At 74.2% G+C, this 50,402-nt stretch carries 47 protein-coding genes; 18 read left to right on the top strand and 29 right to left on the bottom strand.

Annotated features, from left to right (window positions below; translation table 11 throughout):
- Positions 1 to 506: 506 nt before the first annotated feature.
- From tyrS to ACWF41_RS20300, 12 genes are all read right to left on the bottom strand, one after another.
- The gene (tyrS, locus tag ACWF41_RS20355; RefSeq protein WP_380326958.1) at positions 507 to 1,766 is read right to left on the bottom strand and encodes a tyrosine--tRNA ligase; all 1,260 of its coding nucleotides are present in this window, start codon (positions 1,764 to 1,766) and stop codon (positions 507 to 509) included.
- Positions 1,767 to 1,829: 63 nt separating this feature from the next.
- Positions 1,830 to 2,471: a DNA-3-methyladenine glycosylase gene (locus tag ACWF41_RS20350; protein ID WP_380326955.1), complete on the bottom strand. Its 642-nt coding sequence runs from the start codon at positions 2,469 to 2,471 to the stop codon at positions 1,830 to 1,832.
- A gap of 41 nt (positions 2,472 to 2,512) precedes the next feature.
- Positions 2,513 to 3,139, bottom strand: coding sequence for a uridine kinase family protein (locus ACWF41_RS20345; RefSeq protein ID WP_380326952.1), 627 nt, complete (start codon positions 3,137 to 3,139; stop codon positions 2,513 to 2,515).
- Positions 3,140 to 3,293: 154 nt separating this feature from the next.
- On the bottom strand, positions 3,294 to 4,739 hold the full coding sequence (gene argH / locus ACWF41_RS20340; protein ID WP_380316516.1) for an argininosuccinate lyase: 1,446 nt from the start codon (positions 4,737 to 4,739) through the stop codon (positions 3,294 to 3,296).
- 28 nt (positions 4,740 to 4,767) lie between these two features.
- Positions 4,768 to 5,997, bottom strand: coding sequence for an argininosuccinate synthase (locus ACWF41_RS20335; protein WP_380316504.1), 1,230 nt, complete (start codon positions 5,995 to 5,997; stop codon positions 4,768 to 4,770).
- Between the two features lie 122 nt (positions 5,998 to 6,119).
- Positions 6,120 to 6,680: an arginine repressor gene (locus ACWF41_RS20330; RefSeq protein WP_380316501.1), complete on the bottom strand. Its 561-nt coding sequence runs from the start codon at positions 6,678 to 6,680 to the stop codon at positions 6,120 to 6,122.
- Complete coding sequence (gene argF / locus ACWF41_RS20325; RefSeq protein ID WP_380316498.1) at positions 6,677 to 7,609, bottom strand: ornithine carbamoyltransferase; 933 nt, start codon at positions 7,607 to 7,609, stop codon at positions 6,677 to 6,679. The genes ACWF41_RS20330 and argF overlap by 4 nt, the downstream gene beginning before the upstream one ends.
- Complete coding sequence (locus ACWF41_RS20320) at positions 7,609 to 8,910, bottom strand: acetylornithine transaminase (RefSeq protein ID WP_380316495.1); 1,302 nt, start codon at positions 8,908 to 8,910, stop codon at positions 7,609 to 7,611. Before ACWF41_RS20320 ends, argF begins: the two co-directional genes overlap by 1 nt.
- The gene (argB, locus tag ACWF41_RS20315) at positions 8,907 to 9,854 is read right to left on the bottom strand and encodes an acetylglutamate kinase (protein WP_380316492.1); all 948 of its coding nucleotides are present in this window, start codon (positions 9,852 to 9,854) and stop codon (positions 8,907 to 8,909) included. The genes ACWF41_RS20320 and argB overlap by 4 nt, the downstream gene beginning before the upstream one ends.
- Positions 9,851 to 11,041, bottom strand: a complete 1,191-nt coding sequence (gene argJ, locus ACWF41_RS20310) for a bifunctional glutamate N-acetyltransferase/amino-acid acetyltransferase ArgJ (protein WP_380316490.1) — start codon at positions 11,039 to 11,041, stop codon at positions 9,851 to 9,853. Before argJ ends, argB begins: the two co-directional genes overlap by 4 nt.
- The gene (gene argC / locus ACWF41_RS20305) at positions 11,038 to 12,138 is read right to left on the bottom strand and encodes an N-acetyl-gamma-glutamyl-phosphate reductase (RefSeq protein WP_380316487.1); all 1,101 of its coding nucleotides are present in this window, start codon (positions 12,136 to 12,138) and stop codon (positions 11,038 to 11,040) included. The genes argJ and argC overlap by 4 nt, the downstream gene beginning before the upstream one ends.
- 63 nt (positions 12,139 to 12,201) lie before the next feature.
- Positions 12,202 to 12,720 carry a GNAT family N-acetyltransferase gene (locus ACWF41_RS20300; RefSeq protein ID WP_380316484.1) on the bottom strand — a complete coding sequence of 173 codons (519 nt, stop codon included), beginning with the start codon at positions 12,718 to 12,720 and terminating at the stop codon, positions 12,202 to 12,204.
- 22 nt (positions 12,721 to 12,742) lie between these two features.
- Between ACWF41_RS20300 and ACWF41_RS20295 the strand changes: the two genes are divergently transcribed.
- The 5 genes from ACWF41_RS20295 to ACWF41_RS20275 are packed head-to-tail and all read left to right on the top strand — an operon-like array spanning position 12,743 to position 16,661.
- The gene (locus ACWF41_RS20295; protein ID WP_380316480.1) at positions 12,743 to 13,387 is read left to right on the top strand and encodes a class I SAM-dependent methyltransferase; all 645 of its coding nucleotides are present in this window, start codon (positions 12,743 to 12,745) and stop codon (positions 13,385 to 13,387) included.
- Positions 13,384 to 13,986, top strand: a complete 603-nt coding sequence (locus tag ACWF41_RS20290; RefSeq protein ID WP_380316477.1) for a DUF1684 domain-containing protein — start codon at positions 13,384 to 13,386, stop codon at positions 13,984 to 13,986. Before ACWF41_RS20295 ends, ACWF41_RS20290 begins: the two co-directional genes overlap by 4 nt.
- Positions 13,987 to 14,013: 27 nt before the next feature.
- Positions 14,014 to 14,997 (top strand): quinone oxidoreductase family protein, encoded by a 984-nt coding sequence (locus tag ACWF41_RS20285; protein WP_380316474.1) that lies wholly within the window; start codon positions 14,014 to 14,016, stop codon positions 14,995 to 14,997.
- A gap of 52 nt (positions 14,998 to 15,049) precedes the next feature.
- A complete protein-coding gene (locus ACWF41_RS20280; RefSeq protein WP_380316471.1) occupies positions 15,050 to 15,841 on the top strand; it encodes a methyltransferase domain-containing protein in 792 nt (263 codons plus the stop codon).
- A 34-nt stretch (positions 15,842 to 15,875) separates the two neighbouring features.
- Positions 15,876 to 16,661, top strand: a complete 786-nt coding sequence (locus tag ACWF41_RS20275; RefSeq protein ID WP_380316468.1) for an LLM class F420-dependent oxidoreductase — start codon at positions 15,876 to 15,878, stop codon at positions 16,659 to 16,661.
- 16 nt (positions 16,662 to 16,677) lie between these two features.
- Here ACWF41_RS20275 and ACWF41_RS20270 read toward each other — a convergent pair whose 3' ends face one another.
- From ACWF41_RS20270 to infC, 8 genes are all read right to left on the bottom strand, one after another.
- Entirely contained in the window at positions 16,678 to 17,565 is an 888-nt protein-coding gene (locus ACWF41_RS20270; protein ID WP_452183148.1) for an SDR family NAD(P)-dependent oxidoreductase, read from the bottom strand.
- Entirely contained in the window at positions 17,558 to 20,170 is a 2,613-nt protein-coding gene (pheT, locus tag ACWF41_RS20265; protein ID WP_380316462.1) for a phenylalanine--tRNA ligase subunit beta, read from the bottom strand. Before pheT ends, ACWF41_RS20270 begins: the two co-directional genes overlap by 8 nt.
- Entirely contained in the window at positions 20,170 to 21,258 is a 1,089-nt protein-coding gene (pheS, locus tag ACWF41_RS20260; protein WP_380316459.1) for a phenylalanine--tRNA ligase subunit alpha, read from the bottom strand. The genes pheT and pheS overlap by 1 nt, the downstream gene beginning before the upstream one ends.
- A gap of 179 nt (positions 21,259 to 21,437) precedes the next feature.
- Positions 21,438 to 22,142, bottom strand: coding sequence for a 2'-5' RNA ligase family protein (locus tag ACWF41_RS20255; protein WP_380316456.1), 705 nt, complete (start codon positions 22,140 to 22,142; stop codon positions 21,438 to 21,440).
- Between the two features lie 41 nt (positions 22,143 to 22,183).
- A complete protein-coding gene (locus ACWF41_RS20250) occupies positions 22,184 to 23,035 on the bottom strand; it encodes a TrmH family RNA methyltransferase (RefSeq protein WP_380316453.1) in 852 nt (283 codons plus the stop codon).
- Positions 23,036 to 23,091: 56 nt separating this feature from the next.
- A complete protein-coding gene (gene rplT / locus ACWF41_RS20245) occupies positions 23,092 to 23,475 on the bottom strand; it encodes a 50S ribosomal protein L20 (RefSeq protein WP_079576292.1) in 384 nt (127 codons plus the stop codon).
- A 64-nt stretch (positions 23,476 to 23,539) separates the two neighbouring features.
- Entirely contained in the window at positions 23,540 to 23,734 is a 195-nt protein-coding gene (gene rpmI, locus ACWF41_RS20240; RefSeq protein WP_380316449.1) for a 50S ribosomal protein L35, read from the bottom strand.
- Positions 23,735 to 23,835: 101 nt separating this feature from the next.
- Complete coding sequence (infC, locus tag ACWF41_RS20235; protein WP_380316513.1) at positions 23,836 to 24,774, bottom strand: translation initiation factor IF-3; 939 nt, start codon at positions 24,772 to 24,774, stop codon at positions 23,836 to 23,838.
- A 463-nt stretch (positions 24,775 to 25,237) separates the two neighbouring features.
- Here infC and ACWF41_RS20230 point away from each other — a divergent pair, with 463 nt between their 5' ends.
- From ACWF41_RS20230 to ACWF41_RS20210, 5 genes are all read left to right on the top strand, one after another.
- Positions 25,238 to 25,708, top strand: a complete 471-nt coding sequence (locus tag ACWF41_RS20230; protein WP_380316447.1) for a Fur family transcriptional regulator — start codon at positions 25,238 to 25,240, stop codon at positions 25,706 to 25,708.
- Positions 25,709 to 25,740: 32 nt separating this feature from the next.
- Positions 25,741 to 27,201 (top strand): catalase, encoded by a 1,461-nt coding sequence (locus ACWF41_RS20225; RefSeq protein ID WP_380316444.1) that lies wholly within the window; start codon positions 25,741 to 25,743, stop codon positions 27,199 to 27,201.
- A gap of 137 nt (positions 27,202 to 27,338) precedes the next feature.
- Complete coding sequence (locus tag ACWF41_RS20220; RefSeq protein ID WP_380316441.1) at positions 27,339 to 27,719, top strand: DUF1844 domain-containing protein; 381 nt, start codon at positions 27,339 to 27,341, stop codon at positions 27,717 to 27,719.
- Position 27,720: 1 nt separating this feature from the next.
- Positions 27,721 to 28,314 carry a hypothetical protein gene (locus ACWF41_RS20215; RefSeq protein WP_380316438.1) on the top strand — a complete coding sequence of 198 codons (594 nt, stop codon included), beginning with the start codon at positions 27,721 to 27,723 and terminating at the stop codon, positions 28,312 to 28,314.
- On the top strand, positions 28,311 to 29,192 hold the full coding sequence (locus ACWF41_RS20210) for a S1C family serine protease (protein ID WP_380316435.1): 882 nt from the start codon (positions 28,311 to 28,313) through the stop codon (positions 29,190 to 29,192). Before ACWF41_RS20215 ends, ACWF41_RS20210 begins: the two co-directional genes overlap by 4 nt.
- 31 nt (positions 29,193 to 29,223) lie before the next feature.
- Here the strand turns inward: ACWF41_RS20210 and ACWF41_RS20205 are convergent, their stop codons facing one another.
- The 6 genes from ACWF41_RS20205 to ACWF41_RS20180 all read right to left on the bottom strand — a co-directional run bounded on the left by ACWF41_RS20205 (position 29,224) and on the right by ACWF41_RS20180 (position 34,031).
- Positions 29,224 to 30,012 carry an SseB family protein gene (locus ACWF41_RS20205; RefSeq protein WP_380316432.1) on the bottom strand — a complete coding sequence of 263 codons (789 nt, stop codon included), beginning with the start codon at positions 30,010 to 30,012 and terminating at the stop codon, positions 29,224 to 29,226.
- On the bottom strand, positions 30,009 to 30,740 hold the full coding sequence (priA, locus tag ACWF41_RS20200; RefSeq protein WP_380316429.1) for a bifunctional 1-(5-phosphoribosyl)-5-((5-phosphoribosylamino)methylideneamino)imidazole-4-carboxamide isomerase/phosphoribosylanthranilate isomerase PriA: 732 nt from the start codon (positions 30,738 to 30,740) through the stop codon (positions 30,009 to 30,011). Before priA ends, ACWF41_RS20205 begins: the two co-directional genes overlap by 4 nt.
- Before the next feature lie 78 nt (positions 30,741 to 30,818).
- Complete coding sequence (hisH, locus tag ACWF41_RS20195; RefSeq protein ID WP_380316510.1) at positions 30,819 to 31,460, bottom strand: imidazole glycerol phosphate synthase subunit HisH; 642 nt, start codon at positions 31,458 to 31,460, stop codon at positions 30,819 to 30,821.
- A gap of 195 nt (positions 31,461 to 31,655) precedes the next feature.
- On the bottom strand, positions 31,656 to 32,201 hold the full coding sequence (locus ACWF41_RS20190) for a hypothetical protein (RefSeq protein WP_380316426.1): 546 nt from the start codon (positions 32,199 to 32,201) through the stop codon (positions 31,656 to 31,658).
- Between the two features lie 4 nt (positions 32,202 to 32,205).
- Positions 32,206 to 32,808 (bottom strand): imidazoleglycerol-phosphate dehydratase HisB, encoded by a 603-nt coding sequence (gene hisB / locus ACWF41_RS20185; RefSeq protein ID WP_380316423.1) that lies wholly within the window; start codon positions 32,806 to 32,808, stop codon positions 32,206 to 32,208.
- Positions 32,808 to 34,031, bottom strand: coding sequence for a histidinol-phosphate transaminase (locus ACWF41_RS20180; protein ID WP_380316420.1), 1,224 nt, complete (start codon positions 34,029 to 34,031; stop codon positions 32,808 to 32,810). The genes hisB and ACWF41_RS20180 overlap by 1 nt, the downstream gene beginning before the upstream one ends.
- A gap of 292 nt (positions 34,032 to 34,323) precedes the next feature.
- On the opposite strand from ACWF41_RS20180, the gene adhP reads away from it, so the two are divergent.
- On the top strand, positions 34,324 to 35,355 hold the full coding sequence (gene adhP, locus ACWF41_RS20175) for an alcohol dehydrogenase AdhP (RefSeq protein ID WP_380316417.1): 1,032 nt from the start codon (positions 34,324 to 34,326) through the stop codon (positions 35,353 to 35,355).
- A gap of 120 nt (positions 35,356 to 35,475) precedes the next feature.
- Here adhP and ACWF41_RS20170 read toward each other — a convergent pair whose 3' ends face one another.
- Entirely contained in the window at positions 35,476 to 36,027 is a 552-nt protein-coding gene (locus ACWF41_RS20170; RefSeq protein ID WP_380316414.1) for a Rieske (2Fe-2S) protein, read from the bottom strand.
- Between the two features lie 87 nt (positions 36,028 to 36,114).
- Between ACWF41_RS20170 and ACWF41_RS20165 the strand changes: the two genes are divergently transcribed.
- From ACWF41_RS20165 to ACWF41_RS20140, 6 genes are all read left to right on the top strand, one after another.
- Positions 36,115 to 36,537, top strand: a complete 423-nt coding sequence (locus ACWF41_RS20165) for a hypothetical protein (protein ID WP_380316411.1) — start codon at positions 36,115 to 36,117, stop codon at positions 36,535 to 36,537.
- A gap of 310 nt (positions 36,538 to 36,847) precedes the next feature.
- Entirely contained in the window at positions 36,848 to 39,124 is a 2,277-nt protein-coding gene (locus tag ACWF41_RS20160) for a RecQ family ATP-dependent DNA helicase (RefSeq protein WP_380316507.1), read from the top strand.
- A gap of 205 nt (positions 39,125 to 39,329) precedes the next feature.
- Positions 39,330 to 40,313, top strand: coding sequence for an ABC transporter permease (locus ACWF41_RS20155; RefSeq protein WP_380316408.1), 984 nt, complete (start codon positions 39,330 to 39,332; stop codon positions 40,311 to 40,313).
- Positions 40,314 to 40,315: 2 nt separating this feature from the next.
- Entirely contained in the window at positions 40,316 to 41,257 is a 942-nt protein-coding gene (locus ACWF41_RS20150) for an ABC transporter permease (RefSeq protein WP_380316405.1), read from the top strand.
- Positions 41,254 to 43,308, top strand: coding sequence for an ABC transporter ATP-binding protein (locus ACWF41_RS20145; protein ID WP_380316402.1), 2,055 nt, complete (start codon positions 41,254 to 41,256; stop codon positions 43,306 to 43,308). The genes ACWF41_RS20150 and ACWF41_RS20145 overlap by 4 nt, the downstream gene beginning before the upstream one ends.
- 70 nt (positions 43,309 to 43,378) lie before the next feature.
- Positions 43,379 to 45,109, top strand: coding sequence for an ABC transporter family substrate-binding protein (locus tag ACWF41_RS20140; protein WP_380316399.1), 1,731 nt, complete (start codon positions 43,379 to 43,381; stop codon positions 45,107 to 45,109).
- Positions 45,110 to 45,226: 117 nt separating this feature from the next.
- Here the strand turns inward: ACWF41_RS20140 and ACWF41_RS20135 are convergent, their stop codons facing one another.
- Complete coding sequence (locus ACWF41_RS20135) at positions 45,227 to 48,556, bottom strand: DEAD/DEAH box helicase (protein ID WP_380316396.1); 3,330 nt, start codon at positions 48,554 to 48,556, stop codon at positions 45,227 to 45,229.
- Positions 48,557 to 48,669: 113 nt separating this feature from the next.
- On the bottom strand, positions 48,670 to 49,995 hold the full coding sequence (gene hisD, locus ACWF41_RS20130; protein WP_380316393.1) for a histidinol dehydrogenase: 1,326 nt from the start codon (positions 49,993 to 49,995) through the stop codon (positions 48,670 to 48,672).
- 58 nt (positions 49,996 to 50,053) lie between these two features.
- On the opposite strand from hisD, the gene ACWF41_RS20125 reads away from it, so the two are divergent.
- The gene (locus tag ACWF41_RS20125; protein WP_380316390.1) at positions 50,054 to 50,281 is read left to right on the top strand and encodes an RNA-binding S4 domain-containing protein; all 228 of its coding nucleotides are present in this window, start codon (positions 50,054 to 50,056) and stop codon (positions 50,279 to 50,281) included.
- The last annotated feature ends 121 nt before the right edge of the window (positions 50,282 to 50,402 follow it).

Below are 50,402 nucleotides of genomic sequence, written 5' to 3'. Positions count from 1 at the left end.
GAAACCAACAAAGGTTCCAAAAATTTGGCATTGACTATCAAACACACTGTTGAGTTCTCAAACAACCGACGCACACCCACAAGACCAGAACCATTCCCGTTCCAGCCCCGCCGGGGCAACCCCTCAACCTTACTCGGTTCGTCCTGCCCCGTCAACTTCCGGCCGAAGCTCTGAAGCGCTGGTTCGAACGACCCGTTCCCGAACGAGGGCGCACGCGGCGTCCTCGTGAAGAAGGATTCGGGTTGTCCGCCCCGGGCCGGCCACCGGTACCCAGCCTCTCGGCTGTCTCCTCGGTGTCCGTTCTCCCTGTCGGGCGAACGACCTGAACATTACACACAGTTCCGCCGGGGTACCAAATCGCCCTCTGACCTGCGCCGATACGCGTCCGACCTGCTCGTGGGCACGGACCGCGGGGCACGCGCTACGACCAGGGGCCCGGGCGAGAGCTCTTCGCTCCCACCCGGGCCCCGGTCACGGCGCTGCGCGCCACGGTCACTCCGCCTCGGTCACTCCGCCACGGCCACCGCAAGGGTCCGCTTGCCGCGGCGCAGCACGGCGTACCGGCCGTGCAGCAGATCCTCCGCCGCGAGCGCGGCGTCCTCGGAGGCGACCTTCGTGTTGTTCACATAGGCGCCGCCCTCGCCGATGGCCCGGCGCGCGGCCGCCTTCGACGCGACGAGGCCCGACCCGACGAGCGCGTCGACCACGAGGTCGCCCGCCTTCGCCGTCGTCCGCGGCAGCTCGGCGACCGCGGCGCCGAGCGTGCCGGCGTCCAGGCCCCGGAGCTCGCCGCGGCCGAAGAGGGCCTGGCTCGCCGCGATCACGGCGTCCGTGGCGCCCTGCCCGTGCACGAGCGTCGTGAGGTCGCCGGCCAGGGTGCGCTGCGCCTCGCGGGCGAAGGGCCGCTCGGCTACCTCCCCCTCGAGGGCCTCGATCTCCTCCCGCGAGCGGTAGGTGAACACCTTGAGGTACTTCACGACGTCCGCGTCCGCGGTGTTGAGCCAGAACTGGTAGAAGGCGTACGGGCTCGTCAGCTCCGGATCGAGCCACACGGCCCCGCCTTCCGACTTGCCCATCTTGGTGCCGTCCGCCTTGGTGATGAGCGGCGAGGTGAGGGCGTGCACCGCAGCTCCGTGCGTCTTGCGGATCAGCTCGACGCCAGACAGCAGGTTGCCCCACTGGTCGTTGCCGCCGAGCTGCATCGTGCAGCCGTGCCGCTCGTACAGCTCCCGGAAGTCCATGCCCTGCAGCACCTGGTAGCTGAACTCGGTGAAGCTGATGCCCTCGTCCGAGCGCAGACGGCGGGCCACGATGTCCTTCGACAGCATGGTGCCCACGCGGAAGTGCTTGCCGACGTCGCGCAGGAAGTCGATCGCCGACATCGAGCCGGTCCAGTCGAGGTTGTTGACCATGCGCGCCGCGGCAGGGCCCTCGAAGTCGAGGAACGGCTCGATCTGCCCGCGGATGCGGTCCACCCATCCGGCCACGACGTCGCGCGACTGCATCGAGCGCTCCGTGGTGGGCCGCGGGTCGCCGATCAGCCCCGTCGCCCCGCCGACCAGCGCGAGCGGCCGATGCCCCGCGAGCTGCAGACGGCGCATGTTCAGCAGCTGGACCATGTGCCCGATGTGCAGGCTCTGCGCCGTCGGGTCGAAGCCCGCGTAATAGGTGACGGGTCCCTCGGCCAGCGCAGAACGCAGCGCGGCCTCGTCGGTGGACTGCGCCACCAGGCCCCGCCAGTGCAGCTCGTCGAGAACGTCGGTCACCGTGTGCTCCTCGGGAAAGGGGGTCGCGACCCGGACGGGTCGCCCTCCTAGTGTGCCCGACCGCTACCGCGACCGGCGCCGCGGTCCCGCGGCGCGGTACGGCGAGACGGTGGGGTCGCCGGCGAGCCAGACCCGCCACGGGAACAGGTCCGCGCGGCCGCCGTCGCCGCTCACGCCCACCCGCGGGCCGGCGACGACCTCCGTTCCGGCGCGGTCGACGGTCGCCGGCACGCGCAGGACGAGCTCTCCCCCGGGGTCGGTGACGTCCCGCCCGTCGTCGTCCCGCGTGACCGCGAGTGCGACCGTGAGGCGCGCCGGGCCGCGCGCCAGGTCAACGTCCGACCGGGTGACGCCCGCGGCGGCGCGCCGCTCGCGCGCCAGGTCGGCGCCCTCGACCACCTCGCCGGCGCGCAGCAGGACCGCCGACGCCTCGCCCGGCGGGCTGCACACGACGTTCATGCAGTGGTGCAGCCCCAGGTGCCGGTACACGTAGACCCGCCCGGCCTCGCCGAACATCGTGCGGTTGCGCGCCGTCTCCCCGCGGAACGCGTGCGAGCCCGGGTCGGCCGGGCCCGCGTAGGCCTCGACCTCGGTGATCCGCACGGTGACGGCGCCGCCGGGGGTGCGGCGGGTCAGGAGCGCACCGAGCAGCTCGCGCGCCACGACGTGCACGTCGCGCTCGAACCAGTCACGGCCAGGGATCATGTCGCGACCCACCGCGCGGTCGCTCCCCGTGCGCGGCCCGCTCATCGCGGCCCGACCGGCGAGGTCGCCGAGGCGGCGACGAGACGACCCACGCCGTCGAGCCGGACGTCCGCCCGCTCCCGCGTCCTCTCGGTGGCGTAATGGGTGCGCTCGTCGGCCATCCATCGCAGCCACTGCGCGTGGGCCTGCTCTCCGTCACGGCGCAACCCTCGCGCGAGCCGCACCCCGTCGTCCGCCTCGACCCACACCCGCACCGCCGCCCACGGGTCGACCTGGCGTGCGGCGGCCCCGCAGCCCTCGACCACGAGCACGGGCGCGGGCTCGACGTCGTGCGCCTCCGCGTACACCTGCGCTTCCCAGTCGTACCGGCGGTACCGTCCCGGCCGCCCGGCCACGAGCGGCTCGAGGACCCATTCGCCCAGCCGACGAGCGCCGCCGTCGGGGCCCGCCTCCCACCCCTCGTAGAGGTCGTCCAGGTGCACCACCTGGCACGCGAACCGCACTGCCAGCTGCGTGGCGAGCGTCGTCTTGCCCGACCCCGCCGGGCCGTCCACGCACACGAGGCGGGTACGGCGCCACGGTGCGGGCGCCGCCGGGCCAGGCAGGCGCGCGGCGGCGCTGCACACCCGGTCCACGAGCACGTCCAGCACGTCCAACGGCACGGTCATCCGGACAGCTCCTTCCCGCGCGGGCGCCGCGCGGTCGCGTAGGTGCATCGCGCCCGCCGTCGCCACGACGGGCCCGCCCCCCATCCTGCCTGCCAGCACGGCGACGGCCGTGCTCCCGCGTAGGGAGCACGGCCGTCTGCGTCCGGTGGGTGGCTCAGCCCTCCGCCCAGGAGCGGAACTCCGCGGACCGTCCCGCGGCCTCCTCGAGCTGCTCCGCGACGCGTGCCGGGGCGGTGCCGCCGACGCCGTCGCGCGAGGCCACGGACCCCTCGACGCTCAGGACCTCGCGGACGCCCGGCGTCAGGTGCTCCGAGATGGCGGCGAGGTCCGCGTCCGAGAGGTCCCACAGCTCGATGCCGCGCTCCTCGCAGACCCGGACGCACGCGCCCGCGACCTCGTGCGCGACCCGGAACGGGACGCCCTGCCGCACCAGCCACTCGGCGATGTCGGTCGCCAGCGAGAAGCCCTGCGGGGCGAGCTCTGCCGTCCGCCCCGTGTCGAACGTGAGCGTCCGGACCATCCCCGCGAACGCGGGCAGCAGCACCGTGAGGGTGGCGACCTGGTCGAAGACCGGCTCCTTGTCCTCCTGCAGGTCCCGGTTGTACGCCAGCGGCAGGCCCTTGAGCGTGGTGAGCAGGCCGGTGAGGTCGCCCACGAGGCGCCCCGCCTTGCCGCGCGCCAGCTCGGCGATGTCCGGGTTCTTCTTCTGCGGCATGATGCTCGACCCGGTCGACCACGAGTCGTCCAGCCGCACGAAGCCGAACTCCTTCGTGTTCCAGAGGATGATCTCCTCGCTCAGCCGCGACAGGTCGATGCCGACCATCGCCGCGACGAACGCGAACTCCGCCACGACGTCGCGCGCGGCCGTGCCGTCGATCGAGTTCTCCACCGGGCCGTCGAAGCCGAGCTCGGCCGCCACCGCGGCCGGGTCCAGCCCGAGCGACGAGCCCGCGAGCGCCCCCGAGCCGTACGGCGAGCGCGCCGCGCGCACGTCCCAGTCGACGAGGCGGTCGACGTCGCGCAGCAGCGGCCACGCGTGCGCGAGGAGCTGGTGCGCCACGAGGACCGGCTGGGCGTGCTGCAGGTGGGTGCGCCCGGGCATGACGGCGTCGCCCGCCGCCTGCGCCTGCCCGACGAGCGCGTCCACGACGTCGAGCACCTGGGCCACGACCGTCTTCGCCTGGTCCCGCAGGTAGAGCCGCACGAGCGTGGCGATCTGGTCGTTGCGGGACCGGCCGGCGCGCAGCTTGCCGCCGAGCTCGGCGCCGGCGCGCTCGATGAGCCCGCGCTCGAGGGCGGTGTGCACGTCCTCGTCACCGAGCACAGGCAGGAACGCGCCCGACTCGACGTCGGCGAGCAACACGTCCAGGGCCTCGAGCATGCCCGCGAGCTCGTCGTCGCTCAGCAGGCCGGCGGCGTGCAGCACGCGGGCGTGCGCCCGCGACCCCCGGATGTCGTACGGGGCGAGGACCCAGTCGAAGTGCGTCGACTGGGACAGCGCCTGCAGCTCCGGCGACGGGCCGCCGGCGAACCGGCCGCCCCACAGGGAGACGTTGTCGGAGGTCCGGCCCACGGTCCCGTCCGGGCCGCCGGGCGTCACCTCGGACCCCGTATCAGAAGACGCCACGTCAGAACTCCCCGGTGCCGAAGTCCACGCCGTTGCCGAACCGCTCGTCGCGGGCCGCGGCCTGCTTGGCGGCAAGGCCGTAGATCTCGATGAAGCCCTTGGCGTGCGACTGGTCGAAGGCGTCGCCCTCGTCGTAGGTGGCGAGGTTGAAGTCGTACAGGCTCTGCTCCGAGCGGCGACCCGTCACGGTGGCCCGGCCACCGTGCAGCACCATGCGGATCTCGCCGGAGACGTACTTCTGGGTCTCGTCGACGAAGGTGTCGAGGTTCTTCTTCAGCGGGGAGAACCACATGCCGTCGTAGACCAGCTCGGACCAGCGCTGCTCGACCTGGCGCTTGAAGCGGGCCTGCTCGCGCTCGAGCGTGACGTTCTCCAGCTCCTGGTGCGCCGCGATGAGCGCGATGGCGCCCGGCGCCTCGTAGATCTCGCGGGACTTGATGCCCACCAGGCGGTCCTCGACGATGTCGATGCGGCCCACGCCCTGGGCGCCCGCACGACGGTTCATCTCCTGGATGGCCTGCAGCGGCGTCACGGCCACGCCGTCGAGGGCCACGGGCACGCCCTGGTCGAAGGTGACGACGACCTCGTCGGCGACCGGCGGGAACGTCGGGTCGTCGGTGTAGGAGTAGACGTCCTTGGTGGGCTCGTTCCAGATGTCCTCGAGGAACCCGGTCTCCACGGCGCGGCCCCACACGTTCTGGTCGATCGAGAACGGGTTCTTCTTGGTGGTCGCGATCGGCAGGTCGTGGCGCTCGGCGTAGTCGATGGCCTTCTCGCGGGTCAGGGCGAGGTCGCGCACCGGGGCGATGGACTTCAGGTCGGGGGCGAGCGACGTCGTCGCGACCTCGAAGCGGACCTGGTCGTTGCCCTTGCCGGTGCAGCCGTGCGCGACCGTCGTCGCGCCGAACTGGCGGGCGGCGCGCACGAGGTGCTTGACGATCACCGGGCGGGAGATCGCCGAGACCAGCGGGTAGCGGTCGAGGTACATGCCGTTGGCCTTGAGGGCGGGCATGCAGTACTCCGCAGCGAACTCGTCGCGCGCGTCGGCGACGTACGCCTCGACGGCGCCGCAGTCGAGCGCGCGCTTGCGGATGACGTTCATGTCCTCGCCGCCCTGGCCGACGTCGACGGCCACGGCGACGACCTCGGCCCCGGTGGCCTCGGCGATCCAGCCGATGGCCACGGAGGTGTCCAGGCCGCCCGAGTAGGCGAGCACGACGCGATCAGTCATCACAGTTCTCTTTCTGGCGAGGGGGTTCGGGTCAAGTCTGGCAGCGCCTGCCTGCGGGGGCCACGGCCCGCCGTCGGTCAGGTCAGGTCAGGTCAGGTCAGGTCAGGTCAGGTCAGGTCAGGTCAGGGTTGGGTCAGCTCGAGGAAGCGGCGGGCGAGGTCGTCGCCGCCGAGCGGGTCTCGCGCGATCACGAGGATCGTGTCGTCGCCGGCGATGGAGCCGAGGACGCCCGGGAAGACGGAGTGGTCGATCGCCGACGCCAGGTAGTTCGCGGCGCCCGGCGGCGTGCGCAGCACCACGAGGTTCCCGGACGCCTCCGCCGACACGAGGAGGTCGCTGCACAGCCGGGCGAGCCGCGCTGCGACGTAGCCGACCTCGCTCTCCCCCTCGCCGGCCGCCTGGACGCTGCGGTCGCCGCCCTCGCCGGGCACGGCGTAGACGAGGGAGCCGGCCGCGTTGCGCACCTTCTCGGCGCGCAGCTCGATGAGGTCGCGCGACAGCGTGCCCTGGGTGACGCTCACGCCCGCGTCGGAGAGCTCGCGGGCCAGCTCGGCCTGCGAGTGGATCGGCGTGCGGCGCACGATCTCGACGATCCGCGCGTGGCGCGCGGCCTTCGTCGCCGGCCCGGTGGCGACGGGACCCGTGGCCGGGCCCGACGACGAGGCGCCGTCCGGGGCGCTCACCGGTGCTCCAGGAGCCAGGTCAGCAGCGCCTTCTGCGCGTGCAGCCGGTTCTCCGCCTCGTCCCACACGACCGACGCGGGCCCGTCGATCACCGACGCGGCGACCTCCTTGCCGCGGTAGGCGGGCAGGCAGTGCAGGAAGATCGCGTCGTCGGCCGCGGCGGCCATGAGCGCGTCGTCCACGCCGTAGCCGGCGAGGTCGGCGAGGCGGTCGGCAGCCTCCTCCTCGTCGCCCATCGACACCCAGGTGTCCGCGGCGACGACGTCGGCCCCGGCCACGGCCGCGCGCACGTCGGTGGTCACGGTGACGGACCCGCCGGTCGTCGTCGCGATCTCGCGGGCGCGGGCCACGACGTCGTCGGGCGGGAGGTAGCCCTCGGGCCCGGCGACGGCCACGTGCAGGCCCGCGGTGACGCCGCCGAGCAGGTAGGACGCCGCCATGTTGTTCGCGGCGTCGCCCACGTAGGCGAGGCGCTGGCCCGCGAGCGCGCCGAGCCCGCCCCGGTGCTGCGCGACGGTCAGCAGGTCGGCCAGGATCTGGCAGGGGTGGAAGCCGTCGGTGAGGGCGTTCACCACGGGCACCCGGGAGACGGCCGCCATCTCCTCGATGCGGTCCTGCCCGAAGGTGCGCCACACGATGGCGGACACCTGGCGGTCCAGCACCCGGGTGACGTCCGCGACGGACTCGCGCACGCCCACCTGGGCGAGGCGGCCGTCGACGATCACGGGGAACCCGCCGAGCTCCGCGATGCCCGTGGAGAACGAGACCTGGGTGCGCAGCGTCGGCTTGTCGAAGAGGACGGCGACGCCCTGCGGGCCGGCGAGCGGCGAGCGCACGAACCGGTCCTCCCGGAACGCCATGCCGAGCTCGAGCACCTCGCGCTGCTCGTCGGGGGTGAGGTCGTCGTCGCGCAGGAAGTGGCGGGGCATCAGTGCTCGCTCTCGGAGGTATTGGGGACGGTGACGGCGGCGAAGAAGCCGGCGGCCTCGCGCGCCTGGTCGGCGGTCAGGACGAGCGGCGGGGCGAGGCGGATCGCGTCGGGCGCCACGGCGTTGACGACGAAGCCGGCGTCGAGCGCCGCGGCGGCGACCTCGGCCGCGACGGGCCGGGTGAGCTGCACCGCGAGCAGGAGGCCGCGGCCGCGCACGCCCGCGACGAGCGGGTTGCCGGCGGCCTCGATCCCGGTGCGCAGCAAGTCGCCCACGCGGCGGACGTTGTCCAGCAGCCCGTCGCGCTCGATGACGCCCAGCGTCGCGAGGCCCGCGGCCGCGGCGACGGGGTTGCCGCCGAAGGTGGTGCCGTGCTGGCCGCGGCCCAGCAGGGTCGCCGCGCGCTCGCCGAACGCGATCGCCGCGCCGATCGGGAACCCGCCGCCGAGCCCCTTGGCCACGGTGACGACGTCGGGCACGACGCCGCCGCCGACCTCGGGCTGCTGGAACGCGAACCACGACCCGGTCCGGCCGATGCCGGTCTGCACCTCGTCGAGCACGAGGAGCGCACCCGCCTCGGTCGTGAGGCGACGGGCGTGCGCCAGGTAGCCCGGGGGCAGGGCCCGGACCCCGGCCTCGCCCTGGAGCGGCTCGACGACGAGGGCCGCGACGCCGCCCCGCTGGGCGACGGCGGCCGGGGAGAACGCCTCCTCGAGCGCGGCCGTGTCGCCGAAGGGGACGTGCTCGACACCGCCGGGCAGCGGCTCGAACGGCTCGCGGTACGCGGCCTTGGCGGTGAGCGCGAGCGCGCCCATCGACCGGCCGTGGAAGCCCCCCTCGAGGGCCAGGACCCGGGTGCGGGACGCGCCCTCGCCGGGTCCGTCGGAACGGTTGCGGCGCGCCATCTTGAACGCCGCCTCGACGGCCTCGGTGCCCGAGTTGGTGAAGAACACCCGCGAGCCGTCGGGTGCGCCCGCGAGGTGCAGCAGCCGCTCCGCCAGCCCGATCTGCGTGGGCGTGGCGAAGAAGTTCGACACGTGCCCGAGCGTGCCGAGCTGCGCGCTGATCGCCGCCGTGAGGGTGGGGTGCGCGTGGCCGAGGGCGTTGACCGCGATCCCGGCGAGCAGGTCGAGGTAGCGGCGGCCGTCCGCGTCCCACACGTACGCGCCCTCGCCGCGGACCAGGACGCGCTGCGGCCGGCCGAACGTGTCCATCACGGCGTGGGAGTAGCGGTCGGTCCAGGCGGCGTTCGAGGCGTCGGCGAGCGCGCCGCCGCTCACGGCCTGCAGGGTGTCGCTCATGCGGACGCCTCCTTGTCCGGGGTGGTTCCGGCCGGGGCGACCGAGGTGCGCGCCGGCACGACCATCGTGCCGTTGCCGCGGGTGGTGAAGACCTCGAGCAGCACGGAGTGCGGCTGGCGGCCGTCGATCACGGTGGCGCGCGGCACGCCGCCCTGCACGGCCCGCAGGCAGGCCTCCATCTTGGGCACCATGCCGGCGGTCAGGCTCGGCAGCAGCGCCGCGAGGTCGGGCGCAGAGATCTCCTCGACGAGGGAGTCCTTGTCCGGCCACGAGGTGTACAGGCCCTCGACGTCGGTGAGCACGATGAGCTTCGAGGCGCCGAGCGCGACCGCGAGCGCCGCGGCGGCCGTGTCGGCGTTCACGTTGAGCACCTGGGTCGGGTCGTCGACGTCGGGGGCCACCGTCGAGACGACGGGGATGCGGCCGGCGTCCAGCAGGTCCTGCACCGCGGACGGGTGCACCTGCACGACGTCGCCCACCAGGCCGACGTCGACGGGCTCGCCGTCGACGACCGCGTGCCGGCGCACCGCGCCGAACAGGCCGCCGTCCTCGCCGGAGAGCCCGACGGCGTGCGGGCCGTGGGCGTTGATGAGGCCCACGAGCTCGCGCGACACCTGGCCGGTGAGGACCATGCGCACCACGTCCATCGCCTCGGGCGTGGTGACGCGCAGCCCTCCGCGGAACTCGCTGTGGATGTCGAGGCGCTCCAGCATGGCGTTGATCTGCGGTCCCCCGCCGTGCACGACGACGGGCCGCAGGCCCACCTGGCGCAGGAAGACCATGTCCTGCGCGAACGCGGCCTTGAGCTCGTCGTCGATCATCGCGTTGCCGCCGTACTTGACGACGACGAGCGCCCCGGCGAACTCCTGCAGCCACGGCAGGGCTTCGACGAGCACCTCCGCCTTCTGCTCGGGCGCGAGCCCGTTCACGACGTCGCTGCTCATGAGCTGTACGCGCTGTTCTCGTGCACGTAGTCGTGCGTGAGGTCGTTGGTCCACACGGTGGCGGACGCGTCGCCCGCGTGCAGGTCGACCACGACGGTGACCTCGCGGGACGCGGCGAGGTCGACCAGCTCGCGCGGCTCGCCCACGCCCTGCGCCCGGCACACCTGCACGCCGTTGACCGTGACGTCGAGCGCCAGCGGGTCGTAGGGTGCGACCTCCTCGGGCACGGTGCCGACGGCGGCCACGATGCGGCCCCAGTTGGGGTCGTTCCCGAAGATGGCCGCCTTGAACAGGTTGGAGCGTGTGACGGCCCGGGCGACGGTGACCGCCGCGTCCTCGGTGGTGGCGCCGGTGACCGTCACGGCGATGTCGTGGCTCGCGCCCTCGGCGTCCGCGACGAGCTGGCGCGCGAGGGAGGCCGTCACCTCGGTGACCGCCGCCGTCAGCTCCTCGAGGCCGACCTCGACGCCCGACGCGCCGCTGACCAGCAGGATCACGGTGTCGTTGGTCGACATGCACCCGTCGGAGTCGACGCGGTCGAAGGTCGTCCGGGTGGCGGTCCGCAGCGCGGCGTCGGCCGTCGCGGCGTCGACGACGGCATCCGTCGTGATGACGGAGAGCATCGTGGCGAGGCCCGGGGCAAGCATGCCGGCGCCCTTCGCCATCCCGCCGACGCTCCAGCCGTCGCGCTGCGCGAGCGCCTGCTTGGAGACGGTGTCGGTGGTGCGGATGGCGTCCGCGGCGGCGTCGCCGCCGTCGCCGGCGAGCGCGGCCGCCGCGGCGTCGACGCCCCCGAGCAGGGCGCCCATGGCCAGACGCACACCGATGAGGCCGGTGCTGCACACCAGCACGTCGCCGGCGCCGACCTCGTCCTCGGGCGTCGCGGCGCTCGCGGACAGGACGGCGGCCACGTGCTCCGCCGTGCGGTGGGTGTCGCCGAAGCCCTCGGGGCCGGTGCACGCGTTGGCGCCGCCGGAGTTGAGGACGACCGCGCGCGCGGCGCCGTCGCTCACCGCCTGGCGGGTCCACACCACGGGCGCTGCCTGCACGCGGTTGGTCGTGAGCACCGCCGCGGCCGTGCGTCGCGGGCCGTCGTTGACGACGAGCGCGACGTCGCGCCCGCCCGACGCCTTGAGGCCGGCGGCGACGCCGGCGGCCCGGAACCCGGCCGGTGCGGTGATGCTCATGGAGCGACTCCTTCGGTGACGAGGCCGGCCGTCTCCGGCAGGCCGAGGGCAAGATTCATGGCCTGGACCGCCTGGCCGGCGGTGCCCTTGACCAGGTTGTCGATGGCGGTGACGGTCACGACCCGCCCGGCGGCCGCGTCGAGCGCGACCTGCACGAGGGCGGTGTTCGCGCCGAGCGTGGCGGCCGTGGTGGGCCACTGCCCCTCGGGCAGCAGCTCGACGAACGGCTCGCCCGCGTAGGCGTCGGCCCAGGCGGCACGCACGTCGGCGGCGGTGGCGTCCTCGTGGCCGGGCGCGAGCCGCGCCGTGACGGTCGCGAGGATGCCGCGCGACATGGGCACGAGGGTGGGCGTGAAGCTGATCGTCACGTCAGGGGCGCCGGCGGTGCGCAGGTTCTGCGTGATCTCGGGGATGTGCCGGTGCGTTCCGCCCACGGCGTACGGCGCGGCGGAGCCGAGGCCCTCGGCCGCGAGCAGGTGAGGCTTGAGGGACTTGCCTGCGCCGGAGTATCCGTTGGCGAGGACCGCGACGACGTCGGCCGGGCTCACGAGGCCTGCGGCGACGCCCGGCTGCAGGCCGAGCGTGACGGCCGTGACGTTGCAGCCCGGCACGGCGATCCGGCGGGCGCCCGCGAGCTGGTCGCGCTGGGCGCCGGTGACGTGGCCCGCGCCGTCCGCGTGCAGCAGCTCCGGCAGGCCGTAGGGCCAGGTGCCCGCGTGCGGCGAGCCGTAGAACTGCTCCCAGTCGGCGCCCGAGGCGAGCCGGTGGTCGGCCCCGAGGTCGAGCACGAGGACGTCGTCGGGCAGCTGCGCGGCGATCTCGCCGGAGGCCCCGTGCGGCAGGCCGAGGACGACGACGTCGTGGCCCGCGAGCGCCTCGGGCGTGGTCGGCTCGAGCACCTCGTCCGCGAGGGAGCGCAGGTGCGGCTGCAGCGCGCCCAGGCGCACGCCGGCGTTCGAGTGCGCCGTGAGCGTCCCGATCTCGAGGGCGGGGTGACGCGCCGCGAGGCGCAGGAACTCGCCCCCGGCGTACCCGGAGGCACCGGCGACGGCGACGCGGAACGTGCGCGGCTCGGTGCTCGACTCGGTGCTGACCATATGCAGCACTATACATACGTATGCAGCCTGTGGGGATCCCTTTCTCGAGGGCCGGGCAGAGCGTCAGCCCACGAGCGGCAGGTACATCACGTGCAGCCCGACGAAGCCGTGCGCGGGACTGCGGAAGGCGCCCGGCACCGTGCCCACGACCTCGAACCCGAGCGAGCGCCAGAGCCGCACCGCGGCCTCGTTCGACTCCACCACCGCGTTGAACTGGATGCCGCGGAAACCCTGCTCGCGATGCCAGGCGACCACGTGCTCGCCGAGCGCCCGGCCCACCCCGAGCCCGCGCGCGGCGGGCGACACCATGAACGACGCCGTGCCCACGTGGTCGCCGTGGCCGGGTCGGTTCGGGCCCATCTTGGCCGTGCCCAGGAGCGTCCCGTCCGCGCCCTCCGCCACGACCGTCGCTCCCGGGGCCCGCTCCATCCAGATCTCCCGCGCCTGCTCGCTCGTGAGGTCGAGCGGGTAGACGTAGGTCTCGCCCTCGCGTACCACCGCCTCGACGATGGGCCACAGCGAAGGCCAGTCGTCGTCGGTGGCGGGTCGGATCGTCAGGGCGGCACGGGTGTCTGCGGTCACACGCGAAGCATAGGGTCGGGCCGTGACCTCGACCCCCACCGACGACGCCGTCTCGGCCGCGGTCGCGGCGGCGTATGACGCCCGCGCCGCGACCTACGACGAGAGCGCCATGCACCGCGACCTGGCCGTCGAGGTCGCGGCGTTCTGCGCGCTCGACGACGTGCGCGACGTGTTGGACGTCGCGACCGGGACCGGCCTGGTGCTGCGGGCGCTCGCGGCCGCCGCGCCACGCCCGCTCGCGATGACCGGCGTGGACCTGTCCCCCGACATGCTCGCCGTCGCCCGGCGCGAGGTGCCCGCGGCCCGGCTGGTGCGGGCCGACGCCGCCGCGCTGCCGCTCGACGACCGTTCCGTGGAGCTCGTCACGTGCGTCACCGCCCTGCACCTGCTGCCCGACCCGGCGGCGGCGCTCACCGAGTGGGCGCGCGTGCTGCGGCCCGGCGGACGGGTCGTCACGGCGACGTTCACCGGGTTCGGGCGACCCGCCGTCGTCCGCCACGCCTTCCCCGTCCACCACGACCGCTTCGCCACTCCGGAGCTGCTGGCCGCCCGGGCCGCGGAGGCGGGCCTCCGGCTGCGCCGGCACGCGGCCTGGCGGCACGCCGGCGGCGACGCGCTGCTGCTCGCCGAGCTCGAGGTCGCCTCCGCCCCCGGGGCGGCGTCGTGACGCCGGCCTCCGCCCTCGAGCTCGCCGACTGGCGCCGCCGGGTCGCCGAGCTGTACGCGGCGGTGCGCGCCGTCCCGGACCCCGCCGAGGGGCACGCGGTCTGGCGGGAGGGTCGGGACGACCTGTTCGTCACCCACCCCCAGAGCCCGCTGCCGGCCGGCGACCCGCTGCGCGCGTCGGGGCTGCCGTCCTGGCCCTACGACCCCGCGCTGCGCTTCGAGCTGCCCCTGCGGCCGGCCGCCCCGGCCACCCTCGACGTCGACACCGGCACGGACGGCACGACCACCATGGAGCGCGTCGGCGTGCTGGCGCTGCCCGGCCTCGGCACGCTCGACGTCTGGTGGCTGGCCCAGTACGGCGGCGGGCTGTTCGTGCCGCTGCGGGACGGCACGGCCGGGGACGGCTCCTACGGCGGGGGCCGCTACCTGCTCGACACGGCCAAGGGCGCCGACCTCGGCGCGACGGACGGCCGGATGGTGGTGGACCTCAACTTCGCCTACCACCCGTCGTGCCGCTACGACCCGGCATGGACGTGCCCGCTCGCGCCCGCCGGCAACCGGCTCGACGCGCCCGTGCGCGCCGGGGAGCGGATGGACTGACCGGACGGCGTGCGTAGGCTCGGAGCCATGCACGCAGTCGTGGCCCGCGCGGCGGGTGGTCCCGAGGTCCTGGAGTACGTCGAGCAGCCCGATCCATCACCGGGGCCGGGCGAGCTCCTCGTCCGCGTCGCGGCGGCCGGGGTCAACTTCATCGACACCTATCGCCGCGCGGGCGTGTATGCGATGGACTACCCGCACGTCGTCGGCGTCGAGGGCGCGGGCACCGTCGAGGCGCTCGGTGACGGCGTCACCGGCTTCGCGGTGGGCGACCGGGTGGCCTGGAACGAGGCGCCCGGCTCGTACGCCGAGCTGGCCGTCGTGCCCGCCGCGAACGCCGTCCGCGTCCCCGCCGGCCTCGACCTCGTCACGGCGGCCGCGCTGCCGCTGCAGGGCATGACGGCGCACTACCTGGTGGCGTCCACGTTCGAGGTCGGCCCCGGTCACGACGTCCTGCTCACCGCCGGCGCGGGCGGCGTGGGCCTGCTCGCCACGCAGCTCGCGGTGGCGCGCGGCGGTCGCGTCATCACGACGGTCTCCTCGCCCGAGAAGGCGGCCCTGTCGTCGGCGGCCGGCGCCGCCCACACGATCGACTACGCGGCCATGGACGACATCGCCACCGAGCTGCCCGCCGTCGTGCGCGACCTGACCGACGGGCGGGGCGTGCACGTGGTGTACGACGGCGTGGGGCGCGCGACGTTCGACGCCTCCCTCGCCTCCCTGCGCCCGCGCGGCACGCTGGTGCTGTTCGGCGGCGCGTCCGGGCAGGTGCCGCCGTTCGACCCGCAGCGCCTCAACTCCGGCGGCTCGCTGTACCTCACCCGGCCCACCCTGGCGCATTACACGCTCACCCGCGGGGAGCTGGAGTGGCGCGCGGCCGAGGTGCTGGGCGCCGCGGCGTCGGGCGACCTCGACGTCCGCGTCGGCGCGACCTTCCCGCTCGCCGAGGCGGGCCAGGCGCACAGCGCGCTCGAAAGCCGCGCCACCACGGGGAAGGTGCTGCTGGTTCCCTAGGTCCTGGCAGAGTATCTTGATGTCGAGATACTCGACGTCGAGAGGAACTGCCGTGGCCGACTGGTCCCCCACCGCCTACCTGCGCTACACCGACGAACGCTCCCGCCCGTTCGGCGAGCTCGTCGCCCGCGTCCTGCGCGAGCCGTCGAGCGTCGTCGACCTCGGGTGCGGCCCCGGCCACCTCACGCCCGTGCTGCGCGATCGGTGGCCGGACGCCTCGTTCGTCGGGCTCGACGCCTCGCCCGCCATGATCGAGCGAGCCCGGGCCGCCGACCCGGACGGCAGGTACGAGCTCGCCGACGTGCGCGACCACGCGGCCGGCCACGGCCCCGCGCCTGAGGCGGACCTCGTCATCAGCAACGCCACGCTCCAGTGGGTGCCCGGCCACCGCGAGCTCCTCCCCGCGCTCGCCGCGACCGCCCGGCAGACGTTCGCGTTCTCGGTCCCCGGCAACCACGACGCTCCGAGCCACCGCACCCTGCGCGAGGTCGCCGGCCGCGCGCCCTACGCCGCCGTCGTCGGGCCGGTCGAGCGCCGCACCGTCGGCGACCCCGCCGAGTACCTCGAGCTCCTGTCCGGGCCCGGCTGGTCGGTCGACGCCTGGGAGACCACCTACACGCACGTGCTCGACGGCGACGACCCGGTGCTGCGGTGGATCTCGGCGACCGGCGCCCAGCCGGTGCTGCACGCGCTCGACGCGCACGACGCCGCGCACGGCACGGACCTGCGCGCACGGTTCGACGCGGAGCTCGGCGCGGCGCTGCGCGAGGCGTACCCGCGGCGCCCGTTCGGCACGCCGCTGGCGTTCCGGCGCGTCTTCGCGGTCGCCACCCGGACGGCGTGACGGGACCGCCTGCAGGCGGTCGTAGGCTCGCGCCGTGACCGACACCACCTTCCCCGTCCGCATCGGGGTCCAGCTCCAGCCGCAGCACGCCGACTACGCCCAGATGCGCGACGCCGTCCGGCGCGCCGAGGACGCCGGCGTCGACGTGATCTTCAACTGGGACCACTTCTTCCCGCTCTCGGGCGACCCCGACGGCAAGCACTTCGAGTGCTGGACCATGCTCGGCGCCTGGGCCGAGCAGACCGAGCGCGTGCAGATCGGCGCGCTCGTCTCGTGCAACTCCTACCGCAACCCCGAGCTCCTCGCGGACATGGCCCGCACGGTCGACCACATCAGCGGCGGCCGCCTGATCCTCGGCATCGGCGCGGGCTGGTTCGCCAAGGACTACGACCAGTTCGGCTACGAGTTCGGCACCGCCGGATCGCGCATCGCCGACCTGGGCGAGGCGCTCCCCCGCATCAAGGCCAGGCTCGCGGCCGGCAACCCCGCCCCGACGCGGCAGATCCCGGTCCTCATCGGCGGCGGGGGCGAGAAGAAGACGCTGCGCCTCGTGGCCGAGCACGCCGACGTCTGGCACTCCTTCGGCGACGTCGACACCCTCACGCGCAAGTCCGCGATCCTCGACGAGCACGGCGACGCCGTCGGGCGCGACACCGCGGCGCTCGTGGAGCGCTCGGTCGGCGTGGGCGCCCCGCCCCAGGAGGTCGGGCAGAAGCTGCTCGACGCCGGCGCCACGCTGTTCACCATCGGCACGAGCGGGCCCGACTACGATCTGTCCCTCGTGGAGCAGTGGGTGCGCTGGCGCGACGAGCGCCGGTGAGCCCTGCGCCCTGGGCTCACCGTCCGGTGAGCGCCGGGCCGAGCGGGTCTTCGTCCGCCGCCGGCTGCACCCGCAGCCGGCGCGCGGCCGGCGCCGTCGCGTCGTCCGCGAGCCGCCGCAGCGAGTCCGGGGTGTCGTGCGAGGCGCGGACGAACCAGCCGGAGCAGGCGTCCAGGTCGCCTCGCGCGAACGCCGTCACGAGGTCCACGGTGCGCTCGACGGGCGTCCACTCCGTCCGCCCCACGTGGGCGCGCATCGCGCCCGTCATGTCCGTGCGCACCACGCCGGGCGCGACCTCCAGGACCCGCAGCCCGCGGGCGTGGCCGGCGTCGTGCAGGCCCGCGCCGAGGCGCATCAGCGCCGTCTTGCTGGCGTTGTAGGCGGTCGCGACGGCGTTGTCGTGCGAGCCCGCGCCGCTGTTGAGGTCGACGACGCGGCCGCCACCGCGCGCCAGCATCCCCGGCACCGCGTGCCGGGCCAGCAGGAACGGCCCGCGCACGTTGGTCTCGAGCACCGCCCACCACTCGTCCGGGTCGGCCTCCCACAGCGGCACCTCGGCGTCGATGCGGCCCGCGTTGTTCACGAGCAGGTCCACCGATCCGAGCCCGCCGTCGGCCGAGGCCGCCTCGGCGGACCGCACGGCGGCCGCCACCGCGGCGGCGTCGGTCACGTCGGCGGGGAGCTCGAGGGCGACCCGGCCGAGGCCGCGGACCTCGCGCGCCACCTCGGCGAGGCGGCCGGGGTCGCGCGCGACGAGCGCCACGTCGAGGCCCGCCGCCGCGAGCCCGAGCGCGACGGCGCGGCCGATCCCCCGGCTCGCGCCGGTGACGAGCGCCGTCCGGGCCGCGGGGACCGTCGTGGCGACGGCCCCCCACGGCCCCGACCCCGCCACGAGGTCAGCCACGCAGCACGGCCCCCACGCGCTCGGCGGCCGCCGCGACGACGCCCTCGCGGACGGCGCGCACGTCGTCCGCGGTGAGGGTGCGGTCGGCGGCACGCAGCCGCACCGAGTAGGCCAGGGACTTCTTGCCCTCGCCCACCTGCTCGCCGGTGAAGACGTCGAACAGGCGCGCGTCCTCCAGCAGCGTGCCGGCCCCCGCCACGACGGCGGCGTGCACGTCCGCCGCGGGCACCGCGGCGTCGACGACGAATGCGAAGTCCTCCTTGGCGGCCGGGAACGCCGACACGGGCGACGCCGCGACGGGCTCCTCGCCGCCCGCGGCGATCAGCGCGCCGAGGTCGAGCTCGAACGCCGCCGCCCGGGCGGGCAGGGCGAGCGCCTCGACGACCTTCGGGTGCAGTTCGCCCGCGTGCCCGACGACGGTGCCGTCGGCGAGGGTGAGCGCCGCGCAGCGCCCGGGGTGCCACGGCATCGTGCCCGTGTCGGCCACGACCGTGACCTCGGCCCCGGTCCGCTCGGCCACCAGGCGGGCGGCGGCGAGCGCGTCCGTCCAGTCGGCCGCGCGGCCGTCGCCCCACCAGCCGGCCGGGCGTGCCCTGCCCGTGAGGACGCCGGCGACGTGCCGCGGCTGCGGGGGCACCGCGGAGACCAGCGCCGCGAGGTCCTCGTCGGACGGGCGGACGCCGACGGGCAGCTGCGGCGGCGCGGGCGTGCCCGGCACCGGCCGCGTGACCAGACCGATCTCGAACACCGCGACGTCGGGCAGCCCGCGCGAGACGTTCCGGCGCGCCGTCTCGAGCAGCGTCGAGAGCAGGTCGGCGCGCAGCGACGGACGGTCGTCGGCCAGCGGGTTGGCCAGCCGCAGGGTCTCGCGGCGGACGTCGTCGGCGGGCAGGCCGAGCGCGTCCAGGTCCGCCTGCCCGACGAACGGGTAGGACAGCACCTCCACGAGCCCCGCCTCCGCGAGGGCGCGCGCCACCGAGCGGCGCGCGCGCTGCTCGGTGGTGAGGCCGCGGCCGCCGGGCGCGGCGGGGAGCACGGACGGGATCTGGTCGTAGCCCGCGATGCGCACGACCTCCTCGACCAGCGCCGCCGGCTCGGTGAGGTCGGGGCGCCACGACGGGGGCGTCACGCGCACCGCGTCCACGGCGGCGCCCGCCACCGCGTCGGTGACCGTGCAGCCGATCTGCTCGAGGATGCCCACCACCTGTGCCCGGTCGTACGCGACGCCCGACAGCCGTGTGGGCAGGGTGACGTCGAGACGCACGGGCTTGGGCGCCGTCGTCGTGTCCAGGTCGCTCACGGCCGGGTCGGCGGTGCCGCCGCCCAGCTCCACGAGCAGGTCGACCACGCGCTGCGCCGCGACGGCGGGCAGCAGCGGGTCCACGCCGCGCTCGAACCGCTTGGCGGCCTCGGACGGCAGCCGGTGCCGGCGCGCGGTGCGGGCCACGGTGATCGGGTCGAAGTGCGCGGCCTCGACGAGCACGTCGGTCGTGGCCTCGCCCACCTCGGACGACGCCCCGCCCATGACGCCGGCCAGGCCGAGCACGCGCGCGCCCCGCTCGCCCGCGGGCGAGTCGGTGATCAGCAGGTCCTCGGCGTCCAGCGCGCGGTCGACGTCGTCGAGCGTCGTGAGACGCTCGCCGGGCGCCGCCCGGCGCACGACGATCGGCGCGGCCACCGAGCCCAGGTCGTAGGCGTGCAACGGCTGACCCAGGTCGAGCATCACGTAGTTGGTGACGTCGACGGCCAGGGAGATCGAGCGCATGCCCGAGCCCTCCAGGCGCCGCTTCATCCAGTCCGGCGTCGGCGCGGCGGGGTCGATGCCCCGCACGACGCGGGTGACGAACCGGTCGCAGCCGACCTGGCCGTGGATCGGCGCCGCGTCCTCGACCTCGACCGCGAAGCCGTCGGCCGTGGCGGCGGGCGGGGGCGTGGTGAGGTTCGCCGCGAGCCCGTGGTCCGTGAACCGCGCGCCCGTGGAGTGGGAGTACTCGCGCGCCACGCCCCGGTAGCTGAATGCGTACCCGCGGTCCGGGGTCACGTTGATCTCGAGCACCTCGTCGCCGAGGCCCAGCAGCGCGATCGCGTCCTGGCCCGGGGTGAGGTCCGCGGCGTCGAAGCCGGCGCGGGTCAGCACGAGGATGCCGTCGTGGTCCTCGCCGATGCCGAGCTCGCGCACCGAGCAGATCATGCCGTCGGAGACGTGGCCGTAGGTCTTGCGCGCCGCGATCGCGAACCCGCCGGGCAGCACCGTGCCGGGCAGCGACACGACGACGAGGTCGCCCACGCCGAAGTTGTGCGCGCCGCAGATGATTCCGCGCGCGCCGCCCACGGGGACGTCGGCGTCGTCGACGCCCTTGATGTGCGTGGCGTTGTGCTCCGGGCCGACGTCGACCAGGCACCAGTTGATCGTCTTGCCGTTCTTCTGCGGCTCGGGCGTCTGCGCGAGCACGCGGCCCACGACGAGCGGGCCGGTGACGGCGGCGGGGTGGATCTCCTCCTCCTCCAGGCCGACCTTCACCAGCGCCGCCGCGAGCTGCTCCGCGGTGAGGTCCGCCGGCAGCTCGACGTGGTCGCCGAGCCAGTCAGTGACGATGCGAGGCATCAGATCTCCGTCCCGAACTGGGTGGAGAAGCGCACGTCGCCCTCCACGATGTCGTGCATGTCCGCGATCGTGTGGCGCAGCATGAGCGTGCGCTCGATGCCCATCCCGAAGGCGAAGCCCTGGTACTCCTCGGGGTCGATCCCGGCCGCGCGCAGCACGTTCGGGTTGACCATGCCGCAGCCGCCCCACTCGATCCAGCCGGCCCCGCCCTTCTTCTGCGGGAACCACAGGTCCATCTCGGCGCTGGGCTCGGTGAAGGGGAAGAAGCTCGGACGCAGCCGCGTGCGCGCCTCCGGGCCGAACATCGCCCGCGCGAACGCGTCGAGCGTGCCGACCAGGTTCGCCATCGTCAGGCCCTTGTCGACCGCCAGGCCCTCGACCTGGTGGAAGACGGGGGTGTGCGTGGCGTCCAGCGCGTCGGTGCGGAACACCTTGCCCGGGCACGCGACGTACAGCGGCACGCCGCGCGACAGCAGCGAGCGCGACTGCACGGGCGACGTGTGGGTGCGCAGCACGAGGTTGGACGGCTTGTCCCCCTCGCCGGACACGTAGAACGTGTCCTGCATCTGCCGGGCCGGGTGGTCCGGGTCGAAGTTCAGGGCGTCGAAGTTGAACCACTCCGCCTCGACCTCGGGGCCGTCGGCGATCTCCCAGCCCATGCCGACGAAGAAGTCGGCGACGCGCTCCTGGACCAGCTCGATCGGGTGCCGCGCCCCGAGCGGTCGGCGGTCGGTCGGCAGCGTGACGTCGACGGCCTCGTCGACGAGGACGCGCTCGTCCCGCTCGGCCTCGAGCTCGGCCTGGCGCGCGGCGATCGCCTGGTTCACGCGGCCGCGGCGCGGGCCGACGTTCTTGCCGGCGGCGGACTTGTCGGAGCCGGGCAGGGCGCCGATGGCGCGGTTCGCCAGGGCGAGCGGGCTCTTGTCCCCGGTGTGGGCGCTGCGGACGGCCTTGAGCTCGTCGAGGTCGCCGGCCGCGGCGATCGCGGCGAGGGCGTCGTCGACCGCGGCGTCGAGGGCCGGGACGTCGAGCGGGTCGGGGCCGGACGAGTCTGCGCCGAGGTCTGGGGTGGGTGCGGGCGTGGACATGCGTGCCTTCCTGAGAGGGTCCCTGCGAAGGGGTGTGGCGGCGGGGTCAGTTTATGTGCCCGCCAGGGCCGGTCAGGTCGGCGTCCGCGGTGCCGCGCGCGCTCAGCGCGCGGGCGCAGCCGAGGTCGGGCCCGTGGCGGGCCCGGTAAATCGGCGGTCGCGGCGTGTCACGCCTCCCATCATGGCACGGGCGGCCCGGCGCCGTCGCGGTCCGCGAGATCGTCCTGGCCCGCCAGGCCGTCGCGGCCCGCCAGAGGGACGACGGCGACGTCCTCGTGCAGCGGACCGCCGGAGCGACCCTCCCCGAGCCGGGACGCGACCACGCGCACGGTGCCCACGTCCCAGGCGGGACCGCGGTAGACGGCGAGGGCCTGCGCCCACGGCACCAGCGGCGACCCCTCCGCCTCTCGGCCGCGCGGACGGCGGGAGCCCCCGCGCACGCCGGCGACGCCCCGGCCGCCCTCCGCCCGGAGGGTGGCGCGCGCGACGGTGAGGTGTGGGCGCCCCGAGGCGCGGTCCGAGGCGGGCAGGCCCGCCGCGCCCACGGCGGCATCCTGCGCGAGCCCGGCCGCGCGGCGCAGGTCGTCGACCGCCCCGGCGACCCCCACCCAGAGCGTCCGGCCGCCGAACGACCCGCTCCCCGCCAGAGCCAGCTCGAACGACGGAACGTCGGCGAGCGCGAGCCGCAGCGCCTCCACGTAGTCGGGCACGGCGCCGTCGGGCACCTCGCCGTGGAAGACGAGCGTCACGTGTCGTTGCTCGGGCGGCACCCATCGCAGCCCGCGGCCCGGGTCGGACCGTGCGCCGCCGCCCACCCCCGCGAGGGCGAGCTCGAGGTGGTTCCCGGCGGACGCCGACGGGTACACGGCCGTGAACAGGCGCATCCCCGCATCGTGCCACGTCCGCACAGGCACCGAACGTGCCGTCAGCGTTGCGCGCGCCCGCTGGCGTACAGGCACACCGTGGCGGCGGTCGCGAGGTTGAGCGACTCGGCGCGGCCGCGGATGGGCACGCGCACGACGGCGTCCGCGAGGGCGCGGTCGGCCTCGGGCAGGCCCCACGCCTCGTTGCCGAAGACCCAGGCGGTCGAGCCGGCGAGATCGGGCCGCCCGGCCGGGGCGGCGCCGGCCACGTCGAGCAGGTCGTCGAGATCGTGCTCGCCGGTGCCGTCGGCGGCGAGGACGACGCAGCCCGCGTCGTGCACCGCGGCGACGACGTCGGCCAGGGGCACGCCGGTCACGACCGGCACGTGGAAGAGGGATCCCGCCGTGGAGCGGACCACCTTGGGGTTGTGCACGTCGACGCTCTCGCCGGCGAGGACCACGAGGTCCGCGCCCGCGGCGTCCGCCGCGCGGATCACGGTGCCGGCGTTCCCGGGGTCGCGGACGTTCGCGAGCACCGCGACCAGCAGGGGTCGCGCGTCGATCCCACGCAGGGTGTCGTCGAGCGCGAGGGCGCGCTGCCGCACGACGGCGAGCACGCCCTGGGCGTCGGGGCTCATCGCCTCGAGCACCTCGGGCGTGCCCACGTGCAGGCGCAGGCCGGCGCCGTCGGCCGCCGCCACGATCTCGTCGTAGCGATCGGCCGCGGCGGGGGTGAGGTAGACGTCCCGGACGTCGTCGGGCGCGTGGCGCACGGCCTCGCGCACGCCCTGCGGGCCCTCGACGAGGAACTGCCCGTGCCGGGAACGCGCAGGACGCCCGGACAGCGCCCTGACCTGCTTGACCCGGTCCGCCCGCGGGTTGGCGAGCGTCACGTCGGGGATGCCTGAGAACATGCGCGGCATCGACAGATCAGGGGTGTCCGGGCGTCCTGGGGTGCTGAGCGGGTGGCTCAGGCGGCCTTGGGCGCGTTGACGTCGGCCGGCAGCGCGTCCTTGGCGACCTGGACGAGCGCGTTGAACGCCGCCACGTCGTTGACCGCGAGCTCGGCGAGCATGCGGCGGTCGACCTCGACGCCAGCGGCCTTGAGGCCCTGGATGAGGCGGTTGTAGGTCAGCCCCTGCGCGCGGGACGCAGCGTTGATGCGCTGGATCCACAGCTTGCGGAAGTCGCCCTTCTTCGCCTTGCGGTCGCGGTACGAGTAGACGAGGGAGTGGGTGACCTGCTCCTTCGCCTTCCGGTACAGGCGCGAACGCTGGCCGCGGTAGCCGCTGGCGCGCTCGAGGGTCGTACGGCGCTTCTTGTGGGCGTTGACCGCCCGCTTCACGCGTGCCACGTGATGCTCCTTGCAGTGTCGGGTCCGGAAGCGATCCCGGCGGCCTCGACGGCCGCCGTGAGGGTCACTTGCCGAGCAGCTTCTTGATCTTCTTGACGTCGGCCTGCGAGACCTGCTGGTCCATCGCGAGGCGGCGAGTGCGGGTGGTCGGCTTGTGCTCGAACAGGTGGCGGCGGTTGGCCTGCTCGCGCATGACCTTGCCGCTGCCGGTGACCCGGAAGCGCTTCTTGGCGCCGGAGTGCGTCTTGTTCTTCGGCATGACTGCCGTCTCTCCTCGTGTCGGTCACCCGCCGGTTGGCGGGGACGTGGTGCGGACCGGGGCCGGCGAGCGGCCCGGTGCCAGATGGTCGGTATGAGGCCTCAGCGCCCCGTGCGGGGGGTCGGCTTCGGCCGCGGGGCCGGCGGCCGCGGGGTGCCGGGCTTCGGCGTCGCGGGCTTGGGCGTCGCGGCTGCGGCCGGCTTGGCCGGCGTCGCGGGCTTCGGCGCCGCCGCGGGCTTGGCCGGAGCCGCCGCCTTCGCGGGAGCCTCCGCAGCCTTCGCCGGAGCAGCCTTCGCGGGGGCGGCCTTCGCCGGAGCGGTGGCGGACTTGGCCGGCGCGGGCGCCTTCTTCTCGGCTGCCGGGCGCGGCTCGGGCGCCTGCTCGGCGACCGGGGCCTGCTCGACGGCGGGGGCCTGCTCGACGGCGGGGGCCTCGGGGGCCTCGTCGACGGCGGGCTCGGCGGCGGCCGGCGTGGTGTCGCCCTCGGCGCGCGCACGCGCCTCGGCCTTGACCTCCGACTTGGTCTTGCGCTGCGCGTTGATCTCGCTGGACCGCTTGCGCTGCTCGACCTTGGCGTCGGCCTTCTTCTTCACCGGGCCGAGCACCATGGTCATGTTGCGGCCGTCCTGCTTCGGCATCGACTCGACGAAGCCGAGGTCCGAGACCTCGTCCGCGAGCCGCTGCAGCAGGCGCACGCCCATCTCCGGGCGCGACTGCTCGCGACCGCGGAACATGATCATGACCTTGACCTTGTCCCCCGCCTCGAGGAAGCGGACGACGTGGCCCTTCTTGGTGCCGTAGTCGTGCGGGTCGATCTTCAGGCGGAACCGGATCTCCTTGAGGACCGTGTTCGCCTGGTTGCGCCGCGCCTCGCGCGCCTTCATGTCCGACTCGTACTTGAACTTGCCGAAGTCCATGAGCTTGGCGACGGGCGGACGGGCGTCCGGGGCCACCTCGACGAGGTCGAGGTCGGCGTCCTGGGCAAGCTTCAGGGCGACTCCCGTGGCGACCACGCCGACCTGCTCCCCGCCCGGGCCGATGAGTCGGACCTCGGGGACGCGGATCCGATCGTTGATGCGAGGCTCGCTGATGGTGATGCTCCTAGGAACTCGTCGGTAGACCGTCAGGGACGGGAAAGGCCCCCGACCTGAGCACAGGTGGAGGCCATCTACCGACGCCGGCGCGCGAGCGCTCCGACGACCGAGGCGGACGCCCACAGGAGCGTCCGACCGAGACCCGGCTCCTGTCGGCGCCGTGGCGCTCGGTCGGTGCTCGGGTGGGATGGGATCCACTTGATGCACCCGGACCCGGCGACGGCGGCTCGCTCGGAGCTCCGTGCGCACGGATACAGGTCGGTCAGCCATCGAGACTAGCACGAGATCGGCTCCAGCAGGCGTGCCCTCCGGCCGGTCCCGCTGTGATGTGTGGCTCCCCCGCGCACCCCCGACGCCACCCCGCGGACTTTACTGGAATCGTTCCAGAAAGTGTGGCAGGGTCGCCGCCATGACCACGGCAAGGACGGACGACGCGCTGCTCCGGGAACGCGGCCTGCGCGTCACCGGCTCGCGGCTCGCCGTCCTGCGCGCGCTCTCCGGGCACCAGCACGCCACCGCGGACGACGTCGTGCGCGCGGTGCGCGCCGACCTCGGCTCGGTATCGGTGCAGGCCGTCTACGACTGCCTGCACGCGCTTACGTCGGCCGGCCTCCTGCGTCGCATGGAGCCGGCCGGCCATCCCGCGCGGTACGAGCGGCGCACCGGCGACAACCACCACCACGTGGTGTGCCGCTCCTGCGGCGCCGTCGCCGACGTCGACTGCACGGTGGGGCATGCGCCCTGCCTGACGCCGAGCGCGTCCCACGGCTTCGCCGTCGACCTCGCCGAGGTCACCTTCTGGGGCCTGTGCCCCGCCTGTGCCGACGACCCCGCTGCCGACCCCGTCCCGGCAGCCGGCGTCACCGGCACGACCATCTGAACCGGAACCCCCTCCAGAGAGGACGTCATCACATGACGACGCCGTTCACGACGACGCAGACCGGAACCCCGGTCGCGAGCGACGCGCACTCGCTGACCGTGGGTGCGGACGGGCCCACCGTCCTGCACGACCGCTACCTGGTCGAGAAGCTCGCCTCCTTCAACCGCGAGCGCGTGCCGGAGCGCAACCCGCACGCCAAGGGCGGCGGCGCCTTCGGGGAGCTCGTCGTCACCGAGGACGTGTCGCACTACACCCGCGCGGCCGTCTTCCAGAAGGGGGCGACGAGCGAGACCCTCCTGCGCTTCTCCTCCGTCGCGGGCGAGCAGGGCTCCCCCGACACCTGGCGCGACGTGCGCGGCTTCTCGCTGCGCTTCTACACCACCGAGGGCAACCTCGACATCGTGGGCAACAACACGCCGACCTTCTTCCTGCGCGACGCGATGAAGTTCCCGGACTTCATCCACTCGCAGAAGCGCCTCGGCGCCTCCGGCCTGCGCGACGCGGACATGCAGTGGGACTTCTGGACCCTGTCCCCGGAGTCGGCCCACCAGGTCACGTACGTCATGGGTGACCGCGGCCTGTCGAAGTCGTGGCGCCACCTCAACGGCTACGGCTCGCACACCTACCAGTGGATCAACGCCGATGGCGAGCGCTTCTGGGTGCAGTACCACTTCCTGTCCCAGCAGGGCGTGGAGCACATGTCGGCCGAGGAGGCCGAGCGCATCGCCGGTGAGGACGCGGACTACTACCGCCGCGACCTCTACGAGGCCATCGACCGCGGCGACTTCCCCTCGTGGGACGTCTACGTGCAGGTCATGCCGTACGAGGACGCCAAGACGTACCGCTTCAACCCGTTCGACATGACGAAGACGTGGTCGAAGAAGGACTACCCGCGCATCAAGGTCGGCACCTTCACGCTGAACCGGAACCCGAAGAACTTCTTCGCGGAGATCGAGCAGGCCGCGTTCTCGCCGGGCAACCAGGTGCCGGGCACCGGCATCTCGCCCGACAAGATGCTCATGGCACGCGTCTTCGCCTACCCGGACGCCCAGCGGCACCGCATCGGCACGAACTACAACCAGCTGCCGGTCAACCAGCCGCACGCCGCCCCCGTCGCGAACTACATGCACCAGGGCAACATGCAATACCACTTCAACGGCCCGGAGCACCGCGTGTACACGCCGAACTCGTTCGGCGCCGAGGGCGGCCCCGTGGCCGACCCTGCTCGCGGCGTCGAGGCGGCCTGGGAGACGGACGGCGCGCTGCTGCGCTCCGCGCAGACCCTGCACTCCGAGGACGACGACTTCGGCCAGGCGGGCACCCTGTACCGCGAGGTCTTCGACGACGCCGCCAAGGCCCGCTTCCTCGAGACCCTCGCCGGCCAGGGGAAGTCGATCACGATCGACGACATCCGCGAGCGCTTCTTCCAGTACTGGACGAACGTCGACGCCGAGCTCGGCGCCAAGCTGCGCTCCGAGGTCGCGGCGGGCTGACCGCCCGCGCCCCGCGGCACGCCGAGGCCGGGTCCCCGCCAGGGGCCCGGCCTCGGCCCTCGCGCCGGGCGACGTCTCCGGCCCGACCGGGCCCGACCCGATCCGACCCGATCCGACCCGATGCGAAGATGGTCCTCATGAGCACCACGCCCGACGCGAACCCCTCCCCCGACGCCACGACGAGCCCCGAGGACTCCGCGACCCGCGACATCGCCGACGTCGCGGCCGTCGAGGTCATCACCGCAGCAGCGGTGCACCTCATGAGCGCCGCCGCCGTCAAGTGCGGCCTGGCGGAGGACGCCGACGCCCAGGGCCACCTCGACCTCGACGAGGCCCGCAAGCTGATCACCGCGCTCGCCGCGCTCGTCACCGCCAGCGCCCCCGACATCGGCAACCAGCACGCCCGTTCCCTGCGGGACGGGCTCAAGTCGCTGCAGCTCGCGTTCCGCGAGGCGTCGGTCGTGCCGGACGCCCCGGGCGAGGGCCCCGGCGAGAAGTACACGGGCTCCGTCGTCTGACATGTCCGCACCGTCCGCCTGGCCGCCGCCGCCCTCGCCGGAGCCGACCCCGGACCCGGCGACGCCGGCCGGCGCCGCGCCGGCGCGGCGCCATGACCACCGCAGGACGGTGGTGGTGCTGGCCGTGCTCCTGGCGGCCGCGCTCGGCGTCGGTGCGTACCTGTGGGTCACGACGACGCGCTGGCAGGAGCACAGCGACACCTGGGAGCGCGAGGCCCGCGGGTACGCCGACCGGGTCGCGGCGCTCGACGCCGAGCTCAGCGCCACCGACGCGGAGCTCGTGGCCGCGCGCGAACAGCTCGCCACCGCGACGGAGCGCATCACGGACCTCGCCAACGAGAAGGCGCAGCTCGGCGACGAGAACGTGGCGTCGCAGCAGTACGTGGACTACCAGCAGCGGGTGAGCGAGGCCGCAGGCGTCGTGACGACGGCACTCGGCGAGTGCGTCGACGCGCAGTCCCAGCTCATCTCCTCGCTGGAGGACCCCGACGCGTACGACGCGAAAGACCTCGACCGGTTCGCGTCCGACGTCGGCACCCTGTGCACGCAGGCCTCGAAGGCGGGCGACCAGCTGCAGCGGGAGCTGGACCGGTGACCCCTGCGCCCCGCCGCGGGACGGCTCGGGCCCTGCGCGCCGGGCCCGCCCTCCTCGTCACCGCGACCCTCGCCGGTTGCGGGGTGCTCCCGTCGCTGCCGGGGCCGGTGCCGGGCGACGTGGTGCCGACCGCTGTGGCGCACAGCGCGGCCCCGTCCCTCGACCCGAGCGGCGCCGAGGGCCTCTCCCCCGACGGCTTCGACGCCGTGCAGCGCATGGCCGTGCGGATCCGCAACGTCGGTTGCAGCGGGCTGTCGACGGGGTCCGGCTTCGCGGTCGACGAGCACACGCTGATCACCAACCGCCACGTGGTGGCCGACTCCGAGACCCTGGAGGTCAGCACCTACGACGGCCGCGACCTCGAGGTGGCGGCCGCCGGGAGCGCGTCGCTGGCCGACCTCGCCCTCGTGCGCACCGCCGACCCCTTGCCGAGCCACCCGACCCTCGCCGCCGCCGACCCCGAGCCGGGCGACGCGGTGACCGTGGTCGGCTACCCCGAGGGCGGGCGCCTGACCATCACGGCCGGCGAGGTCATCGGGCGTACCACGGACCCGCTGCACGAGAACCTGGGCGAGGTGCTGCTCACGGACGCGACCGTCGAGCCCGGCTCGTCCGGGTCCGCCGCCCTCGACTCCGACGGCCGCGTGATCGGCGTCGTGTACGCGAAGACCTCCGACGACCGCTCGCTGCTGGTCCCCGTCTCGACCCTCGAACGCGTGCTGGACGACGCCGACGGCTTCCGAGCCCTGCCGCCCTGCGCCGAGCCGACCGACGAAACCACCGACGAGCCCACCGACGCCGCCTCGGGCACGCCGTCCGCCACGCCGACGAACGACCCGGCGGACCGCGCCTCCGGCGCCGCGACCGACGAGCCGTAGGCCGCCGGGCCGACGATCACGACCACCACGGTCAGCGGGCGGCGCCCACCCGCAGCTCGAGGGAGTCGACGCGCGAGGAGATCACGGACGAGGCGCCGAGCCGCGCGTTCACCTGCGCGAGCACGCGGTCCAGGCCCGCCCGGTCCAGGCCGGGGTCGAGCGCCAGGACGACGGCGACCTCCGCGCTCCGGCCCCGCTCGGCGTGCGCGCGCACGACGTGCTGCACGGGTGCCGCGGCGTCCGCGACGGCGGTCGCCACGTCGGCGTCGACCACGAGCGCGCCGTCCGCGCCCTCGACGAGCGCGGGCCGCCACTCGTGGCCCTGCGCGAGCGCCCACACCGCGGGGCGCGGCACGAGGGCGGTCGCCGGGCCGGCGGGGTCCACCACCAGCAGCGACCAGTCCTCGCTGACCGCCGACAGCGCGGCGCGGGGCGCCTCCACGGGCACGGGTCGCGCGTCGGCGCGCCAGGCGCGCATCGCGTCGACCGACGTGAAAACGGGCAGGGCGCGGCGGCCGTCGGGCGCCTCGATCGCCACGACGCCGGCGGCCGCCTCCTTGTCGACGTGCAGCTCCTGCGTCCCGGCGGGGCCCTCGTGCTCCACGACGTCCGCCACGGCGAGCTCCGCCAGCACGGGCACCAGCACGCGGGTCGCGGCGAGGCGGCGGACGACGTCCTGCAGCGACCCGGCGCCGTCGGCGTGCGCGTGCAGCAGGGCGGCGAGCTCCGGGTCGGCCGACCCGTCGTCGCCCGCGAACTGCGACGTCGGCTGGATCGACCTCAGGTGGCCCGGCAGGGCCCGGCCGTCCTCGGCTGTCACGGCCGGCCCGCCACGTCGAGCGCCTCGGGCAGCGTGAACGCCCCGGCGTACAGGGCCTTGCCCACCACGGCGCCCTCGACGCCGTCCGGCACCAGGGCGCGCAGCGCCTCCAAGTCGGCCAGGGACGAGATCCCACCCGACGCAACCACCTTGGCGGGCGTGCGCGACGCGACCTCGCGCAGCAGGTCGACGTTCGGGCCGCGCAGCGTGCCGTCCTTGGTGACGTCCGTGACGACGTACCGGGAGCAGCCGGCGTCGTCCAGGCGGGCGAGCACCTCCCACAGGTCGCCGCCCTCCTGCGTCCAGCCGCGCGCGGCGAGCGTGGTGCCGCGCACGTCGAGGCCCACCGCGACGGCGTCGCCGTGCTCGGCGATGACGCGCGCGGTCCACTGCGGGTCCTCCAGCGCGGCCGTCCCGATGTTGACGCGGCGCGCGCCGGTCGCGAGGGCGCGCTCGAGCGATGCGTCGTCGCGGATGCCGCCCGACAGCTCGACCTGGACGTCGAGCTCGGCCACGACGCTGGCGAGCAGCTCGGCGTTCGACCCACGCCCGAAGGCCGCGTCGAGGTCGACGAGGTGGATCCACTCGGCGCCGCCCGCCTGCCAGTCGCGGGCGGCGGCCAGCGGGTCGCCGTAGGACGTCTCGGAGCCGGCCTCCCCCTGCACGAGGCGGACGGCCTGGCCGTCGGCGACGTCGACGGCGGGCAGCAGCACGAGGCGGTCGGTCATGAGGATGTCTCTCCAGGTTCTACGACTGCCGGTTCGGGGACGGCAGGGCGGGTGCGGCGATGATCGGGACGACGGCGCTCAGAGCGAGCGGACCCAGTTCTCGAGCAGGGTCGCGCCGGCGTCGCCGGACTTCTCGGGGTGGAACTGCGTGGCGGCGAGCGGTCCGCTCTCGACCGCGGCGACGAACCGGGCCTCGGAGCCCGGCGCGCCGTGCCGCGCCCAGGTGACCAGGGGCGGCGTGTAGCGGGGATCGGCGTCACCGTCGTGCCCCTGGCTGAACTCCTGCGCGGCGTAGGAGTGCACGAAGTAGAACCGCTCCTGCTCCACCCCGGCGAACAGGCGCGAGCCCTCGGGCGCCTCGACCGGCGACCAGCCCATGTGCGGCACGACCGGCGCGTCGAGGCGCTCGACGACGCCGGGCCACTCGCCCAGGCCCTCGGCGCGCTCGCCGTGCTCGACCCCGGCGTCGAACATGACCTGCATGCCGACGCAGATGCCCAGCACGGGGCGTCCGCCCGCGAGGCGGCGGTCGATCACCTGGTCGCCGCGGACGGCGCGCAGGCCGGCCATGCACGCGGCGAACGCGCCGACGCCCGGCACCACGAGCCCGTCTGCCTCCGCGGCCCGCGTCAGGTCGGCGGTGAGCTCGACGTCGGCCCCCACCCGCTCGAGGGCGCGCACGGCCGAGCGGACGTTGCCGAAGCCGTAGTCGAGCACCACGACGCGGGACCGCCCGTCGGCGCGGGCGGGCGCCGGCGCGGGGTTGAGCGCGGCCGCGGCGCCGCCGTGCGGCAGCAGCGGCGCGATCCCCGCCGCCTCCTGCGCTGCGGCGACCTTCTCGCGGTCGTGGTCCCGGCCGTTGTCCGGGTCGGCCGTGCTGGGCGTCCCGGTGGGCGTGTCCGGCATGCGTCTCCCCTACTGCTTCTTGCGGGCCTTGCGCGCGGCGCCCGTGAGCATCCGCATCGCCTTGAACCGGCCGATGCTCGACGACGGCACGACGCCCGGCAGGTCGGCGACCGTGAGCTGACCGGTGACGAGGTCCTCGAGGGCCTCCGGCGCCCCGCCCAGCACCAGGCCGGGGGGCAGCTCGCCCTCGGCCTCGCCGTCGACGTAGCGCACGCAGGTGAGCTGCTCTCCCCAGCGGGTCACGAGCACCAGCGGGACGCCCGCCACGAGCTTCGAGATGGCCGCGGCCGCGTGGTCCGGGGCGTCGTTGCTCGTGTCGCGCAGCACGGCGACCGCGCCCACGGGCGTGGGCACGGCGTCGACGTCGAGCGCGGCGAGCGAACAGGCCGCCGCCAGGGGATCGGCGCCGGCGATCTGCGTGACGAGGACCGCCAGCTCGGGGTCCTTGCGGGTGCCGTCGAGGCCCGACAGGTCGTCGGGGACCTCGAAGCCCTCCGGCAGGTCGTCGGGCAGGTCCGGCTGCGGGTCAGGCTGCCGGTCGGGATCGGTGGTCATGCGGTTACAGCGCACCCTTCGTGGACGGGACGCCCTCGACGCGGGGGTCGGGGGCGACGGCGGCGCGCAGCGCGCGGGCGAGCGCCTTGAACTGGGCCTCGACGATGTGGTGCGGGTCGCGGCCGTCGAGGACGCGCACGTGCACGCAGATGCCCGCGTGGTGCGCGATCGACTCGAGCACGTGCCGCGTGAGCGAACCGGTGAAGTGCCCACCGATGAGGTGGTACTCCTGCCCCTCCGGCTCGCCGGAGTGGACCAGGTACGGGCGGCCGGAGACGTCGACGACGGCGAGCGCGAGCGCCTCGTCGAGCGGCACGGTGGCGTCGCCGAACCGGGAGATGCCGCGCTTGTCGCCCAGCGCCTCGCGCAGCGCCTCCCCCAGCACGATGGCGACGTCCTCGACGGTGTGGTGCGCGTCGATGTGAGTGTCGCCCGTGGCGCGCACGGTGAGGTCGATCAACGAGTGCTTGCCGAGCGCCGTGAGCATGTGGTCGTAGAAGGGCACGGTGGTCGAGATCTCCGTGCGCCCGGTGCCGTCGAGGTCCAGCTCGACGACGACGCTCGACTCGCTCGTCGTGCGCTCCACGCGGGCCGTGCGGTGCTGCATCAGTCCTCCTTCTCGGGCGCCTCGGCGCCGATGACCTGGCCGACGACCTCCGTGAAGGCGGCCCGGAACGCGGCGTTCTCCGCGGGCGTGCCCACGGAGACCCGGAGCCAGCCCTCGGGGCCGGTCTCGCGGATGAGGACGCCGCGGTCCAGCAGGCGCTGCCAGACGGCGTGCCGGTCGCCGAACGTGCCGAACAGCACGAAGTTCGCGTCGGAGTCGGCCACCTGCAGCGGGCGGCCGTCCACCCGCTGCTCGCGCAGCCAGGCCACGAGGGCGTCGCGCTCGCCGCGCAGGTCGCGCACCTGGGCGCGCAGCTCCTCGTGGTGGGCGAGCGCGCCCCGAGCGGCCGCCTGCGTCACGGCGGACAGGTGGTACGGCAGGCGCACGACCCGCAGCGCGTCGACGAGCGCGGGAGCCGCCGCGAGGTAGCCGAGCCGCAGCCCGGCCGCGGCGAACGCCTTCGACATCGTGCGCGACACCGCGAGGTGCGGGTTCGCGGCCAGCAGCTCGAGCGCTGACGGCGTGCCCGGGCGGCGGAACTCGGCGTAGGCCTCGTCCACGACGACGACGGCGCCCGCGCGGCGGCCGTCGCGCAGCGGGGCGTCCGGCACCTCGATCCGGGCCGCGGCGGCGAGGATCGCCTCCACCGTCGCGAGCGGGAGCGCCGTCCCGGTCGGGTTGTTGGGGCTCGCCAGCAGGATCACCGACGGGCGCACCTCCTCGATCGTCGCGACCGCGTGGTCGACGTCGAGGGTGAAGTCGCTCTCCCGCCGGCCGGTGACCCAGCGCGTGTGGGTGTCGCGCGCGTACTCGGGGTACATCGAGTAGGTGGGCGCGAACGACACCGCCGTGCGGCCGGGGCCGCCGAACGCCTGCAGGAGGTGGAGCATGACCTCGTTGGACCCGTTGGCGGCCCAGACCTGCTCGGGCGCGAGGCGCACCCCGGACTCGAGCGCCAGGTAGTCGGCCAGGTCGCCGCGGAGCGCCGCGAAGTCGCGGTCGGGGTAGCGGTTGAGCCCCCGCGCCGCGTCCGCGACGTAGCGGGCGATCGTCTCGACGACGGCCTCCGACGGGGCGTACGGGTTCTCGTTCACGTTCAGCAGCACGGGGACGTCGAGCTGCGGGGCGCCGTAGGGCGCCTCGTCGGCGAGCTCCGGTCGCAGCGGCAGCCGCGCGCCGTCGACCCCGCCCGCGGGCGCGGGGACGGACAGAGGGGTGGTCACGACGCCAGTCTACGGAACCGCCCCGCCGCCGGGAGCGCCGTCCGCCCCTCGGCCGAGTGCCTTGCCGCACACCCCCGCGCGACGCCGGCCGGTCGCACCGGACGCTCTCTCTGCCCTCACGCAGGGGCGCCTCGTGAACGCTCTCACATGCCCTCGTCGTTGGAACTCCGCACCTTGTGATGACATTCACAAGACTCTCCCGGTGCGTCGGCGGCCCGCTGCGCCTACCGTCGAGATATCAGCAGCACGCCGTGTGGGCCGCCCGTCGCGCGGCCCGTGGAGGGAGAAGCAGATGAGCACCATGCAGGCCGCGGTCGTCCACTCGTTCACCGAGCCGCTCGTCGTCGAGGACGTGGAGATCCCCGCCCCCGGACCGCACGAGGCCCTCGTCAAGGTGGACTACACCGGCGTCTGCCACACCGACCTCCACGCGGCCCACGGCGACTGGCCGGTCAAGCCGGCGCCGCCGTTCGTCCCCGGGCACGAGGGCGTCGGCCACGTCGTCGCCGTCGGCGACCAGGTGACGCGCGTCAAGGTCGGCGACACCGTGGGCAACGCCTGGCTGTGGAGCGCCTGCGGCGAGTGCGAGTACTGCGAGACCGGGTGGGAGACGCTCTGCCCGAACCAGAAGAACGGCGGCTACTCGGTCGACGGCTCCTTCGGCCAGTACATGCTCGTCGACTCCCGCTACGCACCGATCGTCCCCGAGGGCGTGGACCTGTCCGCCGTCGGCCCGATCCTCTGCGCCGGCGTCACCGTCTACAAGGGCCTCAAGGTCACCGACACCAAGCCCGGCGAGTGGGTGCTGATCTCCGGCATCGGCGGGCTCGGGCACATCGCCGTCCAGTACGCGGTCGCGATGGGCCGCCGCGTGGCGGCCGTCGACGTCGACGACGCGAAGCTCGACCTCGCCCGCAAGCACGGCGCCGAGGTCACCGTGAACGCGGCCACGTCCGCCGACGCGGCCGCCGAGCTGCAGGAGAAGACCGGCGGCGGCGTCCACGGCGCCCTCGTCACCGCCGTCAACGCCCACGCGTTCCCGCAGGCCGTCGGCGCGCTGCGCCGCGGCGGCACCGTGTCCCTCGTGGGGCTGCCCCCGGAGAAGTTCCCGCTCGACATCTTCACCACGGTCCTGTTCGGCCTCACCGTCCGCGGCTCGATCGTCGGCACCCGCAAGGACATGGCCGAGGCCCTGGACTTCTTCGCCCGCGGCAAGGTCGACCCGACCTACACGGTCCGCCCGCTCGGCGACATCAACGCGATCTTCGACGAGATGATCGCGGGGACGATCGACGGCCGCGTCGTCATGGACATGCGGAGCTGACGGCCCCCGGCCGAGACGCGACGAGGCCCGGCGGTACGTGCCGCCGGGCCTCGCCGCGCCTGCGGACCCTGCCCACGGACCCCGTGCGGTCCGGGCGCGGTCCGGGCGCGGTCCGGGCGCTCACGCCAGGACGACGTCGGACCCCGAGACCTCGACCTGGATCGCCGGCAACGGCTCGGGCGCCGGCCCGCCCAGCACGGCGGCGTCGGCGAGCGCGTACCGCGACTGGTGGCACGGGCACACGAGCTCGCCGTCGCCCGGCGCGACCGTGCAGCCGGCATGCGTGCAGATCGCGCTGAACGCGTGCACCTCGCCCTCGGTGGGCTGGGTGACGAGCACGTCCTGGCCGGCCACCTTCGCCGACACCGCGCCTCCCACGGGGACGTCCGCGAGCGCCACCACGACGGTCCCTGGGCCGGCGGCGCTCGCCGATGCGGCGGCCTGCTCCGGCGTCGGCTTCTGCTCGGCGCAGGCCGCGAGCACGCCCGCGCCGGCGACCGCGCCCGCTGCCACGCCGGTGCCGCGGAGGACCTGACGGCGCGTAAAGCCGCAGGCGCAGCCGGACGAGGGCGTGACGGACGTCGGCGTGGTGGGCGTCGGCGTGGTGGGGACCTGCGTCGTGGGCGCCTGCTTCGGGGGCACGTGCGTCGCGGGCGTCGGGGTCGTGGACATCGGGCCTCCGTGTCGGTGGGCCCCGGGCGACGTCGCGCGCGTCCCGCTCCGGAGACGGCGGGCCCGGGGAGTGGGAACATCATCATCATGGACTCGTCGAGCGGCGCGGTGCCACCCCGCCCCCCTGCCCCCGGCGGGGCGCGGCCGCCCTTCGCCCGCGGCTGGCGGGTGGCGGCGGCCGTCGCGGCACTCGTGTCCGCGGTCGTGCACGTGCTGCTCTACGTGGACGGCTACGACACCATCGCCGTCGTCGGGCCGCTGTTCCTGCTCAACGCCGTCGCGGGCGTCGTGCTCGCGGTGCTCCTGGTGGTCTGGCGGCACTGGCTGCCCCTCGTCGGCGGCATCGGCTTCGGCGGCCTCACCCTGCTGGCGTTCGTCCTGTCGACGACGGTCGGGTTCTACGGCGTGAACGAGACGTTCGCGGGCACGAACGAGCTCCTCGCGGCGGCGTCGGAGGTCGTGGCGGTGGTCGCGTCGGCCGTCGCGCTGCTGCGCGAGTACGTGCGCTGACCCCACCGCGGCGCCCGGGCGGCGCGCTGTGGAGGACGGCCGCGTGGCGTGGGCGGCGCCCCCTACGATCGGGAGCGTGAGCCACCCCGACGACCCGTACGCCGACCTCGTCTTCGACCCCTCCGATGACGACGCCCCGCCGCCGGACGACCAGGCTCCCGAGCCCGAGGCCGGCCGCGCGGCGCGTCCGGCGCCGACGGCCCCGAGCTCGGCTCCCCCGGCCGCCGACGAACCGGCGACGCCGGCGGGACCGGCCTCGCCGGGGACGCCGACCGGGGACGCCGACCCCACGAAGCGCGCCAAGCTCGCCATGCTGCGCGGCCTGCTCGACAGCGCGGGCGAGGGCGGCGGGACGCTCCGCGAGCAGGCGGAGGAGTCGCTCCGCGCCCTCGTCGGCCGCGATGACGCCGCCCTGCGCGACGACCAGTGGCGCGCCATCGAGGCGCTGGTCGCCTTCCGGCGGCGCGCCCTCGTGGTGCAGCGCACCGGGTGGGGCAAGTCCGCGGTCTACTTCGTCGCCACGTCCCTGCTGCGCTCCCGCGGCGCGGGGCCCACCGTCATCGTCTCGCCGCTGCTCGCGCTGATGCGCGACCAGATCGCGGCGGCCGCACGGGCCGGGATCCGGGCCGTGACGATCAACTCGTCCAACGTCACCGAGTGGGACCAGGTGCACGCCTCGATCGCCGCCGGCGAGGTGGACGTGCTCCTGTGCTCCCCCGAGCGGCTCAACAACCCGGCGTTCCGCGACGAGGTCCTCCCCCGCCTCGCGGCCGACGCCGGCCTCGTCGTGATCGACGAGGCCCACTGCATCTCCGACTGGGGCCACGACTTCCGCCCGGACTACCGGCGCATCCGCACCCTGCTCGCCGACCTGCCCCCTGGCATCCCGGTGCTCGCGACCACCGCGACCGCGAACGCCCGCGTCACGGCCGACGTCGCCGAGCAGCTGGCCGTGCACGGGACCCTGCCGGCCGCCGGCGCCACGGAGGACGCCGGTCGCCCCGGGGGGTCCGAGGACGTGCTCGTGCTGCGCGGCGGGCTCGACCGCGAGTCGCTGCACCTGGCCGTGCTCGAGCTGCCGGACCAGCCCACGCGCGTCGCGTGGCTCGTCGAGGCGCTGCAGGACGTGGACGGCTCCGGCATCGTCTACTGCCTCACGGTCTCCGCGGCCGAGCAGGTCGCCGAGCAGCTGCGGGGCGCGGGCCTGGCCGTCGCCGCGTACACGGGGCGCACCGACCCGACGCAGCGGGAGCAGCTCGAGGAGGATCTCAAGGAGAACCGAGTCAAGGCCCTCGTCGCCACGTCGGCGCTCGGCATGGGCTTCGACAAGCCCGACCTGGCGTTCGTCGTGCACCTGGGCGCCCCGTCGTCGCCCATCGCCTACTACCAGCAGGTGGGCCGCGCCGGCCGCGGCGTCGACGACGCCGTCGTCGTCCTGCTGCCCGGGCACGAGGACCGCGCCATCTGGGACTGGTTCGGGTCGCAGGCGTTCCCGGCGGAGCCCCAGGTCCGCGCGACGCTCGCGGCGCTCGCGTCGTCCGAGGGCGCGCAGAGCACCGCGGCGCTCGAGACCCGGGTGGACCTCAAGCGCTCGCGCCTGGAGACGATGCTCAAGGTGCTCGACGTCGACGGCGCGGTGCGCCGCGTGCAGGGCGGCTGGGTCGCCACCGGCACGCCGTGGGCCTACGACGCGGAGCGGTACGCCCGCGTGGAGGCCACCCGGCACGCCGAGCAGCAGGCGATGGTCGACTACGTCGCCACCACCGGGTGCCGGATGGCGTACCTGCGCGCTCAGCTGGACGACCCCGAGCTGCCGCAGGGCTGGACCTGCGGGCGCTGCGACCGGTGCGGCGGCGTCACGCTGCCGGCCGTCCCCGACGCCGAGACGGTCGCCGCCGCCCGGGCCGAGATGGACCGGCCCGGGGTCGAGGTCGGCCCGCGCGCGATGTGGCCGTCGGGCCTCGCGGCGCTCGGCCTGGACCTCAAGGGCAAGATCGCGCCCGAGGAGCGCGCCGAGGCCGGACGCGCCGTCGCGCGGCTCGACGGGCTGGGCTGGTCCGGGCCGCTGCGCGAGCTCTTCGCGGCCGGCGCCCCCGACGGCGAGGTGCCGGTGCCCCTGCGCCGCGCGGCCGCGCGGGTGCTGGACGACTGGGCCGCCGTCCGCGGGGCCGCCGAGGGCTCGTCCCCCGACGGCGACGCGGCCGGCGACAGTGGAGACGGTGGCGCTCGCCGGACGCTGGTGGAGGGCGTCGTCGCGGTCCGGTCGGCCACCCGGCCGCAGCTGACCTACCACCTGGCCTCCGGGCTGGCCGCCTACCTCGGCGTGCCGCTCATCGGCGCGGTGGGCCCCGCCCCGGGCGCGGAGGAACCGGCCCGCCACGACGTGAACTCGGCGATGCGCCTGGCCGGGGTGGCGCGGCGTCTCCGGCTCGAGCTGAACGACGCCGCCCTGCAGGGCCTGCCCGGCCGCTCGGTGCTCCTCGTCGACGACTGGACCGAGTCCGGCTGGACGCTCACGGTCGCCGCACGCCTGCTGCGCCAGGCGGGGGCGTCGGCCGTGCACCCGTTCGTGCTGGGGGTGCGCTGACCCGCGGACACCCCGACCCGCAGGTCCGACGACGCCGTCACCGGAGCCCCGCGCTGCGGTGACGGTCGTCATGTTTCCGGAATGTGAGCCTCGGGCACAAAACCGTAACGATCCGACCGCGGGGCGCCCAGATGTGTCGGAGGCCACTGAACACCCCTGTAATCTCACGGCACCGCCATCGTCCCTGAAGAAAGTCCCTCCGACATTGACCCGATATCTGCTGCGCCGCACCGCGGGCTGGTTGCTCATGGTCGTGGCCGTCACGAACCTCACGTACTTCCTCGCCTGGGCGTACCTCGACCCGCGGAGCAACTACGTAGGGAGGCGGCCCCCTCTCAGCGAGGAGCAGATCCACAACCTGCTCGAGCCGCGCAACCTGGACGACCAGACGCCGCTGCTCGTGCGGTGGTGGAACTGGTTCAGCGGGATCCTCTTCCACTGGGACTGGGGCGTCAGCCCGACGGGTCAGTCGGTCAACGAGCAGGTCTCCTACCGCATGTGGGTGTCCGCTGAGCTGATGCTCGGCGCCACGATCCTGCTCACCCTCATCGGCATCGCGCTCGGCGTGTACAGCGCGTCGCGGCAGTACCGCGTCGGCGACCGCCTCGCCCAGGGCACGTCCATCATCACGATGAACATCCCGATCGTCGTGGCCGCGCTCGGCCTGGTCCTGCTCGCGATCGCCTTCAACGGCGCCGTCGGCACCACGGTCTTCTACGTCACCGGGTCATCGAGCCCCGGGGTGAGCGGGTTCTTACCCACCCTGGTCGACACGATCCAGCACCTGACGTTGCCCACGCTGGCGCTCATCATCGTCGGGTACGCGCAGTACCACTTCCTGCAGCGCTCCCTGCTGCTCGACAACATCAAGTCCGACTACGTGCGCATGGCGCGGGCCAAGGGCCTGACCAAGCAGCAGGCGATCCGCAAGCACGCGCTGCGCACGTCGCTGATCCCCGTCACGACCCAGGTCGCGTTCTCGATCCCCGGCATCTTCACCGGCGCGGTGCTGACCGAGTCGATCTTCGCCTGGAAGGGCATGGGGCAGTACTTCATCGAGACGATCTCCAAGAACGACGTCAACGGTGTGGTCGCGGTGGCGGCGTTCGGCGCGGTCATGACCGCGGTCGGCGCGATCCTCGCGGACATCGCGGTCGTCGTCCTCGACCCCCGAGTGCGGGTGAGCTGACCATGGCCTTCGATTCCTCGAACACGATCGACCCGCTGGAGCACGGCGACAACCCGCCGCCCGTCGACGTGACGACCGGCGAGCGCAAGCGCCTGTCGAAGTGGCGCCTGTACAGCCGGCGGTTCGCACGCAACCGCCCCGCCCTCGTCGGCGTCGTCATCTTCGTGCTCCTCGTGCTGTTCGCCCTGTTCGGCTCGTTCTTCCAGAAGTACGACCACGTCGAGCTCGACTTCCTCGCGCTGTCCGACCCGCCGAGCCCCGAGCACTGGTTCGGCACCAACAACGCGGGCAACGACCTGTACGCGATGGTCGTCGTGGGCCTGCAGCGCTCGCTGCTCATCGCGGTCGTGGTGGCCACGGGCACCACGATCCTGTCCGCCGTCATCGGCACCGCGGCCGCCTACTTCGGGGGCCGCATCGAGCGGGTCGCGCTGTTCATCATCCACTTCCTGATGGTGGCGCCGACGTTCCTGCTGCTCGCGATGATGTCGAACGACTCGGGCGGTGACTGGAAGGTCATCGCGCTGGTCCTGATCCTCGTCAGCTGGTTCTTCCAGGCACGGACGATCTGGACCCTGTCCCTGTCGCTGCGCGAGCGCGAGTACGTCCACGCCGCGCGCTACATGGGCGTCCCCGGGCTGCGGATCGTCGTGCGCCACCTGATCCCGAACATCGGGTCGCTGCTCGTCATCAACTTCACGCTCGGCGTCGTCGGCGCGGTCATGGCCGAGACCGGCCTGTCCTTCCTCGGCTTCGGCGTCAAGCTTCCCGACGTGTCGCTCGGGTCCCTGATCGGCATCGGCGCCTCGAGCATCTCGAGCGCCCCGTGGATGTTCTACTTCCCGGCCGCCGCGCTGACCCTGCTGACCGTCTCCATGGCGCTCGTCGCCGACGGCCTGCGCGACGCCCTCGATCCCACCTCCGCTGCGGGAGGCCGCGCATGACCACCCCTGTTCTCTCCGTCCGCGACCTCACGGTCTCCTTCCCGTCCGAGGCGGGGCGCGTCGACGCCGTCCGCGGCGTCTCCTTCGACGTCGCCGAGGGGCGCACCCTCGGGATCGTCGGCGAGTCCGGCTCGGGCAAGTCCGTCACCTCGCTCGCCGTCATGGGGCTCCTCGACGAGAACGCCCGCATCGGCGGCTCGGTGATGTTCGAGGGCCAGGAGCTGCTCGGCAAGAGCGACGCGCAAATGTCCAAGATCCGCGGCAACGGCATCGCGATGATCTTCCAGGACCCCCTGACGTCGCTGACGCCGGTGTTCACCGTCGGCGACCAGCTCGTCGAGGCCCTCACGATCCACAACCCCCGCATGTCGCGCCGCGCGGCCTGGGACCGGGCGGTGGAGCTGCTCCGTCTCGTCGGGATCCCCCGACCGCAGGAGCGCGTGAAGTCGTTCCCGCACGAGTTCTCGGGCGGCATGCGCCAGCGCGTGGTCATCGCCATCGCGATGGCGAACAACCCGAAGCTGATCATCGCGGACGAGCCGACCACGGCCCTCGACGTGACGATCCAGGCGCAGATCCTGGACCTCATCAAGACGGCCCAGCGCGAGACCGGCGCCGCGGTCATGATGATCACGCACGACATGGGCGTGGTCGCCAACATCGCGGACGACGTGGTCGTCATGTACGCCGGCCGCGCCATCGAGCAGGCCCCCGTCGAGACGCTGTTCGCGGACACGCGGATGCCGTACTCGATCGGCCTCCTGGGCGCGATCCCCCGCGTCGACAAGTCCGTGAAGCAGCCGCTCGTGCCCATCAAGGGCGCCCCGCCGCTGCTGGTCGACCTCCCCGACGCCTGCCCGTTCGCCGCGCGCTGCCCGATCGTGACCGACGCCTGCCGCACCGCGGAGCCGGAGCTCGTCGCCGTGGCGGGGCAGCCCGACCACCGCGCCGCCTGCATCCGCGCGGAGGAGATCCGCGCGGGCCGCATCGACGACGGCCCGGTGTACCCGGTCCCGGAGATCCCCGCGTCGACGCTCGAGGAGGTGCCGCGCGACCTGCGCAAGCCCACGCTCGAGGTCGAGAACCTCACGAAGTCGTTCCCGCTCCTCAAGGGCTCCTTCCGCAAGAAGAAGGTCGGCGAGGTGCACGCCGTCAAGGGTGTCAGCTTCGACATCCGCGAGGGCGAGACGATGGCGATCGTCGGCGAGTCCGGGTCGGGCAAGACCACCACGCTGCTGCAGATCATGGACTTCGCCGCGCAGGACGACGGCGACATCCGGATCGTCGGCACCAGCGTGTCCGACATCAAGGGCGGCCGGGCCGAGCGGCAGCTGCGCCGCGACGTGCAGATCGTGTTCCAGGACCCGGTCGGCTCGCTCGACCCGCGCATGACCGTCTTCGACGTCATCGCCGAGCCGCTGCGCACCGTCGGGACCCCGCACGCCGAGGTCGGCCCCCGCGTCGACGAGCTCATGGGCCTGGTCGGGCTCGACCCCGCGCACAGCGACCGCTTCCCCGCGGCGTTCTCCGGCGGCCAACGGCAGCGCATCGGCATCGCGCGCGCCCTGGCGACCAACCCGAAGCTGGTCGTGCTCGACGAGCCGGTCTCCGCGCTCGACGTGTCCGTCCAGGCGGGCGTGATCAACCTGCTCGACGAGCTCAAGGTCCGCCTCGGCCTCTCGTACCTCTTCGTCGCGCACGACCTGTCGGTCGTGCGGCACATCGCGGACCGCGTCGCCGTGATGTACCTCGGCAGCTTCGTCGAGCACGGTGAGGTCGACGCGGTGTTCGACGACCCCCAGCACCCCTACACGCAGGCGCTCCTGTCGGCGATCCCGGTGCCGGACCCGGTGGTGGAGCGAGGCCGCGAGCACATCGTGCTCAAGGGCGACCTCCCGAGCCCGACGGACACCATCGCGGGCTGCGCCTTCGTCTCCCGGTGCCCGCTCTACCAGACGCTCGACGACTCCGAGCGGGTCGCCTGCGACACGAAGGTCCCCGCGCTCAGCGGCCGGACGGGCGTCCATGTGAACGCCTGCCACCACCGCTGACGAAGCTTCATCACCCATCACCACTCCCCACCAACAAGTACAGCGCCCACGAGGCGCGAAAGGAGCACCCATGAGGCTGCAGAAGAGACTGGTCGGCAGCGTCGCCGTCGCCGGTGTGCTTGCCCTGGCCCTCACCGCCTGCGGCGGTGGCGGCAACGACGGCGGCGGCGGCGACAAGCCGACCGCCGAGGCCCAGACGGTCGAGGGCGCGGACTACAACCCGCAGCCCCGCGAGAACCTCGAGCAGGGTGGCGAGGTGACCTTCCCGCTGACGGAGATCACCCCGCAGATGAACCCGAACCACTCGGACGGGTCGGTCGACACGGCCACCATCTGGGAGTGGTACAACCCCCAGATGATCCTCATGACCCCGGAGGGCGAGGCGTCGGCGAACCCGAACTACCTCACCGACTGGACCACCGAGGTCAAGGACGGCAAGACGGTCGTCACCTACACGATCAACCCCAAGGCCGTGTGGAACGACGGCAGCCCCATCACCTGGAAGTCGTACGAGCTGGCCTGGAAGGCCAACCGTTCGACCGAGGAGGGCTACGTCCCGAGCACCACGGACGGCTACTCGCAGATCGAGTCGGTCAAGCAGGGCGTCGACGACCGCCAGGCCGTCGTCACGTACAAGTCCGAGTTCCCGTGGACCAAGGGCCTGTTCTGGCACCTCATGAACCCGGCCGTGAACTCCCCGAAGGTCTTCAACGAGGGCTACATCGAGGACGCGCACGCCGACTGGGGCGCCGGCCCGTACAAGATCGACACGTTCGACCTCAACGGCGGCGTCATCTCGTTCGTGCCGAACGACAAGTGGTGGGGCGAGAAGCCCATGCTCGACAAGGTCACGTTCCGCGTGCTCGAGCCCACTGCCGCCGTCAACGGCTTCCAGAACGGTGAGGTCAACTACGTCGACAACCTGACGGCCGACAACCTCGAGCAGCTCAAGGACGTCGACAACGCCGCGACCTACAAGGCGCAGCGCACCGCGACGAACCTCCTCGAGCTCAACGCCGAGCGTCCGCAGTTCAAGGACCTCGAGGTCCGCAAGGCCATCTTCCAGGCCGTGAACCGCGACCAGATCAAGGAGGTCATGTGGAACGGCCTCGACTACACCGAGCCCGACGCCGGTTCGCTGAACCTCTTCCCGTTCCAGAAGGGCTACGTCGACGCGCTGGCCAACGCGGGCTACAAGTTCGACGCTGACGCCGCGAACGCCGCCCTCGACGAGGCCGGCTGGGTCAAGAACGGCGACGTCCGCGAGAAGGACGGCGAGAAGTTCGAGGGCCGCATGCCGATCTTCGGCGACGAGCCCATCACCGAGGCCCGCGCCAAGGTCATCCAGCAGCAGCTCGCCGCGATCGGCTTCAAGCTCGACATCGACAAGCGCCCCGCGAGCGACTTCTCGACCGTCCTGTCCACCAAGGACTGGGACCTGGTCATCCTCGGCTTCTCGTCCAGCGACCCGTACGGCGTCGCCTGGATGTGCCAGCTGTACTGCTCGGACTCCGGCCTGAACCTGTCGGCGACCGGCACCAAGGCGATCGACAAGAAGATCGCCGAGCAGGTGTCCTCGCTGCCCACGGAGGACGAGCAGACCGAGGCGGGCATGAAGCTCGAGTCGGAGATCATCTCCGAGACCTGGGGCATCCTGCCGCTGTACAACGGCCCGTGGATCTCGATGGCCACGAAGGGCCTCGCCAACCTCACGCCTGAGACCTACACCGGTCTCGACCTCTTCGGCCTGCAGCCGGTGGAGAACGTGGGTTGGGAGAAGGGCACCAACCCCGCGAAGTGAGGCTCGCCGGCTGAGCCGGCACCTCTCGCGCACAGAGCCCCCGGGCCTGGTGGTCACGACCACCGGGACCGGGGGCTCTCCCGTGCCCGGGCACCCGCGCCGGACCCGCTCCGTGCCCTACGGCTCGAGCAGCCCGCGGACGTCGGCTGCGGCAAGCGCTCCCGCGAAGGCGCCGGAGGCGTCGTCGAGGACGGCGTCGAACAGCGCCGCCTTGCGCCGGGCCAGCGCCATCACCTTCTCCTCGATGGTGTCCTGCGCGACGAGGCGCGTCACCACGACGCGGCGCGTCTGCCCGATGCGGTGCGTGCGGTCGACCGCCTGCGCCTCCGCGGCAGGGTTCCACCACGGGTCCAGCAGGTAGACGTAGTCCGCCTCGGTGAGGTTGAGGCCCACGCCGCCCGCCTTGAGGCTCACGAGGAACACCGGGGCGTCCCCCTCCTTCCAGCCGCGGATCACGTCCGCGCGCCGGCGGGTGGCGCCGTCGAGGTAGGCGACGGGCAGCCCCGCCGCCGCGCAGCGCGCCTCCACGCGGCGCAGGAACGACGTGAACTGGGAGAACACGAGCGCCCGATGGCCCTCGGCGGCGATCTCGACCAGCTCGTCGGTCACCACGTGCAGCTTGGCGGAACCCACGCCGGCGTACGCGTCGTCCACGAGCGACGCGTCGAGCGCGAGGCGACGCAACGTGGTCAGCGAGCGGAAGATCGCGACCCGGTTCGCCTCGAAGTCCTCCAGCAGCCCGAGCAGGCGCTGCCGCTCGCGCTGGAGGTGGGTGTCGTACACCTTGCGGTGGTCCGCGGTGAGCGGCACCCGCAGCACCCGCTCCGTGCGCTCGGGCAGCTCGGGGGCCACCTGCTCCTTGGTGCGGCGCAGCACGAGCGGGCGGATGCGGCGCTTGAGCCGCGCGAGCGCACGGTTGCCCGCCGCCACCACCTGTGGGTCGTCGTCGGTCGCCGCGGCGTCGACGAGGCGGGCCGTCTCGGCGCGGAAGCGGTGCATCGACGGGTAGAGTCCGGGCGCGACGACGGCGAGCAGCGCCCACAGCTCCAGCAGGTTGTTCTCGAGCGGGGTGCCCGTGATCGCGAGCTTGAACGGGGCGTCGAGCAGGCGGGCCGTCTCGTGCGCCCTCGTGCGCGGGTTCTTCGCCACCTGTGCCTCGTCGAGGATCAGCCCGCTCCAGGCGAGGGCGTCGAAAGCGTCGTACTCGAGCCGGAAGACGGCGTAGGAGGTGACGAGGACGTCCGCGCCCGCCGCGAGGTCCGCCACGTGCGAGCCCAGGGTGCGCGACGTCGCCGGCATCGCCGCCACGCGCAGGTCCGGGGTGAAGCGCGCGGCCTCGTCCACCCAGTTCCCCACGACGGACGCGGGCGCCACGACGACGAACGGCGGCGCTTCCGGCGCCGCGGCGCGGGCGTGCGCGAGGAACGTCAGGGTCTCGACCGTCTTGCCGAGCCCCATGTCGTCGGCCAGGATCCCGCCGAGGCCGTGCCCCCACAGGAAGGCCAGCCACTCGAACGCCTCCCGCTGGTAGGGGCGCAGCTCCGCGCGCACCCCCGACGGCACCGCGGGCGGCTCGGGCGCGCTCTCCCCGGCGGCGAACGACCGCAGCCCGGCGAGCGAGCGGCGCCACGCCTCGCCGGCCTCCACGACGTCGGCGACGTCCTCGAGCTCGCCCCACAGGTGCGCGTCGTACCGGCTCACCCGGGCGCGGCCGGGCCGGTCGCTCAGCTCGGTCGCCTCGACGATGAGTTCCCGCAGCCGGCCCAGCACCGGCTGGTCGAGACGCAGCCACGACCCGTCGACGAGCAGGAGCCGCTTGTCCCCGCGCGCGAGGGCGGTGAAGAGGCGGGCGAAGGGCAGCTCCTTGCCCGCCACGGTCACCGCGATGCCGAGGTCGAGCCAGTCGGAGTCGCCCGAGGGGGCGCCTGACACGACCACCCGCGGGGCCGCGTCGAGGTGCAGGTAGTGCGGCACATCGGAGGCTTCGACGCGCACGTCGGTCTCCGCCGCGAGCACGGGGAGCACGCCGTGCGCGAGGTCGAGGGCGTCCAGGCCCCGCAGCTCCGTGCGGGCGGCGAGGTCGAACCGCTCGAAGCCCGGCACGCCGCGCACGGCGGCCTGTGCCTTGGCGCGGATCTCCGCCTCGACGTCCGGCTCGCGCAGCGGGTCCGACGCCGCTCCCTCGAGCGGCACGCGGCGCGGCGGGGCGGCGGGGGCGAGGTGCGGGGGCGCGGGATACTCGTAGGCCCAGGTGAGCAGCGCGCGCTCGGGGGTCGCGAAGCCCACCTCGGCGACGAGCACCGGGCGCGGCGGGTCGGGCAGCGTCACCGAGCCGTCGGACAGCACGCGCAGCGCGCGGCGCAGGACGGGGAGGTGCTCCGCGTACAGCTCGCCGACGTCGCCCGCCGGGACCTCCACGCGGCCCACGACCACGAGCTCCCGCGCCGCGTCGGACAGCCGGCGTGCCGTGGGGCCGAGGCGCAGCACCGTACGCTTCCCCTTCGTCTCGACGGCGTACAGCCCCGTGTCGCCGACCGTGCCCAGCGCGGCGCCCTCCGGCGCATCCGTGCCGTCGAACGCCGCCACGGGGTCGAGCCGCACGCCGTCGTCGGCCGAGCCGACCACGAGCCGGGCCTCGGCTCCTGCCGCCAGGTGCACCTCGTCCCGCGCACCGTGCGCGACGAGGGGGATCTCCAGGTCCGCGGCCTCCGCCAGCAGGGCCCAGAGGCCGCGCCCTCCTGCAGCGAGCGGCCGCCAGGCCTGTCGCCCGCGGCCGAAACCGCCGTCGGCGAGGGCGGAGCCCAGGTCGGCGAACCAGCGGCGGACCGCCGGGGCGGGCGTGGCGCGCACGTCGGCGAACGCGTAGAGCCCGGTGGCCAGGGCCTCCCAGCTCGCCTCGGGCGCCACCTTCCACCCCGTGCGGCCGCGCACCACGGGACGCACCGACAGCTGTGGTGGCAGGTCGCCGAAGGCCTCGTCGAGGCGGAAGCGCAGCGCGACGGGCAGCACCCCGCCGGATGCCGCGACCGCCCACTCCCGCGTCCCGGGGCCCCGGACCCCGCCGGTCACGGTCGCGAGTCGGCCCCGCCAGCCCGTCGCCGCCGCGGCCCCGTCGTCCCCGTGGCCGTCGCCCTCCGCCGCCTCAGCACGTCGGCCGACGTGCAGCAGCGTGGCCGCGACGTGCTTGCACTCCGCGCGGACGGGGCACGTGCACGACGAGGCGACGCAGGTGTACCGCCCGCCGGCGTCGACCTCGAACGTCACCCGGCACGTGTACGGCTGCGGGCCGCTCCCGGCGACGCGCGAGGTCAGGACCAGGCCGTCGGGGTCCCACCGCCACGTCGAGACCATTCCCGAGCGTTCGTACCCCTGGGCGCGCCGGAACGTGGCTGTCCCGACGATGCCACCCACGACGACGGGGTCGAGGCGAGGAGGCGGGGCGGGCATGTGCCCATGCTCGCACGCGCCTCCGACGCGACCTCGGGCGGGCGCGTGACGCTTGGCACACTATTCCGCTAGCCCGAGGAGAGGGCGCCCCGTGCGGTCGGGGCGCCCTGCCGTCAGAGGAAGCGGCCGCGCACGGCCTCGCCGTGCGCGGGCAGATCCTCGTCGTCCGCGACGGCGACGATCCGGTCCGCGAGCTCCTCGAGCGCGTCCCGGGTGTACTCGACCACCTGGACCGAGCGCAGGTACGCGTGCACCCCGAGACCGCTCGAGAAGTGCGCCGATCCCCCGGTCGGCAGCACGTGGTTGCTGCCCGCCATGTAGTCGCCGAGCGACACCGGGGACCAGGGGCCGACGAAGATCGCGCCGGCCGAGCGCACCCGATCCGCGAGCGCGGCGGCGTCCTCGGTCTGGATCTCCAGGTGCTCGGCGCCGTAGGCGTCGACGACGGCGAGGCCGTGGTCCAGGTCGTCGACCAGCACGATCGCCGACTGCGGGCCGCTCAGGGCCTGCAGCACCCGCGCGGAGTGCTTCGTGGCGCCGACCAGGTCGCTCAGCCGCGCCTCGACGGCGCCGGCCAGCTCCACCGACGGTGTCACGAGGACGGACGCCGCCATCGGGTCGTGCTCGGCCTGGCTGATGAGGTCGAGCGCCACGTGCCCCGGGTCGGCGGTCCCGTCGGCCAGCACGGCGATCTCGGTGGGCCCGGCCTCCGCGTCGATGCCCACCACGCCGCGCACCAACCGCTTGGCGGCCGCGACGTAGACGTTCCCCGGCCCGGTCACGACGTCCACCGGCTCGCACAGCACGGCGCCGTCCTGCGGCTCGCTGCCGGCGGCCCCGTAGGCGAACATCGCCACGGCCTGGGCGCCACCCACGCCGTAGACCTCGTCGACGCCGAGCAGGGCGCACGCGGCGAGGATCGTGGGGTGCGGCAGCCCGCCGGAGTCCTTCTGCGGCGGCGAGGCGACGGCGAGGCCGGGTACGCCGGCCTCCTGGGCGGCGACCACGTTCATGATCACCGACGACGGGTAGACGGCGAGGCCGCCGGGGGCGTAGAGGCCCACCCGCTGGACCGGGATCCAGCGCTGCCGGACGACGGCGCCCGGGCCCAGCCGCGTCGTGTGCTCCGTGGGCACCTGGGCCGCGTGCACAGCGCGGACGCGGCGGATCGCCTCCTCCAGCCCGGCCCGCACCTGCGGGTCGAGCTGCTCGAGGGCCTCCGCCAGCGCGGCCGACGGCACCCGCAGATGCTCCGGGCGCACCCCGTCGAACTGCTCGGCCAGGTCGCGCAGCGCGGCGGCGCCCCGGGTCCGGACGGCGGTGAGGATCGGGGCCACGGCCGCGGTCGCCTGGTCCACCCCGATCTCGGGGCGCGGCAGCACCCCGAGCAGCTCGGTGCGGGCCAGCTCCTGCCCGCGGAGGTCGATGCGTCGGATCACCCCGCCAGTCTAGGCAGCGCGGGTCGGCTTCCGGGCCCGGTTGCCGGAGAATGGACGCATGAGCGCCGCCACCGACGTCCCCATCCGCGACGACATGATCCGCCTCGGCCAGTTCCTCAAACTCGCCGGGCTCGCCGAGTCCGGCACGCACGCGCGCGACCTCGTGGCGGACGGCGAGGTGCAGGTCAACGGCGACGTGGAGACGCGGCGCGGCCGCCAGCTCGTGCGCGGCGACCGCGTCACCGTTTCCCTCCCCGAGGGCGACGAGTCCGTCGTCGTCGCCTGACCGCCCGGTGCCGTGAGCGAGCGACCGCCCTGGTGCTGTGAGCGGGCGTTTGGCCCTGAATCCGGGAGGGTTCAGGGCCAAACGCGTGCTTACAACCCCCAGGTCAGGTAGGTGGAGGGCA

The organism is Isoptericola sp. NPDC055063 (assembly GCF_053608125.1).
This window is presented reverse-complemented; position numbering and strand designations above follow the sequence as displayed.

Coding starts and splice junctions, on each gene's coding strand:
- ACWF41_RS20255 (WP_380316456.1), bottom strand. CDS start 22,142: ATGCGCCTGTTCACGGCCGTGTACCCGTCGGCGTCCGCCGGGAACCAC.
- pheT (WP_380316462.1), bottom strand. CDS start 20,170: ATGCCTCGCATCGTCACTGACTGGCTCGGCGACCACGTCGAGCTGCCG.
- ACWF41_RS20150 (WP_380316405.1), top strand. CDS start 40,316: ATGGCCTTCGATTCCTCGAACACGATCGACCCGCTGGAGCACGGCGAC.
- ACWF41_RS20145 (WP_380316402.1), top strand. CDS start 41,254: ATGACCACCCCTGTTCTCTCCGTCCGCGACCTCACGGTCTCCTTCCCG.
- argC (WP_380316487.1), bottom strand. CDS start 12,138: ATGGTCAGCACCGAGTCGAGCACCGAGCCGCGCACGTTCCGCGTCGCC.
- ACWF41_RS20190 (WP_380316426.1), bottom strand. CDS start 32,201: ATGACCACCGATCCCGACCGGCAGCCTGACCCGCAGCCGGACCTGCCC.
- ACWF41_RS20125 (WP_380316390.1), top strand. CDS start 50,054: ATGAGCGCCGCCACCGACGTCCCCATCCGCGACGACATGATCCGCCTC.
- ACWF41_RS20250 (WP_380316453.1), bottom strand. CDS start 23,035: ATGTTCTCAGGCATCCCCGACGTGACGCTCGCCAACCCGCGGGCGGAC.
- ACWF41_RS20350 (WP_380326955.1), bottom strand. CDS start 2,471: ATGATCCCTGGCCGTGACTGGTTCGAGCGCGACGTGCACGTCGTGGCG.
- ACWF41_RS20335 (WP_380316504.1), bottom strand. CDS start 5,997: ATGACTGATCGCGTCGTGCTCGCCTACTCGGGCGGCCTGGACACCTCC.
- ACWF41_RS20230 (WP_380316447.1), top strand. CDS start 25,238: ATGACCACGGCAAGGACGGACGACGCGCTGCTCCGGGAACGCGGCCTG.
- ACWF41_RS20285 (WP_380316474.1), top strand. CDS start 14,014: ATGCACGCAGTCGTGGCCCGCGCGGCGGGTGGTCCCGAGGTCCTGGAG.
- ACWF41_RS20345 (WP_380326952.1), bottom strand. CDS start 3,139: ATGACCGTGCCGTTGGACGTGCTGGACGTGCTCGTGGACCGGGTGTGC.
- ACWF41_RS20215 (WP_380316438.1), top strand. CDS start 27,721: ATGTCCGCACCGTCCGCCTGGCCGCCGCCGCCCTCGCCGGAGCCGACC.
- argJ (WP_380316490.1), bottom strand. CDS start 11,041: ATGAGCATCACCGCACCGGCCGGGTTCCGGGCCGCCGGCGTCGCCGCC.
- ACWF41_RS20135 (WP_380316396.1), bottom strand. CDS start 48,556: ATGCCCGCCCCGCCTCCTCGCCTCGACCCCGTCGTCGTGGGTGGCATC.
- ACWF41_RS20220 (WP_380316441.1), top strand. CDS start 27,339: ATGAGCACCACGCCCGACGCGAACCCCTCCCCCGACGCCACGACGAGC.
- argB (WP_380316492.1), bottom strand. CDS start 9,854: ATGAGCAGCGACGTCGTGAACGGGCTCGCGCCCGAGCAGAAGGCGGAG.
- priA (WP_380316429.1), bottom strand. CDS start 30,740: ATGACCGACCGCCTCGTGCTGCTGCCCGCCGTCGACGTCGCCGACGGC.
- ACWF41_RS20170 (WP_380316414.1), bottom strand. CDS start 36,027: ATGTCCACGACCCCGACGCCCGCGACGCACGTGCCCCCGAAGCAGGCG.
- hisB (WP_380316423.1), bottom strand. CDS start 32,808: ATGCAGCACCGCACGGCCCGCGTGGAGCGCACGACGAGCGAGTCGAGC.
- pheS (WP_380316459.1), bottom strand. CDS start 21,258: ATGTCCACGCCCGCACCCACCCCAGACCTCGGCGCAGACTCGTCCGGC.
- ACWF41_RS20225 (WP_380316444.1), top strand. CDS start 25,741: ATGACGACGCCGTTCACGACGACGCAGACCGGAACCCCGGTCGCGAGC.
- ACWF41_RS20320 (WP_380316495.1), bottom strand. CDS start 8,910: ATGAGCGACACCCTGCAGGCCGTGAGCGGCGGCGCGCTCGCCGACGCC.
- adhP (WP_380316417.1), top strand. CDS start 34,324: ATGAGCACCATGCAGGCCGCGGTCGTCCACTCGTTCACCGAGCCGCTC.
- ACWF41_RS20165 (WP_380316411.1), top strand. CDS start 36,115: ATGGACTCGTCGAGCGGCGCGGTGCCACCCCGCCCCCCTGCCCCCGGC.
- ACWF41_RS20160 (WP_380316507.1), top strand. CDS start 36,848: ATGCTGCGCGGCCTGCTCGACAGCGCGGGCGAGGGCGGCGGGACGCTC.
- rpmI (WP_380316449.1), bottom strand. CDS start 23,734: ATGCCGAAGAACAAGACGCACTCCGGCGCCAAGAAGCGCTTCCGGGTC.
- argF (WP_380316498.1), bottom strand. CDS start 7,609: ATGCCCCGCCACTTCCTGCGCGACGACGACCTCACCCCCGACGAGCAG.
- ACWF41_RS20140 (WP_380316399.1), top strand. CDS start 43,379: ATGAGGCTGCAGAAGAGACTGGTCGGCAGCGTCGCCGTCGCCGGTGTG.